This is a genomic window from Paenibacillus tepidiphilus (assembly GCF_008635795.1).
Classification (GTDB): domain Bacteria; phylum Bacillota; class Bacilli; order Paenibacillales; family Paenibacillaceae; genus Paenibacillus_AQ; species Paenibacillus_AQ tepidiphilus.
In genome coordinates, this window is record NZ_VWRQ01000006.1 from 230,685 (window position 1) to 288,355 (window position 57,671).

Below are 57,671 nucleotides of genomic sequence, written 5' to 3' on the forward strand. Positions count from 1 at the left end.
CGCTGGAGCCTGACTGGCATTTCCGCCGGATGCATTGGAATTGGAGTTAGAGTTTGAATTCCCCCCGCAAGCTGCGAGCGCCGTTGTTAGAACCAGTGCCGTGGAAATTCCAACCATCGTACGTTTCATACTTTTCATACTTTGCCTCCCCTTTTTAGTTGCTGCCTCGGTTTTTTGTAACCGCATACACATTATAGTCCCTGCGGTTTGCAGGCATAAGGCTACAGCTATTGGGGAAAATTCCACTTTTATTGGGTGTTGTCCCGGCAGCCCAAAGAAAGTACAGAAGCCGACCGGAGCACTCCGGTCGGCTTCAACTGCATGTATAAGGTTAAGCTACAAGCTCTCTTTAAGTCCCCGTTTCGAACCGAAACCGGCTTAGCCTGATATCGCCCTCCAGTTCCAGGAAGATCCGGGCGGCGCCGGAGAGCTGTTGGACCGGGCACGAGACTGTATGCCAGCCGCTCCCGCTCCCTGTCCCGCTTCCGGCGCCTGCGGCGTCTTTAACCGTCAATTCTCCGGCAACAGGACCATCGTGAGCATTCAGCCGTACGCGGATTGCGCCGGTGCCTTCGGATAAGACATGCGCTTCGAAGACGGAGGCCAGCGGCGGAAATGCTGTATCGAAGTAACCGGACCAGGCAGTAGCGGACGCTCCGGCCGGGCGGATGCATACGCCGTTTACCGGCTCTATATCCCCCAGGCTCCCCCTCTCTTTACATTCATCCAGATACAGTCCCTCATAGTCATCGTAGTTCTCGGCAGCGGTCCACCTGCACAGGTCGCGCGGCGGAACGGTTTCTCCCCGCACAGACAGCTCTGTCATAAGCTTGATGTCCTCCGAGGATACTCCTGCGAGCAGCGAATACCGACAGGCTTCCACACAGTACCGGTCGCGGGTTACATCCCAGTACGCCAATTCAGAGACCGGAACCGTAAATTCGATCCTGAGGCATTCCCCGGGCTGCAGATGAATCCGGCGGAAGCCGATCAGCTGCTTCTGCGGACGGACGACGCGCGATCCTTCCGTTCGTATGTACAGCTGAACGACCTCGTCACCGGCCATGGTGCCGGTATTCTCAATGCTGAGCTCCGCAGTGAAGCTGTCATCCTCCACAGGCTGTTCCCCGGAGATGGTCAGACCGGAGTAGCGGAATGAAGTGTAGGATAATCCGTATCCGAACGGATACAGCGGGCTGCCGTCGAAATATTGATAAGTCCGTTTGCCCTTAATAATATCGTAGTCCATAATATCCGGAAGCTGTTCTTCGGAGCGGTACCAGGTCATACTCAACCGGCCCGCCGGGTTGTAGCGGCCCAGCAGCACATCCGCCACAGCGGTTCCCAGCTCCTGGGAGCCGTGGGCGGTGTACAGGATGGCGGGCAGCAGCTCCGCCAGTTCGCCCAAAGCATACGGGTAGCTTCCGACGATGATCAGTACTGTGTTCGGATTCGCTTCGTGAACGGCGCGGATCAGCCGTTCCTGGTAATCCGGCAGGCTCAATCCGGGCCGGTCGAAATCTTCCTTGCCGTTCAGCAGCGGATGATTCCCCGCGAAGACCAGCGCTACATCCGCTGCCTTGGCGATCTCCACAGCTTCCTCGATGCCGGAGCTTGCAGTCTCCACAGTAAACGGGTAGACCGGGCGGGGTTCGCCGCTGCCGTCTCTGCCGGACACGGGCTTCCCGCTGCCGTCTCCGTCCGAATCAGCCGCAGCCGGTCCATCCATGGCGTCGGCACCGTAAGTGGCATCAGCGCTGTCAGCACCCGCAGCTTTCCAGGCGCCAAGAACCAGCTCATGATCCGGCGACGCTTCTTTTACGGACACGTTGCGGCCGTTCCACGTCCGGATCCCGGTCGTCCCGTCGCCGCCCGGCACGAGCTCCAGCCTCTCCTTCACGAACCAGCCCCATATGTCCTTGGCCTCGGCGGCAAGCCGCCCGCCTTGGTCATCGGCGGTGACATAGCTGCCGTTGGCATGGGAGCGGAGCGTGTTCACTCCCCAGCCCCAGTCCGTGCGGCGGAACCGTTCACCCGCAGACGGATGCTCACGGTCCGCCACCAGCAGACCGTTCTCCCAGCCCTTCGTGCCGACATATCGGCCGCTGTGGACGGAGCGGAGATACACCCGGTCGTCCCCGTCCCGGAAGTCGACCCTGGCGTCCGGCAGCGCCGCGACGATTCCCTGCAGCGGGCTGACTGTATACGGCGGGTGCCCCGTGTACCAGTCACGGTAGACCGTGTCGGCAAGCGGCCCGATCACCGCAGCCCGGCGGATGGTCTCCGGCCGGAGCGGAAGGATCTCGTCTTCATTCCTCAGTAGCACAATGGCTTCCCGTGCCGCCTTCAAAGCAGTCTCCCGATGGGCTGGATGATGGAGGACCGTCTCCGCAATCTGCGCATACGGATTCAGCTCGTCCGGGTCGAACTGTCCGAGACGGATACGGATACGGAACACATTGCGGATGGCACAGTCCAGTTCGGCTTCAGTCAGCAGGCCCCGCTCCAGGGCCTCCCGGATCGATTTCTTGACCAGCGCGGAATCGTCGGTTACGCAGTCGATGCCGCCCTTTATGGCAAAAGCAACCGCCTCCGCATAGGTCCGGCAATAGCCATGCTCACTCACCGTCATCGACATATCGCCGCCGTCGCTGACAATGAAGCCGTCCATCCGCCATTCCTCCTTCAGTACGCCTTTCACATCCGGGTGGCCGATTGCCGGGGTGCCGTTAATGGAATTGAACGCGGTCATCAGGGAATGCACACGCCCCTCGGTGACTGCACGCTCGAATGCTTTCAAATAATATTCCCGCCGGTTGCGCGGATCGACCGAAGAAGAGCTGCTCAGCCGCCCCTGCTCATTGTTGTTGGCGTAGAAATGCTTAAGAGCAGGCGCCAGTTTAATATAAAAAGGATGCTCCCCATGCATCCCCTGGATCAGTGAGGTCGCCAGAACCCCCGTCAAATGCGGGTCCTCTCCGTAGGCCTCCTCCGTGCGTCCCCAGCGCGGGTCCCGCTCCATATCCACTGTCGGCGCCCAGACGGTCAGACCGCTGAGCCCGCCCCGCTGCCGGTAGTAGCTCCGGGCTTCATCGCCGATTACATTCCCGATCTCCTTCAGCAGCTCCGGGTTCCAGGTGGAGGATAGGCCGATGGTCTGCGGGAATACCGTGGCCGGACCATCCTGGGCCACAAAGCCGTGGGCGGCTTCCCCGCCGACCCAATACTCGGCAATGCCCAGCCGCGGGACCGCCTCCTGGCGGGTGGGCATCAGCCCGATTTTATCCTCAAGCGTAAGACGGTCCAAGAGATCATCCAGCCGCTGCTCCAGGGGGAGCGAAGCATTCCACATCGGCAGCGTCCGGAAATCGGTTTCCGTTCGTTTCATCGTCACATAGTCAGTCCTCTCTGTACAGAGATTGGTTGCGCTTTCTATTGTACACCTTCCGCAGCCTGTGCAGGACAAAATATGGAAGAACGAAGTTCTTCTGTCAGCCGTGTTGCAATATACCTTTCGTACGGACTGAGGCGACGCTATTTCAGCGGCATCGGACGATTGGCATACGACTATAAAAAAAATCCGGGAGCGAACGTCCCGGATAACCTGCTACTTGCTCAGCTGCAAATGCAGCTTTGCTCCGATATGATTGCAGTCTAACCGCAGCGCTTCTTTAAATTCAGCCTCTGCCATCCCTTTTCTGCCTAGACCCAGCAATCCAAGACCCCGCATAAACCGGCAATGAATCTCATTTCTTTTGTTCAAATCCTCATCAAATACAAGGAAGTCCGGCAGCGATACCGCGAAGTAGTCAATCTTTACATCGTCAAACAGATGCTTTTCCGCGTAATCCACCAGTTTGTTAAAACGCCGTTTAGCCTCATGCGTGTCCTGTAGCTTCAGCCAGGCAAGGCCTTGATAGAAGATCATTTCCGGCGGCTGGTCATTGTAATACATCGCACTGGTCGGTTCCTCAAGACCGTTCGAAGCTGCACGGAACGATGCCTCTGCTTGTTCCTGCTGCCCCAGTCCCTCATAGGCGCAGCCCAGATAGTAATAGATGTTATTCTCCTGTGCACCGGCCAGCTTCCCTTCGCCCAGATTCAGGGGATAGACAAGGGCTGTTTGCAGCAGGTCCACAGCCTGTGCAAAGGCGCCTTCCTGAATAACCTGTTTGGCTAATTCCACATGCGCCAGTACGTATTGACCTGTTGCTTTACCCTCGCCGCCCTCCCACGGATGGAAATTCCGTGAAGCCAGCAGTTGGATGGCTTCCTTATGTCTGCCAAGAAGGTTGTGCAGTGTAACATACTCCAGATACAAATCGTCACGGGCACCTACGAGTCCGGTACGGCTCTCCAAGAACTCCAGACGTTCATCCGCCGGCAATCCGATTTTTTTGTACAGCTGATCCAGCTCGAATAACACCCGCGCATCACCGGGATCACAGGCCAGTGCCTGTTCCAGTGAAGCCCGCGCCGCTTCGGCATTCCCTTGCTTGTTGTAATAGGCCAGGGCCAGATTTCTGTGTACCACCGAATAGCTGTCGTCGAAGGAACGGGACTGCTCCCAATAGCTGATCGCCTCCTGATGACGCTTCTTGTCGTAAAGCAGATTTCCGAGGTAGTAGCAGGCTTTGGCGTTCTCAGGCTGAACAGCGATTACATATTCAAGGACTTGAAGCTCAAACAGAGTGTTCGGGAAGCAGTAATCTGCTTTAGCCTTTTCTCCTGCAGAAATATAACTAGCCACGTACGCCTGCTGGCCTGATTTTCCGTACAAATAAGCCAGTGTGTAATTTACCATAGGGTCCTGGGCGTTCTGCACCAGGAGCAGCACTTGAACAGCCTCTTCATACAGGCCGGCATTTGCATAATCCGAGGCCAGTTCAAGATAATTTTTCGGCTCCCCGCGCAGCAGTTCCTTAAACTCGTTGAGTGCTGCAGTGAACGCTTCATGTCTCCCCTGCACTTCCCGGATCAGTGCCAGCTCATAATGGGCTCCGAAATCAGCGACATCGAGCTTGAGTGTTTCTTCAGCAAAAGCTTCAGCTTCGCTCCATTTGCCTAGCTTACGCAGCATAGCGGTTTTGATATTTCTGGATTTATAGTTCCGGGCATTGCGGATCAGGGAACGTTCGGCAAGGTCCAGCGCCTCTGCGTGATTTCCCTTCTCGGCAGCAATCTGCGCCAGCGAGAAATAACCGCCGTCCTGCCATGCCGCACTCCAGACGGCTTTATAGAAAGCAGTAAAAGCTTCATCCAGACGCCCCTGGAGCTTCAGGCTAAGTCCCAGCTGGTAATACGCTTCTCCGTCATACGGATTGGGGTTACGCCAAGTCACCCGCTTGACCGCTTTGCGGAAATACGGTTCACTTTCGGCGAATAATCCCCTGCGCAGCAGCAAGGTTCCGTACGCAATATTTATCCGGCTGTCGTTCTCATCACGTTTGAGTCCTTCCAGATAGTACGGCTCCGGTTCAAAAGTGGCATGGCGGTACTGCTCCAGATGAAGCCCGGCTAAATACAATTCTTCATTGGTAGCAAGCTCCTGCGGTGCGGGCAGCGGCTTGGCGGCATCCGGCACTTGTTCAATATCCTTTGGCTGCGGTGTATACGATACCAACAGATTGCCCGCAGCATCTTTTACCGAGAGAGTGAGTTCGTGGTCCTTCACGCCTGCAGCAAGATTAACTTCTGCAGCGTACGTATCCGCCGGTGTGAGTGTAATACGCTTGGACAGCAGAAGCCCCTGTGGTCCGGCAAGCTCCACTACGGCATCCTCATACCGCGCAGTGGCGTATACAAATACTCCTGCAACGCCCTGGTCTTCGTCCACTTCGAGATTAACCGCTGCTTCAGTGGTAGCATTTTTGACCACCCCGATATTCTTGTACGGCATGAAATATTGGGTAAAGGTCTTCTCTTCATAGGGCTGCAGCCACGTGAAGTCCGGCTGGTTATCGGTGAATACTCCGGTCATAAGCTCGATGTACGGGCCATCCTCATCGGTTAAGTTGCGGTCCCACGCCTGGCCAAACTCGCCATTCCCCCAGGTCCACTGCTTCTTCCCTGGCGAAATATGATGGTTTGCAACATGCAGGAGTCCGGCCTGTACAGAATGATCGTATCCGCCCACGAAATTATAGTCGGATTTGTAAGCCATATAGGAAGTCGGTACCGGGATATTCTTGTAACGCGAGATATCAACACCGGAAGAATAATTCATCTTGTAATAGGTGCCAGTGGCGATCGGGAATCGCGATACATCACGTTTACCATGGTCAAACACGGCGGTTACATCCGGAGGAAACACCGACTGGGTGTGATCATTTACAGCAACGGCGGGATTGGCCCACCACAGGAAGGTCTGCGGCTCCGGGGTGCGGTTATATAATTGTGCGGAGATTTCAATGTATGCCTTGTCCGGGTGCAGCGTAAAGCCGGCAGTCACCTTTGTCCCGTACATTCGGTCAATTTCGCTGACCCATACCGTTGCGCTGCCGTCCTCTTTCTCTTCCAGCCGGTATTCAACCGGTCCGTACGTATTGGGGCGGTGATGCTGCGGCCAGTTGAATTCGATACCGCCCGATATCCACGGTCCGGCAAGGCCGACCAGCGCCGGCTTAATCACCTGATTGTAATAGACAAAATCATAATGATTGGTGCGGTCTACGGCCCGGTAAATGCGTCCGCCCAGTTCAGGCATAATTTCAACCCGCAAATATTCATTCTCCAAGACAACGACCTGATACGGGGCCGGCTTCTTCTCATCTTCGATGGATTCAATAACGGGATGCGGGTACACCCTGCCGGAACTTCCCTGATAGACCCGTTTCTCCAGGAACATCGGGTTTTTATTGGGTTCACCGACACCGTAGGTTGGAATCTGAACGGTTTCTTCCCATACTTTTGTTGTGGAAATGCGTTCGGTCAACGTTATCACTCCTGTGTGTAAAGTTAATTGGATAACTCCACAATACAGGAACCCCATTAGGGTAACAATTCAGGAAGTTCGGAATAAGATGGATTATTTTCTTGTATCAGACCACACCGAGGCTTGTTTAAAAATAAAGCAAGGAAATGCCGATATGCACCTCCATATCGCCTTCACAGCAAACAAAATCCTTTGCACTGGACTATATACTGGTTTCATTGCACATTCAAATCCAACGTCGGCAGCAATCTCGGCCACCTGACGCTGTGTACCGGCAAGAAGCTGGGCAGCCCTCTCCATTCTGAACTTATTGAGTGTATTCAGAATCGTGTCCCCCACCTGCTCCTTGAACAGATGGGACAAACGGGAAATGGATAAGCAGCTTGTCCTGGCAAGCTCAGGTAAGCTCACCTTCTGCGCCGGATGCAGCTGCAAGTCCCTTAGAATATCGGAGATTCTCGGATCCATTGAAACGCTATGCTCCTGATTTGCACTTAATTGAACATGAACAAGCGCTTCCTCCAGCGCAAGCTCAGACAGCCGGCGGTGAAGCATTGAAGTTACGCCGGGAGGTTCATGGGTGACCATACGCATCAGAGCCTCCTGAATGGAGCGGCGCAGCTCCGCAGACGGGATGTGCTGGAAGATAAATTTCTGTTCAGACCTGCTGTAATGATGCGGCATTCCCGGCGGCAGAATGGATATATCGCCGGCGGTGCAGGACACTGCCTCCTGCCTGGATTGAATCTGACCTTCGCCGGAGATGGTATAGATCATCAGCCAATCTCTGCTGCCCGATGGCCGGTGTATGGCGTAATCATCCGCTACGCAGAAATGTCCAGCTATCAAAAATCTGCCGGTGCAGTTGAAATTCCCGAGTCTTATCCGGGTGCGTACAAGGACACACTCGGAATCGAAAGCTGGGAGTAGCCGCCATTCTCCGGGACAGCCCGATTTCATTTTCTCAAACTTTGGTAAGGGCAATTCTAAAGCCAAGGTCGTCTATCTTGAAATCGGGCATGCTTTTCCTTCTACTCGTAGAACCGCAGTTGTTCTGGGCTTCGGCCCAGCTACCTCCCCGGAAGACTCTATAGTTCCCATATCGTTCAGTATCATATAAATCCCAACACCATTCCCATACGTTCCCAATCATATCAAAAAGCCCCCACGGGTTAGGAAGCAACTGTCCTACTGGATGAACTGATCCATCGGAGTTCTCTTGATACCAGGCAATTTGATCAATACTTCCATACCGATATCCCGTTGTTCCCGCTTTGCAGGCATACTGCCATTCAGCGTCTGATAATAATCGAAAGCCATTCGCTGTCTTTTTAAAAATCGTATGTTCACTCTCATCTGTGATTGTGTAGCATTCAGTTCTGCCAAGCATTCTGGACAGTTTATTACAAAAGGAAATGGAATCTATCCATGAAACTTCCGCAATCGGCAGGTTATTGATCATCGGCTCTATTTCTTCTTCATGCATGACAAAATGATACAACTGCTGTGTTACCGGATACTTCATTACATAGAAAGGTTCGATTGTTGCAGTCCAGGTTATGGCCTTTTTATTATTTCCGGGGCTTGATAACGTGTAATCAGAACTAAACCATTTATTCATATTCAAATAATCACGTAATTCTATGGTTCCTCCCTGTAGTGGTACCATCAAGTTCATTAGCTCTTTTTGAAAATACTCTATGTCACTTCCGTACTTTGGATTTGTCATGTTAGCCCCCTCTCGATTCAGTTATAACATTTTAACAGATAGAACTTTTCCTACTTATGATAGGATTCACTTGGTCAGCTAATGTTTCCCGTTAGCGCAACGACTTACTCTGTTGAATTTCGTGTTCCTCAACATAAAGCAGCATCAGAGAAGGCGAATCGTACCTTAATCCGACAGTGCCCGCATGATGTTGGATTTCGCCTCTGCCGCAATCGCTTCATTCCCGTCATCGACCGCTTGCATCAAGATCAGTACGGGGATGTATACCGCGATCAGCCGCGCCAGCAGCTTCGTTTCCTCGTCCGCTCCTCCGTAAGTTTCGAAAAACACGCCGCGAGCGTAAGGTGGTAAAAAGCTGTAAGCAACGCTCAAATCGCAAGCCGGATGGCCTACGCTCAGATCGCCCCAATCAATGATGCCGGAAACGATCCCGTTCTCATTCACAAGCATATTTTTGAAATGAAGATCGCCATGTAGCAGTGCATTCACCGCCTCGACACGGTCCGTTTGCAACCTGCTAATATACGCTTCGATCACACCGGACTCCTCCGGCGACAAGTGTTCAACCACCTTCGATAGAAAGCCCTCCAATTTCACTTTACGCGATGCTATGTCCGTCAAGCTTCGATGATCTTGCTGAACTCCGCACTTCAGCGCCGCCTGTACCGGAAACTCATGCAATCTCCGCAAAAATTTCGCCAGCGTCTCTGCCGATAAAGCCCGGCGTTCTTCCGTCAAACCGATGGGGAAATCTCCTGGCACGTAGGCATAGCCAAGAAATGGTGCCGGGTATTCGTCACTTGCTTCGCCATAAAACAACGGTTTCGGATAGGAGATGCTCATATATGCCCCCAGCTTCGGCAGCAACTTCCCTTCCATTCGAATCGAGCCAACTGCAATCGTTCTTCTTGGAAACCGGAACACATACTCGTCACCGATGAGAAAAACCGTATTATCCCAGCCCCAGCCCAATCGCTTCACTTGCTTCGATGACAGCTGAGGGAATTGTCTGCCGATCAGTGTCCGCGCCTGCTCTTCGTTAACCTCCCACTCCGCATCCCATACATTCGTTCCTCCCATGAAATATCTGCCTCCTCGTTCCTTATTTTATTTAGACGTTTACATTCCCTGGAAGTTACGTATAACTGTCCGTTAGCTTAATGAAATACTGGAATACTAATGCTTTATTATCTCAGTCTATAACTTTACTGGCTTTTGACATACATTCTTTAAATTATACTTTCAGTGGCACTGTACAAGTTCTTTTGCATGTTAATAGCCTTTCATAAGAAGCTGGATCATGCCTGCCAAAATTCCACATAAAATCAGTCCGAAAATTAAAAAAGCCCTGATAAACCAAGGGTTTCTTGATTATCAGGACTTAAATTATAGAAATCGTTACATACCTATAGAAAACTGCGTTCCTAACGATGACAAGTGAATTACAACTCACTAACTTATCGCCTTATTCAAGAACTGAATCCCCGCTGCCGCATCGCCTCGAACAGCAGCACCGTCGCCGCCATCGCCGCGTTCAGCGATTCGGCCCGGCCCGCCATCGGGATAATGATGCTCTTGTCGACGAGCGCGGCCGTCTGCGGCGAGATGCCCTGGCCCTCGCTGCCGATGAGCAGCCACTGGCTGCCGCCGAAGTCATGCGTGTAGCAGGAGTCCGTGCCGGCCAGCGAGGTGCTGACCAGCAGCGTTCCGCGCTCACGGGCCTGCGGCAGCACCTCTGCCAGATCGGCCTCGGCGACCGGGAGGTGGAACAGCGAGCCCATCGTCGAGCGGATGGTCTTCGGGTTATACAGGTCGGCGCAGCCGTGGCCGAGGATAACGCCATCCGCACCCGCCGCATCGGCGCTGCGGATGATCGTGCCGACATTGCCGGGGTCCTGCACCCCGTCAAGGACAACGACCAGACTGCCCTGCTGTGCCAGGATCGTCTCCACGCCCTGCCGTTCCTTGCGGATGACGGCGAACACCGGCTGCGGCGTATTGGTGCTGCTCACCTTGCCGATGACGGCCGCCGATACGCCGATGACCTCCATGGCCTGCACGGATTGCAGCAGCGGCTTCAGTTCGGCGGGCATGCCCTTGTCTACATCAAATGCGAGAATCTCCACCTCGGCCGAGGCCAACAGCGCCTCCTGCACCAGATGAATTCCCTCCACAATATATTTGCCGGACTTGTCACGGTGCTTCTTCTCCTGCAGTCCGGCCCATTCTTTAACCCGCGTATTTTGCGGCGATAATATTTCCATATGTTCCTGCCTTTCTTAACTATGGTAAGCCAGCTCAAGCTTGGTCAGATTGTCCTTCCGGCCAACGATGACCAGGACGTCTCCAGGCTTCAGCTTGTCCTCGGCCCGCGGCGAAATGTTCATCTCTTCCCCCCGGCGGATCGCCATCACGTTGCAGCCGAATTTGGCGCGGATGTTAAGCTCCTGCAGGTTTTTGCCGATCATTTGTTGCGGCGCCTTCATGTCCAGAATACTGTAATCCGGCGACAGCTCGATATAGTCGAGAATGTTCGGCGAAGCCAGATGATGTGCGACCCGCGCGCCCATATCCCGTTCAGGGAACACGACCTTGTCGGCGCCGATCTTGCTCAGCACCTTGCCGTGCAGCTCGTTTCTGGCTTTGACCAGAATGTTCGGCACCCCCAGATCCTTGAGGATCAGCGTTGTCAGAATGCTGGACTGGATATCCTCCCCGATGGCCACCACCACGACGTCGAAGTTCCGTATCCCCAGCGCCCGCAGCGCTTCTTCATCGGTACAGTCCGCCGACACGGCATGCGTCACGATGCCGGAGATTTCCTGGGTACGCTGCTCGTCCGCATCAATTGCCAGCACATCGAAGCCCATACCGCTGAGTGTCTTGGCCACACTGGAGCCGAACCGGCCCATGCCGATGACGGCGTATTGTTTTTTGGCCATAGTCTAGTCTGTCCCTCCCACTTGCGCGAATACATCTCCAAGTAGTATAGCACAAGCCCCCGTAAACTTGAATTTTCAGGTGTGCGGACGGGCACAGTAATACAGGGTACGAATCAAACTAACCATCGGGAGGTTAAAGCATGCCGGTAACCATTGATTTGCGCCAGGCGATCCTGCATAAAGTCCACGGTCAATCCGAGGAAGAGCTGAAAGCGATGATTGAAGGCTCTATTGGCGGGCCGGAAGCGGCACTGCCGGGTCTCGGAGCCGTGTTCGAAATGATGTGGCCGGACCTCAGCGAGGCCAAGCAGGATCATCTGGTCGCCAAACTGCACCGCCATCTGGAGAAGGTCACACCCGGCTCCATTACTTCCTAAGGACCCGCTTCGTATCGCCAAAAAACCTCCGCACCCGGCATGCCAGCAGCACGCTATGGGGCGGAGGTTACATTTGTTACGCCTACGCGGGATAACCGCTAAGCATGGAATTCACTGCTGCCATTGTCCTGGCACCGCGTGCTTACGGAGCCGTCTCCAGGAACTTGGCGCTTGGATTCTTCTCCATGGCGGTACGCATCGCGTATTCATTCTCGAACAGCACGACATAATTGCCCTTTTTGTCGGTTACAAGGGTGGAGTTGATCCGGAACTTCGCCGGGTCCGGCTTGTTCTCATCAACAATCCAGCGCGCGAACTGATAGGACATCCGCTGCAGCTGAACATCCACGCCATATTCGCCCTTCATCCGGTACTCGAACACCTCGAACTGCAGCTGCCCGACCACCCCGAGAATTATATCGTCGAAGTTAACCGTACGGAAGACCTGGATCATCCCTTCTTCGGTCAGCTGGTCAATCCCCTTCTGGAACTGCTTCGATTTCAGTGCATTCTTGATGCTCACTTTGGAGAAAATCTCCGGCGAGAACGTCGGCAGCTCATCGAACTCCATCTCTCCCGCCTGGCTCAGTGTATCGCCGATCCGGAAGATGCCGGGATCGAACAAGCCGATAATGTCGCCCGGATAAGCCTCTTCGACGATATCCCGGTCCTGGGCCAGGAACTGCTGCGGCTGGGACAGCTTGATGTCTTTGCCCGCACGCACATGCTTCACGCTCATGCCGCGCTCGAACTTGCCCGAGACAATCCGCAGGAAGGCGATCCGGTCACGGTGCGCCGGGTTCATGTTGGCCTGGATTTTGAACACATAGCCGGTGAATTTCTCATTCGTCGGTTCAATGGAACCTGCCGTACTGCGGCGCGGCTCGGGCTTCGGTGCCAGCTCCAGGAAGTTATCCAGGAATGTCTGCACACCGAAATTGTTGATCGCACTGCCGAAGAAGACCGGGGTCAGCTCGCCGCGCAATACTTTGTCATAATCGAACGCATCTCCGGCCACATCGAGCAGCTCCAGATCCTGGCACAGCTGATCATGCAGGTATTCACCGGCCATCTCGCGGATGATCGGGTCGCGGTAGCTCTCCACCTTCTGCACTTTGATTACGCTGTGGTCGTCGCCCTGGAACAGCTCCACCTGATTCTTCATCCGGTCGTAGACGCCGCACAGCTCGCGGCCGCTGCCGATCGGCCAGTTCATCGGTACGGAGCGGATGCCCAGTACATTCTCCAGCTCCTCCATCAGGTCGAACGGGCTCTGGCCCTCGCGGTCCAGCTTGTTGATGAACGTGAAGATCGGAATACCGCGCTTCGCACAGACCTGGAACAGCTTGATCGTCTGTGCTTCCACGCCCTTCGCTACGTCAATCAGCATGACCGCACTGTCCGCAGCCGTCAGCGTCCGGTACGTGTCCTCACTGAAATCCTGGTGACCCGGCGTATCAAGGATGTTCACCCGGTGGTCTAAATAATCGAACTGCATGACGGATGACGTTACCGAGATTCCGCGCTGCTTCTCGATTTCCATCCAGTCACTTGTCGCATGCTTGCTTGCTTTGCGGGCCTTGACCGTTCCTGCCAGCCGGATCGCGCCGCCGAACAACAGCAGCTTCTCCGTTAATGTCGTTTTCCCCGCATCGGGGTGGGAAATGATCGCAAACGTTCTGCGTTTGTCCACTTCCTGCTTCAGCTTCTGATCCGCTGCCATAGGTTTTGCACATATCCCTTCATCTATAAATTCGTTAATCCGTGCCTATGCTGACCGGCCAGGAGATCAAATGGGTGCTCTGCTCATTCCTGATCTATTCCCTTCATCTGTGGATTGTTCATTATAACCTCTTCACACAGCTTTAATCCCGGGTACCATACAAAAATGCATCCTTATCAGTATAACAAAATCCGGCGGGCATTATCTACACCAAAGCGGCGGAAACCCGCAAGATATATAAATAAAAAATGACACTGACCGGAAATCAGTGCCATGTCTTCTCTACCTGCGGGAATACACCCTGCATAGCCCTATAGCTTACTGTCTCCACGCTCTTAGCATCGTAGTCCGCCCGAATACAGACAGGGAGCTGTCCGCTCCCGTCACTGTGTGACCGGAACGGGCAACTCCCCAAGATAATCCGTTATAACTTAGCTATTAACGCTCCATACCACGTTGTCTTCTTCCTGGCCGTTGACCGGCCACCAGTGGAAGCCTTCGCGGGCCAGCAGCTGCTCCGCTTCAACCGGCCCCCACGAGCCGGCAGGGTACGAAGCCAGGTCGCCGGCTTCTTCCTTCCAGGCCTTAGCAATACGGTCCACGAAGGACCAGGCCGAGGACACTTCATCCCAGCGGGTGAAGTAGGTCGAATCGCCGCGCGCTGCATCATGCAGCAGACGCTCGTAAGCTTCCGGCGAGTTGATGCCGACCATGCAGCTCTGGCAGAAGTCCATTGCCAGCGGCTGAATCTCCGATTCCGAGCCCGGCTTCTTGGCATTGATCTTGACATAGATGCCTTCCATCGGGTTGACGCGGATGACGAGCAGGTTCGGCTCCAGCTTATGCTTCTGGCCGAGATACACGTTCGTCGGCATGCCCTTGAATTCCACCACTACTTCGGTGGTCTTCACCGGCAGCCGTTTGCCGGTACGGATATAGAACGGCACGCCCGCCCAGCGGAAGTTGTCGACGAACACACGAGCCGCAAAATACGTCTCGGTATTCGATTCCGGGTCCACCTTGTCTTCCTGGCGGTAAGCCGGCAAGGTCTTGCCTTTGTAGAGCCCTTGCGTATATTGTCCGCGCACCACGTTCTCGCGCACTTCCTCGGCGGAAGCGTACGGCCGCAGGGAGCGCAGCACCTTCACCTTCTCGTCGCGAATATCCTCGGCGAGCAGGCGGCTCGGCGGCTCCATGGCAATCATCGTCAGGAGCTGCAGCATATGGTTCTGTCCCATATCGCGCAGTGCCCCCGCATGGTCGTAATACCCGCCGCGCTCTTCGACGCCTACAGTCTCGCCAAGCGTAATCTGCACATTGGCGATATGCTTGTTGTTCCAGAGCGGCTCGAAAAAGGCGTTGGCGAAGCGGATGACTTCGATATTCTGCACCATTTCCTTGCCCAGGTAATGGTCGATCCGGTAGATTTCCTCTTCCTTGAATACCTGACGGATCTGCTCGTTCAGCTCCTCCGCCGATTCCAGGTTATAGCCGAATGGCTTCTCGATCACCAGTCGGTTCCAGCCGGGGCTCTCCAGCATGCCGCCTGCCTGCAGGTTGAACGAGACGCTGCCGAACAGCTCAGGCGCCAGGGCCAGATAGAACAGCCGGTTGCCCGGAATGCCGAACTTCGCTTCGATGGCTTCGGTCTGTGCATTCAGCTCACGGAAGCCGTCAATATTGTTGATGTCCAGGGACTTGTATTCAAAATGCTGTACGAACTCATTCCATCCCTCCGCATCTCCCGCCTGGTAGCGGCAGAACTCACGGATAGACTCTTTCACATCCTCCCGGAATTCCTCCTGGGAGCGGGGACGGCGAGCCACGCCAATGACCGCAAAATCATGGGTCAGCTTGCCTTCGCGGTACAAACTGTAAATCGCCGGAAATAGCTTGCGCCGGGCCAGATCTCCGGTTGCCCCAAAAATAAAGAATACGGCACCGGGGGTATGCAATGCATCAAGGGTTTGATTTTCAGCCATGGCTCCTCATCTCTCTGTATGTAATATAGTTGACAATCATTCTCAGCGCCGGATAGTACAAGAAACGCATGACGGCGTGATGTCATTTTATCATATTCGCAGAAATGATGCTATCAGATTCCTGACAGTTTTTCTCGGGATTTCGCAATTTTCCATTACATTTTCTTATCCGTTTGCAAACTCCCGCTTATATAAGTTGCCCATATTTCTCATCCAGATTCAGGAACACAGCTATTATAACCTTATGCCAAAAGCTCCGCAACGCGGAGCCTGCTGCTGCACCAGCCCTTTCGGACGATTGCCGGGTCTAATATTCAACCGTAATCAGCGGCAATCCAAGGGTCAGCCGGTTCGCGCCGTCCCGGCTATCCCGGTGCACCGCCGCCTGCAGGGCGATGTCATGCCCGCCGCTCTTCACGAAGCGTTCCATCCCCGGAACGCGGTATGAGCGGCTGGCGGTGGACTCGTCCGTGTAGGCTTCCTCTGCCTGCGGCGCGGTGAAGACCCCGGCAAGCACGGACTCGATTCTGCCCAGCGCTGCGCCGGGCGTCCCTTGCGCTGCTGCCGTTCCTTGCAGCGACGCGTTCCACTCGGCCGCGACGCCCGCCGCCTGCAGCGCTCTGCCCGTCGCTTCGGCAGCGGCCTCGAATCCGCCGTCTGCCTGCCAGTCCGGCGTCTCCAGTGTTACGATCACATAGCTCGTGCCGTTGCCAAGCTCACTCCAGAACAAGGACGCCTTGCCGGCAGCTTCAGCTTCGGCGGACGCGCGGTATGCAACGTGTCCGTCTTCGTCCCCTGCCTGCACCGGGCCAAGCCCCAGCCGCTGCGCCAGAGCTGCGGCTGCTTCCCGGGCCACTGCTCCCGGGCCGCTGTACGTGCCCTGCCACTTCAGCACCAGCCGCTGCGGCGCGCCCGCTTCCATAGCGGCGGCTCCGGCCGCCGCCAGCTGCCGGAGCGGCTGACCCAGAGCCGCGGAACCGGAGGCTCCCGTCTCCGGCGTGCCTGCAGCTTCGCCGCTGCGGAACCCAGCCAGCAGCAACAGCGCTGCCACGCACAGCCCCGTGGCCAGCAGCATTCTCCAATGTCCTCTCCCGTGGTTCCGCAGCTTCATCCGTCCATCTTCCTCTCATCCGAATCTAGCAATCTACTAGAAGGATAGCCAGGAACAGATGCTTTTATACCTATGAGGACGTTCGGCTCCTGAAGGATGGCTTTACAGTCAATTACGGATTCCAAAAATACGCAGCGCGTAGCCTGCCGTCTCTTCGGCCAAGCGGCTGGCCTCCTCCGGAAAGATCGCCCCGGCACCGTTGACATAAGCAAAGTAGGTCCAACTGATTACGTACGGATCTCCTGGAGCCAGCACCCCTGCCTGCTGACCGCGTTCGATCAGAGGAATCAGCTTGGCGACAACCTGCTCCCCGTGTCTGTGAACTGCCGCCGTCAGCTCGGGATGTTGCTCCGGCTGGCCTAAGACCTGCTGAACCACCCGCAGAAACATTGCCCGCTGCAGCCACTGTTTAACCTGCAAATCAACCAGCCGGGTCAGCGTTTCAATCACTTCTGTTTCTGCCTCAAACAGCGAGCGGTATGCCTCCATCGTCTCTGACAGGGGCTCCAGCACCACCGCACGGATCAGCTCCTCCTTATTCTCGAAATAAGTAAAGATCAGCGCATGGCTGATACCCAACTCTTCGGCCACACTGGAGATGCTAGTCCCGGCGAACCCGCCGGAAGCGAACAGCTTTTCCGCCGCCGCGATAATCTTGCCCCGTTTCTGCAGCCACAGCTCCTCGTTTCTTTTGCGCGCCATTATAGACTCACCTCGGGTATAATCATACCGCATAAAGAGGAACTAATTAACCCGCAGTAACAAAGTAACGATAAGATATCCTTTTGTATAAAGTAACTTGATTTCCTGCCCCTCTCTCCGCAAACAAAAACGGCCCGGCGTCTATTCCGCCAGCCCGTTCTTATAAGCATAAATGGCCGCCTGGGTCCGGTCCTCGACATCCAGCTTGGCCAATATATTCGTCACATGGAATTTGACCGTCTTGATGCCGATGATCAGCTGGTCGGCGATGTCCTGGTTGGACTTGCCCTGGGCCAGCAGCCGCAGCACTTCCATCTCCCGGTCGGTAAGCTCCTTGTAGGCCGGCGCTTCGGCCTTGTTGCGGAACCGGTTCATCATCTTGGAGGCAACCTGCGACTCCAGCACCGACTGCCCTCTGGCTGCTGCGCGGATGGCATCCGCCACCTCGCTTGCACGCGACGTCTTCAGCAGATAACTGAACGCGCCGGCTTCGATAACCGGATACATCTTCTCGTCGTCGAGATAACTGGTCAGCACGATAACCTTACAGTCGGGAAACAGCTTCATCAGCTGGCGGGTCGTCTCAATGCCATCCATGCCTTCCATCACCAGATCCATCAGCACCACGTCAGGGTTATATTCCCGCGCCAGACGGATGCCTTCCTCTCCGCTTCCGGCTTCGCCGACCACCTCGATGCCGTCTTCGGTGCCGAGCACAGCGGCCAGCCCGATGCGGACCATCTCATGGTCGTCCACCAGCAGAACCTTGATCGCTTCCTCCATTTCCAAGCTGCTTCTCCTCCTATTCCTTCATTAACGGTACGGTCACTTCAATGCGCATTCCCTTACCCGGTGCGGTAATGAACTGGATCGACCCTCCGGTCTCCACGATGCGCTCCTGCATATTCGACAGTCCATAGGATGTCAGCTTGCTCTCATCCAGCTCGAAGCCGACACCGTCATCGCGCAGCGTAAGGCGTACAGTATCGCCGCGTTTCTGCAGCCGGATCTCCATCTTCTCCGCCTTGGCATGGCGCAGGGTGTTCGATATGGACTCCTGTACGATGCGGAACAAATGATTCTCCACCCCTTTGAGCAGTTGAATCTCAGGGTCAATCTCGCACACAATATCAAGCGGCACCTTGATCTCCAGCTCCTTGATCAGCTCACGGATGCCCTGTTCCAGCCCCTTGCCCTCCAGATACACCGGACGGAGATGCAGCAGCAGCGCGCGCATCTCCGACTGGGCGACGGCAGCCATCTCCTCGATCAGGGCAATCTGCCGCTGTGCCTTGTCGAAGTCCTTCTCCAGCGTCCGCCCGACCGCCGTCGCCGTCATCGAAATAGCGAACAGCTGCTGCGAGACCGCATCATGCAGCTCACGGGCCAGGCGCTGCCGTTCCTCCATAATTGCTGAGCCCCGCGCCTGCTCGGCCAGCTTGGCATTATTGGTGGACAGCCGCTGCAGCGTGTTGACCTGGTTCTCCCATTTGCCGCTGATCCGTCCGATCTGCTCGCCGAGCCGCCCAAGCTCATCGGTGCCGAGCTCCGGGATGGCGGAGGACAGATTGCCTTTTTCCCAGGAGACCAGCGTCTCCCGCAGCCGCTCCAGCCTTCGTTTCGTGCGGAACCCCTGGTAGAATCCAAAACCGGTACCAAAGACTACGGGCAGCAGGACGAGCGTCACTGCGGTCTGCAAACCGAAGGTCCAATCGTCAAAAGGCCGCAAATAACCGTATGTATACATCAGATAGAGAATCACAAGCAGCATGACCAAGGAGAACAAAGCCCCTTCGCCCATGCTGCGTATGACCATATTGCTGTTCTTCTTGTCCATCTGCGGCACTCACCCTCCCTCTTCAAATCAACGCCCGGTCCGGCCTGCTTCAGGATACCCGGATATCCAGATCGCCGATCAGATAAGACACATAAAATTTCACCTTTTGCTCGCTGCTGTCATAATTGGCGGATTTCCAGTTTAGCCGGTTGAGCATACCGGTGTCGCGGTGGTCACCGAACTCAATAGAGCCGAACAGCACAAACGCCTCGATCTCCACCCCGTAATTATCGGACAACAGAATATCCACATCGCCAAATATCCCCTGAAACAGCATCATGGTCTCCTTGTCCTCGGCCATCGCCAGCGACAGATCCACATCGGCCTCCCCCAGCACATGCCAGGAGCTCAGGCTCTTCATGATCCAGGGGGACAGCTCCCAGTCGAACCGGGAAGAGAAGCTCTGCTTCTGCATAAAATTCCGCCCGCTTTGCAGCTTCTTGGACTTGGCGAAGAACAGCCCGAGCGAGATCAGGCAGATCCCCAGCACCAGCACGAGGTGATCCAGCAGCAGCAGCGCCGCCCCGATCCCCAGCAGCATATAGCCCTGCTTCACTTTGCCCATAGTTGTACGGTATACCCCAAGGAGCAGGAGCACAAGCGCGACAATGGAGAAAAAGCCGATCCATCTGCCAAATATCATCAAGCAGCCGATACCGATCAGTCCAATGGCAATCATCCGGCTTCGTTTATCCATATTCGCACCTCCTGCAGTAATTTATAAGTGTAAATTAGGCCTGCTTCCGCCATGCTCTTGCTTGGATGTTCACCGTCTATTCCGGCCCATAGGGCGTCCTTGACTCTTTGGCCCGGTAGCAGCCGGTCAATCTCCAAACTCATTAAGGCAATGTCTTCTGATCAAAAAGGAGAGCCATCACGGTCGGGATGTCTAGCATCCGTACACCGCCTCCTGGCTGTTAGTTGCACTTTGTACATCTAATTCGTTCAACCAATCCATTTTAGAGGAGATAACTGCATTTCATACAACTAAAAAGATAGTTTTCTTTCCTATCGGCGGTTTATGCAGACTTTAATTGCAGAAACTGCAACTATACCGGTAATAGCAGCGGATTTTACCCGAATAATTGTAGGAAATACAGTTACATCAAAAAATAGTCAGGTTATTGAGTCATGGACCTACACCTAACACTCATACTACGCGCTACAACCGAGGCTTATCCATACCTCTCTTACCGCTATAAAAGCCATACCGGTATGGTGACCCATACCGTATGGCTTTGACCTAATTCAGCATATCATACTGGCCTGCGGTTTAGGAACAGGCTTTACTTATCTTTTTTGTCCTGGGCTGGTGCATTGGCAGCGGCAGGTGCTGCTGTTGCCGCAGGCGCACCGTTCAGCTTGCTCTTCAGCGCAGCCAGCTGCTCATCCACTTTCAGCTGCTTCTCAACATCCACCGGCTTGCTGTAAGCGGCCGATGGGCTGTAAGGGGCGCGCAGCACGTCGGCTTCGGCTTCAAGCTGCATGATCTTCTCTTCCATGCGGTGGAAGCCCAGGGAAGCGGCTCCGCTCTCGATTGAATGCACGCTGCTGATCTGCGACATTTGCTTCTTGGCCTTGGCCATTTGTGCACGGGATACCAGCTCATTGCGCTTGTTGCGCAGCTTGTAGAACTCATCCTTCATTTCATGCAGCTGCTGCACCAGTTCCTTGGCCTGAACTTCCGCCTGGGTATGCAGGTCGCTGTACTCGGCATACTTCTGGTCGAAGTAAATCTTCTCTTCCAGCAGCTTGCGGGCCACTTCCTCCTGACCGTTCTTTAGCGCAAGCTCGGCTTGGGCACCGCGCTGGCCGGCCATCTTGGCCGCTTCCTCTACACGCTGCTTCATGCGGCGCTCGTTAGCCATTTGCTTGGCCACGGTCACTTCGGCTTCGTGAATCTCAGCCTCCATGTCGCGCAGATATTGGTTCAGCATTACAATCGGGTCCTCTACCTTATCCAGCAGGTCGTTCACCGACGCCTTAGTCATATCTTTAATCCGTTTGAATACTCCCATGATTACATTTCTCCCTTCTCGTATTTGGCAAGTTTGCGTTTCAATTCTTCAATTTCCTTCTGCATTGCCTTCTTCTCGATATCCTTCATCATGGCATCCAGACCGGAGTCCTGTGCCGAGTAAGCTCCTGCTTTATTATGAGCGGTATGAGCAGTATGACCGGCGCCAGGCTGCCCGTGGTACGGGCCGTATCCGCCTTGTCCCTGCGGGCCGTAACCTCCCTGGGGACCTTGGCCGTAGCCGGCGGGGCCTCCCTGATAAGGATTGCCGTAAGGTCCGCCATATGGACCGTGTCCGGGTCCCGGGCCGAACGGATTATACTGCGTCGGCTCTTTCGGGATAACCAGCGCGGCGATGAAGTACACCACGATTACCGCGCCGCCGGTGAACACAATGCTGACCAGCAGCAGGATACGGAACAGAGTGGAGTCGATACCGAGTGTCTCGGACAATCCTCCTGCCAGCCCCGTCATTACCTTGTCACGGGTTGAACGATACAATCGGGTCATGGTCCTACTCCTTTCCGTCATTGTTCAGCTTCTCCTTGAGCCGGGCCATTTCCCGCTCCAGCACCGAAGCTACGGTCTCGCCGGTCTGCAGGGCGAATTCCTGGCCCATGCGGCGCAAGTCGCGCAGGCTCTTGGCCTCCAGCTCCCAGTCGGTCATCCGGTCTTCAAGCCGGCCGAACATCTTGGGAACGTCAGCGCCGGTTCCGTAAGCGGTGGCCCGCTGGTTCATGCGCTGCTGCAGCCGGAGCGATTCCATCCGGGCCGCATAATACTGGCGCTTGCTGTACACCGTCTGATATTCCATCTTGAGCTCGTTAAGCTGGCTTTCCAGTTCATAAAGCGATTCCTGGCTTTGCTGAAGCAGCCCGCTGTATTGCTCAAGCTTCTCTTCATGGATGATCTTCTCCTGGAGCGCCAGCTTGGCCAGATGGTCCTCGCCGGCCTTCAGCGCCAGCAAAGCCTGCTCCTCACGTTTATTGCGCATTGCAGTCGCCTGGTTGACCTGTTGCTGCAACTGCTTGGTATGTGAAGCATATTGCTGGTGCAGCCGTTCCACTTCGGCAATCTCTTCCCGGGTGGTGTGAAGAAATTGGTCGATCAGCTTCACCGGGTCCTGGCTCTGCTCCAGACGTTCATTTAGATTGGCTACCGTAATGTCCCTCATGCGGCGAAAAACACTCATGATTACCTGCTCCCTCCTTGCTTCTCATTAAGTAATTATATTCATCTACTAGTAGGTTCTTCTATGTCCTCCGCGCAATACCGAGATGCCCCATACTACCAGCGCGATACCCAGCAGCGGTCCGATAATCCAGGAAAGCTTGGAAAGCAGCGACATGACACCGATGAACAATACGATCCAGCCGATAATCTTACGGCCGCTCTTAATTCCGTAGTAACCAAGAGCAATGAGCAGTACCGGGAATAAGATGCGGAAGATCCCGTGAATCAGGGGCAGTGCAATGCCGAGCAGCATAATCGCTCCGAGGACAATCAGCACAATGGCGAGTCCGTTATTCTTTCTGTTGTACATTTGTTTCTCACCGCCTTTCGCTTTGTCTTAATCTTATATCCTTATTCTAGGGTAAAGCGCGGTTTCCCAAAACAGACCGTGGACGGTTTTATGAACTGGACCTTAGTCGGGGCTGGACTCAGGCCGAAGTCTGCGGTAAGGCCGGACCGGGGCAGGCCGGGGCAATGCGATATCTTCCACACTGCGGCCGAGCATTGAAGTCAGACGACTGTGAACTGGTTCCTGAAATGCACTGCAAGCCGATGGCCGAGTGTGTATAATGGTCCCTAGCAATCCCAAATAACCGCGGCTGCCCTTCAGCCAAAGGAGCATCTGTATGATGAAATGCCTGATCGTTGAAGATGACCGCAGCCTGAATAAAGGCATCGCGCTTACCCTTTCGCGCAGTGACCTCACCATTCTGCAAGCCTATGACCTGGCCGAAGCGGAGCGTATCTTCACTTCCCATAAAATCGACCTGCTGATTCTCGATATCAACCTTCCGGACGGCAGCGGGCTGGATTATTGCGAGCGGGTCCGCAGAACCTCGCAGGTACCGGTCATCTTCCTGACCGCAAATGACATGGAACCGGATATTGTGCTGGGCTTCGAGCTCGGTGCCGACGATTACATTACCAAGCCGTTCAGCCTGATGGTGCTGCGGGCAAGAGTGATGGCTGTGCTGAAGCGGACGGCTGCGCGCAGCGAGGATTACTACACGGCCGGAGGACTCAGCTTTAACTTCTCGCGAATGGAATTCTATAAGAACGAAGAGCAGCTGATCCTCAGCAGGACAGAACAAAAGCTGCTCCGCCTGCTAATCGCCAACCCCGGCCAAATTCTGCACCGCGAGCAGCTGATGGATAAAATCTGGTCGCAGGAGGCCGAATTTGTCGATGAGAACGCCTTGACGGTTGCTGTTAAGCGGCTGCGCTCCAAGATCGAGGACAACCCCTCTTCTCCCCGATACATCAAGACCATCTACGGGCTCGGCTACCTGTGGGCGGAGGAGCCGGGTACATGAAGAAGAGGCAGCTATACCGGAGTTCACGCAATGCCGGCGTACTGATTTATTTCTTACTATTATTATTGATTGTCATACTGTACGCAGCCAGGGTTATTGCCGCAGCAGAGTGGGACCCGAAGCTGCTGGGTTCAACCGTTATCTTTATATCGTCAGTACTCGTGCTTGCTCTGCTGCGGGAGCGGGCGCTGCGGCGCCGGTTCGATGCCATGACGGATTCGGTCGAGCAGATGGTGGACGGGGCGATGCATGGCCGCAAGCCCTCCGCCCCTTTTGAGGAGAGCCGCCTGTCCGCACTGGAGCATCGTTTATTCAGATATATTGAAATGAACCAGGCCAGCGAACAAAGCCTGGAAGCGGAAAAGAACAACATCAAGGCCCTGCTGTCCGATATCTCCCATCAGACCAAAACTCCGCTCGCCAACATTATGTTGTACAGCCAGCTGCTGGACGAAAAGCCCGGCGCGGATGAGGATAGCCGCTTCCTGGTAAGCCAGATCGCCGCCCAGTCGGACAAGCTGGACTGGCTTATCGCTTCCCTGGTGAAGCTGTCGCGGCTCGAAGCAGGCATGATTGCCCTTCATGCTGCTCCGGCCCCCGTCATTCAGACCCTGAGCCGGGCGCTAACACAGGTGTACACCCGTGCGGAAGCTAAGGATATTGCCATCAGCACCGATTGTTCCTCACAGGTGGCGGCGCGCCATGATCCGCAGTGGACCGCAGAGGCTCTGTTCAACCTGCTGGAGAATGCGGTGAAATACACAGCGGCCGGCGGAACGATCACGGTTCAAGCCGAGAGCAATGAGATGTTTACGCGCATCGATGTCACAGACACCGGCATGGGCATTCCGGCCGCCGAGCTGGAGCATATCTTCAAGCGGTTCTACCGGGGACAGGCTGCGCGTGAATATGAAGGGGTCGGCATCGGCCTGTTTCTATCGCGGGAGATTGTCAACAGGCAGGGTGGATTTATGCAGGCAAGCTCAACCGTGGGTGAGGGAACGCGAATATCTGTTTATCTGCCCCAGAACTAATTGTGTCGGTACCGTCAGATTTCAGACATGGCCCGGTTATATTTGTCTGCTATCTTGGTAGACAAGAACTGATGTTGGAGGGATAACGGCATGTCTATACTGCAAATGGAACATCTGAAAAAATATTACGGCAAAGCCCCGCAGCTGGTCAAAGCACTGGATGACGTCTCGCTAAGTGTCGGGAAAGGTGAGTTTGTGGCTATCGTCGGCACGAGCGGCAGCGGCAAAAGCACCCTGCTGCATATGCTTGGCGGGCTGGACCGCCCCACCGGGGGCAAAGTGATTGTGGACGGCAACGACATCTTCGCGATGAGCGATGAGCAGCTGACGATCTTCCGCCGCCGGTCGGTCGGCTTCATCTTCCAGAGCTACAATCTGGTGCCCATCCTGAATGTGCTGGAGAATATTCTGCTGCCGCTTGAGCTCGACGGCGCCAGAATTGACCAACAGTATCTGGATGAGGTCATTCTGGCCCTGGGCCTGCAGGAGAAAATCTACAGCCTGCCGTCGAATCTCTCCGGCGGCCAGCAGCAGCGTGTCGCTATTGCCAGAGCACTGGCCACCAAGCCGAGCATCATTCTGGCGGACGAGCCCACGGGCAACCTGGACAGCAGGACCAGCCAGGAGGTGCTGATTCTGCTGAAGCAGCTCAGCGCCAAATTCCAGCAGACGCTGGTCATGATTACTCATAATGAGAGCATCGCCCAGGCGGCCGACCGGATCATCCGCATAGAGGACGGGCGGATTGCCGCGGGCGCCGGAACCGGCAATGGAGCGGCCCGGCAATGATGACACCGAACAATCGCAAAGTCATCACCCGCCTCTCGCTGCGCAGCCTGAGGGCTGCTCCAATGCGCAACCTGGCTGTCATCTGCGCCACTGTTCTGACCACTTTGCTCATCACCTCCATCTTTACCATGGTTATGAGCATTAACAAATCCATGGAGCTGGCCCAGATGAAGACGGCCGGCGGCGATTTTCACGGGTCCTTCAAGTATCTCACCCGGGAACAGGTGGAGACGCTTAAGGCCCATCCCTCTATCCGCGAATCTGCAATCTCCCTGCAGACCGGAAGATTGAGCAACGCAGTCTTCACACAAAGCCCGGTAGAGGTTCTCCAGATTGATGAAAGCTATGCCCGACACGGATTTGTTAACTTTGTTGAAGGTGGACTTCCCGCCAGGGAAGAAGAAGTCGTGCTGAGCACCTGGGTGCTCGACAAGCTGGAGATTCCGCATAAGCTTGGGGAGCGGGTGCCGCTTAAGATCGATATCGGAGGACAGGTGATCACCGGGGATTTTATACTGTCCGGATATTATGAAGCCGATAAGAATCTGGCGATGGCCGGTCTGGCTTTTGTGTCCAAAGCGTTTACAGACAAGAATCTCGCGGGATTAGATCCGGTTCTCTCCAAGGACAGCGGATCATATGTAAATACTTACGTTCTCTCCGTCATGTTCAGCAGCTCGGTCAATATTGAGAACAAGATCCGGAAGGTGCTTGCCGATACCGGGCTGGATGTCGATTATGGTGTGAACTGGGCTTACACCGCGACTACGCTGGCGGACAATCCCCTCTCCGTCCTGCCTTACCTGGCGGTTGTGGTGGTTATCATGTTTAGCGGCTATTTGCTGATCTATAATATTTTCTATATTTCCGTCGTGCGGGATGTTAAATTCTACGGACTGCTCAAGGCCATCGGTACGACTCCGAGACAGTTAAGGCGGGTGATTACAGCACAGGCTAAGCTGCTCTATCTCGCTGCTTTGCCGGTTGGCCTGGGGTCAGGCTACGCAGTCGGTCGGCTGCTGGTACCGATGTTGAACAGTTTTTCCGGCGAGACGATGGAGAGTGCTTACTCGGCCAGCCCGTGGATCTTCGTCTTTGCCGCTCTCTTCTCTTATTTGACCGTACGGATAGCCGCAAGCAAGCCCGGCCGGATGGCTGCCCGGATTGCTCCGGTAGAAGCCGTGAAATACGCCGGAATCAATGCCGGAGCCCGCAAGCTCAAACGTTCCAAACGGGGAGCCCGGCTATACAGCATGGCATTCACGAATATTTTACGCCAGCCGAAAAAGCTGGTGCTTATGATTACCTCCCTTGCTTTAAGCGTCGTTTTGTTCGGGATCATCTTCACCTTAATTTCCTCGCTGGACGTCAATAAATATCTGAATTCCTATATTGCCGGGGATTTAGTGATCCGCAATAAACCGAATCTTGTGCACGTAGAAGGCGAGCGGCCGGGAGATGCCTACCAGTTGTCGGAAAAATTCCTACCTGTACTGGGATCACTGGACGGGGTCGAACGTGTGGACAATGTATTTTATAAAACTGAGCTGTATCCCCCCGACGAGGCTATGCTGGCCGCCCTGAAGAAGGATGACAAATCCCGCACTTCATGGAAATGGGAGAGCAACCCCATTCTGCTTAATCTTTACGGCATCGATGCCGGCTGGTACGACCATGTTCCGCAGGATATTATAGAAGGCACGTTCGATCGAACGAAATTTGACACCGGAAACTACGTGCTGGTCAGCGAAGCGATATTCAGTCCGGAAGACTATCAGACCTATTACCATCCAGGCGATAAAATCACATATAAAGGGCTTGGGAAAAGCTATGAAGTGATGGCTGTCGTGAAATCGGGGGCGCTGGAAGCGGCCGTTATGCAGATGTCCTTCGCATTCGGCTATAACGCCTTTTTGCCGGCTGCAGAATTGACCAAAGCTCTGCCGGCGGGAAGCGAACCGGCCATGGCCTTATCTTCGACGCTGCAGGTTAATCCAGACAAGCTGGAAAGTGTAGAGCAGGTCCTCAAATCACTGACTGCGGCAGCCGATGAACTGACCGTTAAATCCCGGGAAGATTACCGGCAGGAGCTGGGCCGCTTCATCCGGGTGATTCAGACGCTGGGCTACGGGCTAAGCTTTGTCATCGCGCTCATTGGAATCCTTAATTATGTCAATACTGTCGTTACAGGAGTGATTAACCGGAAGCACGAATTCGCATTGCTGGAGAGCGTAGGCATGACCCGGAAGCAGCTCAAACGGGTGCTTGTCTATGAAGGACTCTATAATGCCCTTTGTGTAACAGCCGTCATCTCCACCGCAGGTGCGCTGCTTACCTATACTGTGGCGCGGAGTGTCGCGGCGAATATTGTGTTTACCAACTTCCGGATGAACTGGCTGCCCTTTATTCTCACCGTGCCGATTCTGCTCGTCATTGCTTACGCCGTGACGGTAAGCTCCTATCGGATGCTGGCCAAGAATACGCTCGTGGAAAGGCTGCGGCAGCCGGAGTAAGCGGTTAAGAAACGACATTTGTCCATATTCATTCTGCTTTTCTCCATACGCTTGGCCGGAAAACAGTCTTATAATGGGGCTGTCGCAACATTAAATATGTGCCAACTCCGGGAGGTTATAACCTTGTCTATTCACGTTGATGCGGAGCGCCGCATCTTCCACCTGCAAACGCTTAACACGAGCTACATCCTGGGCATCGCCCGGGACAAATATCCGATGCAGCTCCACTATGGCAAAAGACTCCGGGGTACAGACGTCTCCGATCTGTTCCAGCCGCAAGCCCGGGCCTTCAGCACCACCGTCGATCCGTCCGACGCCGATTTCTCGCTGGATACGCTGGCCCACGAATATCCCGGCTATGGCTCGGGCGATTTCCGTGAGCCCGCCTATGAAGCCGAGCTGCCGAACGGGACAACCGTCACGGAGCTTGCTTATGTGTCTTACTCCATTGTCCAAGGCAAGCCTGCGCTGGCCGGCCTTCCTGCTGTCTATGCCGAAGGAGAGGAAGAAGCCGAGACGCTGGTCATTGTGCTTGAGGATGCCGCAGCCGGACTGCGTGCCGAGCTGTCCTATTCCGTGCTGAACGGCTTCGACGCCATTATCCGTTCGGCGAGGCTGACCAACATTGGTTCCGGAGCGCTGAAGCTGAACCGGGCGCTATCCGTGGCGCTTGACCTGCCGCATGATCAGTTCGAGCTGATTCAGCTCTCCGGCTCCTGGGCCCGCGAGCGCCATCTCGTCCGCGCCCCGCTGCACAGCGGCCGCCAGGGCATTGACAGCAAGCGCGGCGCCAGCAGCCATCAGCAGAACCCGTTCCTCGCCCTGCTCTCTCCGCACGCGGGCGAAGATAACGGTGAAGCCTACGGCTTCAGCCTGGTGTACAGCGGCAACTTCGTTGCCGGTGCCGATGTCGACCAATACGGCACGACCCGTGTCACCATGGGCATTAACCCGTTCGGCTTCCGCTGGAACCTCGCACCGGGCGAAAGCTTCCAGACCCCGGAAGCGGTGCTCGTCTATTCGGACAGCGGCATCGGCGGCATGTCGCGCACTTACCACCGGCTGTACCGCACCCGCCTGGCGCGCGGCCTGTTCCGCGACGAGCCGCGTCCGGTGCTGATCAACAACTGGGAGGCGACATATTTCGGCTTCGACGCCGATAAGATCGAAGCCATCGCCCGTGCCGGACAGGAGCTGGGCATCGAGCTGTTCGTGCTCGACGACGGCTGGTTCGGCCGCCGCGACGACGATACGACCTCGCTCGGCGACTGGTTCGTCGACACCCGCAAGCTGCCGGACGGCCTCGGCGATCTCGCCGAGCGGGTCAAGCGGCTCGGCATGCAGTTCGGCCTCTGGTTCGAGCCGGAGATGGTCTCGCCGGACAGCGAGCTGTACCGCGCACATCCCGACTGGTGCCTGCATGTGCCGGATCGCAGACGCAGCCAGGGCCGCAACCAGCTCATTCTCGATCTGTCGCGCCAGGAAGTCTGCGACTATATTATTGAAGCGGTCGGCAGCGTGCTGTCCTCCGCACCGATTACCTACGTCAAATGGGATATGAACCGCCATATGACCGAGATCGGCTCCGCCTCCCTGCCGCCGGAGCGCCAAGGCGAGACCGCACACCGCTACATGCTCGGCTTGTACCGGGTCATGGATGAGATCACCGCGAAGTTCCCGCATGTGCTGTTCGAGAGCTGCTCGGGCGGCGGCGGCCGCTTCGATCCGGGTATCCTGCACTACATGCCGCAGACCTGGACCAGCGACAATACCGATGCGGTGGAGCGTCTGAAGATCCAGTACGGCACCAGCATCGTCTATCCGGCCAGCGCCATGGGCGCGCATATCTCAGCCGTGCCGAACCATCAGGTGCACCGTAGTACACCGCTGTCGATGCGCGGCGATGTGGCGATGTCGGGCAACTTCGGCTATGAGCTGGACCTGACCGCGCTTACACCGGAGGAGCGGGAAGAAGCGGCCGCACAGGTCGCCTTCTACAAGGAGATCCGCTCGCTCGTCCAGCAGGGCGACATGTACCGGCTGCGCTCGCCGTTCGAGGGCAACGAGACGGCGTGGATGTTCGTCTCGCCGGACCGCGGCGAAGCACTGGTCGGCTACTTCCGCGTGCTGGCCGGACCGAACGCGCCGCAAGCCCGGCTCCGCCTGCAAGGACTTGATCCGGACAAGGATTATGTCCTGCAGGAGACCGGCGCGGTCTACGGCGGCGACCGCCTGATGCATGCCGGCCTGATTCTGCCGCAGCTGCACGGCGACTTCCGCAGCAAGCTGCTGCATTTTGTAGCGGTGTCGTAAAGGATAATATAGCAGCAACACAAAGTGCCCCGATAACCATGTATGGTGTTGGGGCTCTTTCTGTTGTTTATGGAGGCTCATCTAAATACTAGCCGTTGTTCTGAAATTGCTTTGAACGGCGTCATGCCGACCTTGCTCCAGCCAGCGGGTAACGCATGACGGGCATGGCAAGCTGTGGTTCAAAACTTGCGACCTGTAGTGAAACAATCCGTGCTGGCATCACGTAAAGAAAAGCATACCTATACTATACTTTAGGGAGTGAACGGCATGAATCAAAGCAAGATCGAAGAGCTTCGGGCAGAGTTAAGAAAACTGTCTGCCCGGCAGGGGCGTCAGTACAAGCTGGATGCCATGCTGCGTGATCTTGACAAGCGGGAACGGGAGCTGGGAAATGAGGAATACCGACTGAAGACGATACTGGAGAAGGAAGAAGCCGATGTGGAGCGTCTGGAGAAGGTGACACTGACTTCGATTTTTCATACCATTACCGGCCAGAAAAAAACGAAGCTTACCCAGGAGCAGCAGGAGGCGTACGCCTCCAGGCTGAAATACGAGGCCGTGCTGAAAGAGCTTGAGGATTGCAAAACTAGGCGCTATGAGCTGCGTTTGGAAAAAGCCGATCTGGTGAATGCTGCGGCACGGTATGACCTCGTTTTTGCTGAATTGCAGGAGCTGATGCAGGATGACCCTCGGTTTGCAGAGCAGCTGTGCGAGCTGGAGAAACGGGAAGGCGAAGCGTCCGCTCATTTGAAGGAAATTGATGAAGCTATTTCTGCCGGTAGAGCGGCACTTAACCAGATCGATCGGATTGAGCAAAGTCTGGGCAGCGCCGAAAGCTGGGGCAAATGGGATTTGTTCGGAGGCGGACTGATTGCCGATATGGCCAAGCATTCGCATCTGGACAGCGCGCAGGCCCATGTTGAGTATCTGCAGGTGCTGCTTGGCCGATTCCGCACCGAACTGGCGGACGTGAAGATGGACAATCGGCTGGACAACGTTAATATTGAAGGGTTTCACCGGTTTGCGGATTACTTTTTTGACGGGGTCATTGCTGACTGGTCTGTGCTTTCCCGTATTCAGGAATCCCAAGATAGCGTGCACCAAGTTAAGCGGCATGTAGAACATGCCATGTCCAAATTGTCGAAACTACGCACCGCCTATGCTCAGGAACAAGGAGGCATTCAGGGGCAGATCTCCAGCCTGGTTGCCCGACCTTGAAGTTAAGATGCCTCGAGCAGCAGCGTTCACCCAGAAATTGAAAACGGGCCGCCCCTCCCAACCATGACGGGAACAGGGCGGCCGTTTCATTTGCTCCTATTCAAGAACTCTTTTCGGCTCCCTTTAGCAACTTTATCCTTTTCCTTCCATCCAATGACATAGATGACATAGGAGAGTGCCTGCATGAATAAAAGCAATTTTGTACTTACTGCCACCTTTTTGACAGCCATGCTGTCAGGCTGCAGTGCTGCCGGGAACGCCGGACCATCGCCTGGCCCGGTTCCTAGCCGGGCACACTTTGAGCCGGTGGCACACAGGGAGAAGCTGCCGCTGCTGTCTGCCGAATCGCTGATACTTACGCATACTTTCGTGGATTTAGAAACCCCATTCACGGAACAGGATGAAATTGATCTGTTTATGAATGCCATCCACAGCGCGGAGCGGATCGAAGGAATCCTGGATACGGGTATACCGGATTATGAGATGGTGGTTGGGGAAGCAGACGGCACGAAGCATACCTTTCGGCTGTGGATTAAGGAGAACGAAGAACAAGCTATGCTGATGGATATTGAGGATACTTATAGCGGGTACACGGTTCCGGAGCCGATCACGGCTAAATTGAAAGAAGTGCTATGGGCCTCGCCCGAGATCGAACATTTAACTTTTGAAACAAAACGGAATGCTGACGGATTACTCGTCGCTGTACCGGCAGGATTACGAAATGACCAATACAGCATCGGCGGCGGAACCGTTCTCCAATGGAATGGAATGACGTATGTGAGCATGCATCTTTTTTATGGTGATCACAATATGATTAATGCCTTGGTCGCCCATGAGCCCGCTTCTGATGATGCGGAAGTGATCTGGAGCGAGCAGCTGAACAATTCGAACAACCGGTGGAATAATGCGTTTATTGGCAGCTATAAACCTCTGTATCCTTTAGATGAACGACGCCTGCTGTTTCTTGAGCCGGAGCTTACCGCCGATGCGGGGCAATTTCATATCTCCGTCTATGACAGCGAGAACGGTTCCATTGAACGGTTACGTGAAAATTTCTGGCCGCTCACTGACAATTACGACTATATCTATCAATCGCACTGGAATGCGGAGAAACAGACGCTGTTCATGCAAAGCTATCTGGGAAATGTATGGTTCTATAATTTCAAAACAGGCGGGGATAACGTTCATCCGCTGAAATTCCAAGTCATCCCCCATTCGACCACCGGGGTTCCTTCTCTTTTCCTGTCACCGTCTTTCGACCACTTCGCATTTGACGATGAAAGCGGCACGGTTGGTTTCTACGACAGTGTGGGGACTCGACTGAATACGGTAACACCGGAGGGTGGCACGCCTTCCGAATTAATCAAATGGAGCCCGAAAGGCTCGGTTGCCTGGATGGAGCAGGCGGATAACATCGAAGACCGGATATTAGATATCGATATTGATTACATGAAGATAGCGCCCGAGAGAGTCCAGTTTTACAGTCCCGACGGACAGCCGCTGGGATCGGTCGAGGCTGAGGATTACGTGGAGGTTCGTTCCATTGAAGTAGCGGGATGGCTGGACGAGCAGGTAGCCGTGCTTAAAACTTATACGGTGTATCCCGCCTTGTCGGCTGGTGCGGAACCTGACCAGACCGATTCCGATAAGACTTATTCGGATGGAGCAGGGTCGAGCGAGACTAGGACGAGTGCAACTGGACCGGATGGGGCTTATGTGAGCCAGACTGGGCTGAGGGTGAAGGATGAAGCATTTTTCCTCTACAATGTCCGTACCAAAGAGAAAGGCGACATCATCCAAACAATGCCCGCCGGCGCAACCTTGATTAAAGACAAGAGACAAGGCTACAGTGAATCGCTCGGGGACCATGCCGGTGCAACAGTGACCCGAGAGGCGATAATTTTTGATGCAAAATAACGAGACTGTCTTCCTCGGCGCAGGTTGGTTATAGGCGAAATGGTTGGTGACGGGATGGTTGGTGTAAAGGGCGAAAACTCCACGGTCAAAAATGACCGTGGAGTTTTCGGGAATTGTGATTTCTACCAGCTTATTCAAATGCCGGAAGCGCAATCTCCGCGTAGTTATCTTCCAGGAACTTCTTCACTTCCGGTCCGCTAATGCGCTTCGCCAGCTTCTGGATGGCGTCCGAATCCTGATTATCCTCGCGCGCCACCAGAGTGATGGTGAACTCGGAGTCTTCGCGTTCGGTAATCAGCGCATCCTTCTTGGGCGTCAAGCCGAGCGGGCTGGCATAGGCCGGAGTCATCGCTACCAGATCGGCGTCATCGTACATGCGGGCCAGCATCAGCAGATCCACTTCCTCGAACTTGTAATTCTTCGGATTCTCCGTAATATCCGCCTGTGTTGCCTGAATGCCTACGCCTTCCTTCAGCGTGATGAGACCGGCATCGGCGAACATTTGCAGCGAGCGGCCGATATTGGAAGGGTCGTTGGCCATCACCAGTGTTGCACCCTCAGGCAGCTCTTCAATCGTCTTATACTGCTTGGAGTATCCGCCGTAAATGGCGTCATACACCGGCTGCACAGCAACCAGATTGGCATCCTTGCTGTCGTTGAACTGCTGCATGTACGGGACATGCTGGAAGAAGTTCGCATCCACCTCTTTATTGGCCAGCGCTTCGTTCGGCTGCACATTGTCGGAGAGCACCACAATCTCCATGTCCACTCCATCTTCAAGCAGCAGCGGCTTTACAATGTCAAGAATATCGGTCATCGGCGGAATCAGCGAGGCGACCTTGATCTTCACGGGTTCGGCGGCGGCATTTCCGGCATTGGCATCGTTTCCGGTTGCCGCGTTATTCCCCCCGTTGTTATTGGCACAGCCGGAGACGACCAGAACGAGCAGTGTGAGCAAAGCGAGCAGTGATTTCTTCATTGGATTAGACAACCCCCATTGGTATATGTTTTTGGTAATACCCAAGCAGTTTTGACCCAAAATCAGCGTTTGTCGAGCAGTCTGGCCACAGTGCTTCCCGTGAATTGGATCAGCTGGACCAGCACAATCATCACAATAATCGCATAGACCATCACTTCCGTCTCGAAGCGCTGGTAGCCGTAACGGATGGCGAAATCGCCGACCCCGCCGCCGCCGACCACACCCATGACCGTCGAGAACGAAATGAAGCTGATGGTGGAAGCGGTCAAGCCGAGCACCAGCCCCGAGCGGGCTTCCACATACAGAAACTTGAAGATCAGCGCGATCTTCGACGCGCCCATCGCCCGCGCCGCTTCGATTGTCCCCCGCGGAACCTCCAGCAGCGATTGCTCCACCAGCCGCGAATAGTAGGCGATGGCGACAATCGACAGCGGCACCGTGGCGGCCATCGTGCCGATTGCTGTTCCTACCACAAACCGGGTGAAGGGAATCAGTGCCACAACCAGCAGCAGGAACGGAAAGGATCGGACGACGTTCACCACCGCATTCAGCAGCGCCGACAGCCCCCGGTTCTCATAGAGCTGCCCCTTGCGTGTAAAATAAAGCAGCGTGCCGAGCGGAAGCCCCAGCAGGACCGCCGCACCGATCGAAATCCCGACCATCACGAAGGTCTCGCCGATGGACTCCCACATTTGCGCCTCATATTGCTGCAGGCTCTCAAACATAGGCGCCCCCCGCTCTGCCCGTAATCTGCTCCCGGTAGGAGCCGGTATGACCGGCCGGCGGCAGGAAGCCTGTCTCCCGGCGTGCGAAGGAATCGACGATACGGCCTTCCTCCATAACAGAGACATGGCTGCAGATGCTGCGCACCACATCCATCTCATGGGTAACAATGATTACCGTTACACCCAGTTCGCTGTTGATGTGCTGCAGCACGCCGAGAATATCCGCCGTCGTTACCGGGTCAAGCGCCGAGGTCGGCTCGTCGCACAGCAGCAGCTTCGGGCCGTTCGCCAGCGCCCGGGCAATCGCCACGCGCTGCCGCTGGCCGCCGCTTAGCCGGGCCGGGTACTGCCCGGCCTTCTCCTCCAGGCCGACAAAGCTCAGGCATTCCTGCACCCGCTCCTTCCGCTGCTTGCGCGGATAACCCGCCAGCTCCAGCGGAATGGCGACATTGCGGCTCACCGTAGCATTGCTGACGAGATTGAACTGCTGGAAGATCATGCCCATCTTCTGGCGCTCCTTACGCAGCTCCTGCTCCGGAAGCTCCGTCAACGTTCTGCCTTCCAGTAGTACTTGTCCTTCGTCGGGCCGCTCCAGCAGATTCATCAGCCGCAGCAGCGTCGATTTGCCGGCGCCGCTGGCGCCGATAATCCCATGGATGGAGCCCGCTTCCACCGACAGCGATACTCCCTGAACCGCCCGGTAGCTGCCTTCCCGCAGCGCAAAGCTCTTGCTTACCCCATGAAGTGTTAGCATGTTGAAGCCCCACCTCCAAACCGCCTTGTGAAATACCCTCTTTCGTTCCCCCGAACAGTGTACTACTAATATTTAAAAACTGTTTTATCAAAAATCTCTTTAAATAATAAGGTATAAACGGCGCTGTGTCATCACTTTTCTGAAAAATAATATATCAGACCTATGCCAGCCCGTTTCCTTATTAAGGATGCGCGGCCGGAGCGGAATTATCCGCAGCGTTCCAAAAACAATGGGGCTGCGTTACGAAAGAGCTTTGCGCGGCCCTCTCCTGCACAGCACAAACAAGCCCCGCCGCCAAGAGAATTGGCGCGGGGCTTCCGCGTAGCTGTAGATTTATCGTGCTTAATATATCCGGAACACCGGCTTATCGGCAATAAAATAAACGGGTATATCCGGGAATTTCTCCCGCAAAGAATCGGCCAGATAGCGCATGCCCGGCACCTCGCTTTCGGCATGGCCCAGCATCAGCAGCGACTTCGCATGGCCCTGCTGTACCGCGTCCTTGATATATTCCGGCGTTTCCCACTCCGGGCCTTCGCCGGCGATTAGCAGGTCCAGCCGCTCCCGGGTATAGAGCGGAACCGCCAGGCCCGCCCCGCCTCTATAGCCTACAGTGACTCCCACCCTCTGGCAGGGCTGGGATGCATCCCCGGCGGCCCTGACGCAGGAAATGCCGAGCCTCTCCTTAAGATAGGCTGCGGTATCTACCAGGCTCATCTCCGGAATACTCAGGACCGCGGCAGTATCGGTCTGGTGTTCCACATACTTCTCCCAACTCAGCTCCCGCAGCAGCCCGGTCATGATGCCGTCGGGCTGTACCCGGTGCCAATAATCATGGCAGCGGTAGATTGCAATACCGCTCTCTTCAATCAGCCGCAGCTTCTGTTCGTACACCGGGTCATCCTGCAGGAATCCACGGTTATCCTGGTGACTGTAGAACAGCCCTTCGTGCACAATCAGCAGATTGGCGCCGAGTGCGGCCGCCTGCTCAATCACATGCTGGCTGCCGCTGAACGCGCAAGCTACGGCTAGGACTCTGGCACCGGGATCACCGAACAACAGCTCATCCACGGTCTGCGGCAGACCTGCCGCTAAGGCTCGCATTCCGCTCAGCAGCTCGGATATAGTGACCTGCATTGCTTCCGCCTCCCTCCTGTGCTCATAGACAGCTTCAATATATCGTTCTGCCGGCCTGGTCAGTAATACCACTGATGCGGAAGAAATAGGTGTTGATCCGGTCGCGCCACTCCTTGGCATGCTCAGCCTGTTCCTGCAGGCGGGCCAGGACCTGGGCGTACAGCCCTTCCTCCATCTCCCCGGCCAGCTGCTGCCATCTCGCCACTAATTCAGCCGCCTGCTCCGCCCCCTCAAAATGCGTATCGTAAATATGCTGGATGACAGTCTTGCCGGATTTCAGCACATACGTGTACGGCACATGGTGGAAGAAGAGCAGCAATTCATCCGGACAGGAGTCCGGCGACTCATAGAGTTCGGCTACCGGTGAATAATACTGCCCGCTGTAGCCGGTTCCGCTCTTCACTGTCCGGTCTACCCCGATGCCATGATGATCGGCATAATGATAAGTGCCCCACTGCGAATATTCGTAGCCGTCCACATTAGGTCCGTAATGATGCTCGGGATTGACCATCCAGCCTACGCCCAGCGGCGCCGTATAATTCTCGTAAATTCTCCAGGAGTCAAGCAGCATCCCTCTGATGACTTTTACCTGCCGCTCATCGCCGCCAAAGGTTAGCGCGATCCACTCTTCAGCGATTTCTTCTGCACCCAGCTCCGGATTCCAGGCCAGCCGCCCGTATCCGTAGAGGTTGGCCTGCGCCAGCAGATGTCCCGTCCAGTTGGCGTCATTGCCGACATTGACCACGGCAGCAATCCCGTTATGCTGGCGGCCGTGAAGTGTCCCGGCGATAATTCGCTTCACGGGTGCGTCGTCCGGCGCCGCGCAGGTATTGAAATCGAGCACTTCCTTCCACTGGGGAACCAGATAACACAGATGACGCTGCTGTCCGGTATACTCCTGGGTAATCTGGAACTCCAGTACCTGGCCGGTATCTTCCATGGCCCCGAACAACGGGGATACCGGCTCTCTGACCTGAAAATCCATCGGCCCGTTCTTGATCTGCAGCACGACATTGTCATGAAAGCAACCGTCCAGCGGCTTGAAATGGTCGTAAGCCGCCCGTGCCCGGTCTGTCTTGCGGTCGCGCCAATCCTGCTTGCAGTTATAGACGAAGCAGCGCCAGATCACAAGCCCGCCGTAAGGCGCCAGCGCTTCGGCCAGCATATTCGCCCCGTCGGCATGATTGCGCCCGTAAGTAAATGGTCCCGGACGGTTCTCCGAATCAGCCTTGACGACAAAACCGCCAAAATCGGGAATGAACCGGTAGATCTCTTCGGCTTTCCGCTTCCACCACTCCTGTACCTGCGGGTCAAGCGGGTCGGCGGTCGTAAGGGCGCCGATCTCCAGCGTGCTGGCATAGTTGACGCTCAGGAATAGGCGGATGCCGTACGCCCGGAAGACCGCTGCCATCTCTGCTACATCCGGTAAATAGAGTTCCGTTATAAAGAGCGTCTCCAGCCGGTGGACATTGACATTGTTGATGGAGATACCGTTAATGCCAACCGAGGCGAGCAGCCGGGCGTAATCCCGCAACCGCTCTGTGTCGTGCAGAAAGCGGTTGTCGTCGTAAAAAAACGAACGGCCCGCGTACCCCCGTTCAATACTCCCGTCGAAATTATCCCAATGGTTGACCATCCGCAGCCGGTTCGACGGCTGTTCCAGTACATCCAGCTCTGCGGGCGGCTGCCCGGCAGCCATCAGCCGCAGCAGATGGAACACGCCATGCAGCACACCGGCCGGCCGGGCTGCGCCGACGGCTATGCAATCTTCGGCTTCGCTGTAGCGGATGGCGAAGCCTTCCTCGCCGAGCTGCTCGGCGGTGTATGCACCGGGCTGCCCGGCGGCATTCGTGCCGTTGGGTCCGGCGGTGCCCACGCCGGGCTGTCCAGCGGCGTCCGCACCGGTACGTCCGGCGGTGTCCACGCCGAACACCCGCCGGAGCAGCGGCGGTCCGCCCGGGATCGTACCGATGACGATGCACGGCCCCTCTCCGGCTGCGCTGGCTGCGCCGGTCTGCGGCGTCATGCCGGTCAGCGCAGTGATCGCCCGTACCAGCTCCGCCGCCGCCGTTTGGATCAGCGGATGCTCCTCGCTGGAGACCACGGCTGTGCACCAGCTCGCATATTGCCCGCCCCGTCCGCTTTCCGGGCGGCGGTATCCGAGCCAGGCCTTATACCCGCTGTCAGCCGATTCTCTGTACCCGGCCGTTTCATTCATAACCTGTTCCTCCTTGCAGTTGAAGCTCAAAGTTTCTGTAGCTTTGCTTGCCTTCATCTCATAGGGTATTCCTGCCCCTCAGCTCCCCTTATTCCTGGAGCAGCCGATCAAAGGCCGCCTTGGGCCGGTGCTGCTCGTCGAACAGAAACGGCCAGTTCTTCCGGCCGTGTACCGGAAAATGGTCCAGCCAGGTGTAATCATCGGCGGCGCCCCAGAAGGTTACGGCCGAGATGACGTCTTTGTATTCCCGCAGCAGCTTGAAGACTGCTGCGTACCGCTCTGCCTGCAGCTCCAGCAGCTCCGCCGGCGGCTCCTTCAGGTCGGTGCGCCGGTCGTCGAACCGGAACAGAGACATATCCAGCTCTGTGAGCTGGAGCGTCAGCCCCAGCGAGGCATATTTCTCAATTGCTGTGCGAATCTCGTCCAGTGAAGGATCATACAGATTCCAGTGCGCCTGCAGCCCTACACCGTGCACAGGTACTCCCTGATCCAGGAGAGATTTCAATAAGGTATAGATTTTGTCCCGCTTCAGCGGATTTGACTCATTGTAGTCATTGTAGAACAGCAGCGCCCCGGGATCGGCTTCATGGGCGAATTCAAAGGCCTTGGCAATGAAACCGTCTCCCGCAATGTCCAGCCATTTCGAACGGCGCAGCAGCGCTTCGCCTTCGTCAGCTACGGCTTCATTGACGACATCCCAGGCATATATATCATTCTTGTAGCGCCCCACTACCGTATTGATATGGGATTTCAAGCGGTCCAGCAGCACCTCTTTGCTCACAGAAGCACCATGTCCGTCCTGAAACAGCCAGTCAGAGGTCTGATTATGCCATACGAGGGTATGTCCGCGCATCGCCAGCTTATGCTTCCGGGCAAAGCTCACCAGCTCGTCGGCCGCCCCGAAGCGGTACACCTCCTCCAGCGGATGCAGGCTCTCAAATTTCATTTCATTCTCGGCGGTAATGCTGTTGAAGTGATGTCTCAGCAGTTGCTCTTGGGTCTTCATTGTCCGCGGATTGACCGCAGCGCCAATATGGAAATCCCCGGCGAACAGGGCCTTAAGCGCCGGTTCTCCGAAGCTGTCTGGTTCTCTCAAGTTGTAGACCTCCTGTATATAATCGCTGTGCAAGCTAGCCTTGGACGGACACCGCCGGCATGAGTGCTGGCTGCAGTGACGCCTCGGGGCCAGTGCCTGTTCATTGTCCGTATACTCCAATCTCTGGGCCCTCACGGCTCATCATCTTACGTGTCCGCCCTCGCATTATTGCTAGCTCCCCCGGTACTCCATCCAGTGGAAATATGCCGGATGGCGGGCCGGTTGCCCGTTTCCTGTTGCATATAATCCGAATATAACTCCGGTAAAAGCATTGCCATCCGCCGCCTGCGGCGAGAGATCATACGCTGCGGCGCAGGCCAGCTCTGTCCAAGCCTGGCCGTCCGGCGAATACAGCAGCCTGTATTCGTCAGCCGTGGCGGCCATCCGCAGATAGACCGGGCCGCCGGTGAACGGAGCCTGCGCGGCCAGACGGGTGCCGCCTCGTGCAGTCAAATACGCCGCAATGACATCCCTTCCATCCAGCCGGGTCAATACGATCTCATAGTGCTGACGCTCGTTCATGCGGATGCACAGTCCGGCGGCTTCTCCTTCCCGCGCCGGCTCCCACTCCAGCATCGTGCTGCACTCGGCGGTGAAGTGCTGCTGTCTTCGGCCGACAAAGGCCACCTGTACAGCGGGATCGTTCAGGCTGCCCGGCTGTCCATGCAGCGTAAGCCAGCCCGGACGTCCAGTCAGCGACCAGCTGCCTTCCGCCGGGTTGCGCAGGAATGTCAGCTCCGGCGGAAGGGTCTGATCCGTGAATTCTACCCGTTCCGCGGCTGTGGCATATGCAGTTACAGCATATTCCGTAGCTTCCATCTCCGCCCTGCTTCCTGCTGCTCCGGTTACCGCTGTAGCGCGCCCGGTAGCCGCCCGGCCCGGCACCTTCATCTCCAGCGCCACCGTGCCTTCATTGTTGTCGATCAGCGGCCAGCCATCCTCGGTCCAGGTAACCGGGGCCAGAAAGGTTTCTCTGCCCAGAACGCTGAACCCGTGTCCGCCCAGCCGTACACCCAGAAATACCGCCCACCAGCTATCGTCCGGGCCGGTGACCAGATCGGCATGGCCCAGGTACTGAATCGGATGCTCATTCAGCCGGTTATGGGTCAGAACCGGATACGGCAAACGCTCAAACGGGCCGTACGGAGACGGGCTGCGCCCGATAATCTCGCGGTGCTCCTTGGCAGTACCTCCGGAAGCCGTCATGATGTAGTACAGGCCGCCGATCTTATAGAGATGCGGCCCTTCAACCCACGGCCCGCCGTCTCCGCTCCAGATGACAACAGGCTCGGTCAAGGCCGCGCCTGTCTGGATATTGATCTCATACTGAATAATATGGGACTCCAGATCGGCCCCCTGCTGGACCGTGACATAGACCCTTCCGTCATCGTCGAACATCAGGGAGGGATCAATGCCGCCATAAGGAACGGTAATCGGGTCAGACCAAGGTCCGGCCGGGTCGGCCGCCGTCACATAGAAGTTGCCGATTCCCCGCACATCCGTCGTGATCATGTAGAAGACACCGTCATGATAGCGGAGCGTGGGGGCATAAATGCCGTCCGAGCTGCCTGCTTCACGCAGATCAAGCTGGCTCAGCCGGTCCAGCACATGACCGATCGGTTCCCAATGGATGAGATCGCGGCTGTGAAAGATCGGCACTCCGGGGTAATATTCAAACGAGCTGCAGACCAGATAATAATCATCCCCGGCCCGAGCGATGCTCGGGTCGGGGTAGAAGCCCGGAATGACCGGGTTGCTATATTCCAGAACTGAATTCTCCATTGAAACGTTCCTTCCATCTCTGAAATCACATCGGGGGGACTATTCCTTTACGCTGCCGACGTTGAGGCCGACCACGAAATACTTCTGCAGGAACGGATACACCACCAGAATCGGAACAGACGCCACTACCGTAATTGCTGCACGGATCGAGATTGGTGTAACCATATCCCGCGCCGACTCTGCAGTCATACCGGATCCGTGCGCCACGCTCGGATTGGCGTTGGAATTCATCGTTGAAGAGATCAGCTTCATCAGCTCGTATTGCAGCGTACTCAAATGCTGTCTGGACGAGGTATAGATGAAGGCATCGAACCAGGCATTCCAGGCTCCCACGGCAACGAACAAGGCGATCGTGGCCAGTACAGGCTTACAGAGCGGGAAGATGACACGCCAGAAAATTTTAAAATCGCCGGCTCCGTCGATCTTGGCCGATTCGATCAAGGCTTCCGGCAGTGTCAGAATATAGGTCCGGATAACAATCAGATTGAAGGCGCTGATCATCGAGGGAACTACATAGACCCAGAAGGTATTCAGCAGATGCAGGTCCTTGATCAGGAAATAGTTCGGAATCAGGCCGGCATTGAAGTACATCGTAAGCACGAAGATGACTGTTATCACCTTGCGGAACACATAATCCTTACGGCTGAGCGTATAGGCCAGCATCGTGGTCAGAAATATGTTCAGCAGCGTCGAAATGAGGGTACGCGCCACCGAGATGAAGAAAGCGTCGTACACGTAGCCTGAGGCAAAAATCGCCTTGTAATTCTGTGTCGTCCATTCACGGGGCCATAAATAAATCCCCCCGCGGATCGTATCATTGCCGACATTAAATGAAACGGCGATCGTATTCAGGAACGGATATAGAGTCACGATTACCAGACAGATCATGAAGACCGTGTTGAACGTAGTGAACAGGAAAGGTTCAAGCCGTCCGATACCCGAGTTTTTTCGATACTTGATACCTGCATTGGGTTGCGGGCTAATTTGTCGGTTGTCCATAGTCTATAACAGCCTCTCTTCCCCTAGCCGCTTCGCCACTCCGTTGGCCAAAAGCAGCATCGTTATACTGACGACGGTCTTGAAGATACCGCCTGCAGTGGCAAGTGAATAGTTTCCTTGGGCCAGCCCGTATTTAAGCACGAAGATATCGATGGTCTCCGCCCAGTCCACAACAAGTCCGTTGCCAAGCAGATACTGTACCTCGAAGCCTGCCTCCAGAATGTGGCCGATGGACATAATGAGCAGAATGACAACCGTCCCCTTAATGCCCGGAAGGGTAACATACTGCATTTTCTTATAGCGGTTGGCTCCGTCGATTTCTGCGGCTTCATACAAAGCAGGGTCTATGGAAGCGATGGCAGCCAGGTAAATGATCGTGTTCCAGCCAACTTCCTTCCATACATGCGAGGCGCCGACAATGCCCCAGAAATATTTGCCTTCACTGAGCCAGAGGATCGGCTCATTGATGATATGCAGCTTCATTAATACAATGTTGACAATCCCGTCGTTGATCGAGAGGGAGGTAGCGACAATGCCTGTAACGATAATCCAGGACAGGAAGTGCGGCAGGTAGGAGATCGTCTGTACAACGCGCTTCCAGAGCACCTTGCGGATCTCATTCAGGAGGAGCGCCAGAATAATCGCGGTGACAAACCCGAGCACCAGGTTGATAAAGCCCATGGCAACCGTATTGCGGAGCACCCGGATGAAATTATCGTCGGTGAACAAGAAATGGAACTGCTTGAAGCCTACCCACTCCTGCTCGCCGAAGCTCTTGTTCGGCCGGTAATTCTGAAAGGCCATCGTCCAGCCCCAGACCGGGTAATAGGCAAACAGCATAATATAAAGCGTTAAAGGTACAGACATCCAGATCAGCTGCCGCTGATCCTTGATTTGCTTCCAGGTAAAGCGCCGCTCCTTCTTTCTCTTGGGAGGCCGCGCGACGGGTTGTTGCGTCAAGGTCTCTGCCATATATGTTTATCTCCCCACACAATTGATTAATTTGACGAAGGTGGACAGCCGGGGTACGGCTATCCACCTTCTGGTATCAAACAAGAGAGCCGTTTCCTATTTACTCCAGTTGTCGATTCTCCATTTAATCAGCTCGTTGATTCTGTCTTCGTAGGCTTTGATATTCACTTTGCCGATCTCGGAAGTGTAATCGTTCCATACCTTGTCGAAATCACCCGGTTTCGCCAGAATAGCTTGTGGCAGGAACTTCGTGGACAGTTCGTTCAGCTTTGTATTGGCGATCTTCGCGTCAGAGCCGTCGATCAAGTCAATGGACCAGGCAGGGTAGTACACTGGATTTTGCGGCGGTTCGCTGAAGAAATCTACGTAGGTCTGAAAGCCGTAAGCGTCGAGGAATTCCTTGTCATAAGGCTTCAGACCCGCTTGGTATTCTTCCGGCTGCTCGGCCGGACCGGTAGCATTGCCGTCGCTGTAGCTGCCTTCAATCTTCGGCAGGTACTCGAACATGGATTTGGCCTTGTTGGCTAATTGCCAGGTGGCATCTGTAGCCTGGTCACGCTGCTCCTGTGTTCTCATGAAGCGGCCTTCTTCGTTGAGGTAATAGTCCTCGCCTTCGATACCCCAGGCCAGGGTTTTCTGCCAGTCTTCGGAAATCAGCGTTTCCAGCAGCTTGATGATCTTGACCGGATCCTTGGCATTGATGCTGATGCCGAAGCCGTTGTTCAGATTCAGCACCGGACGGTCACGGTAGTAATCCTTGGTAGCGGTATCATATACGAGCGGCAGACCGACATAAGTGCGCTCAATCTTGCCCTGGGTGGTCAGCGCATCCTCGGCAGTACCAAAGTTCCAGTGCTGGTCGAACATGCCGAGAACCGTTCCGCTGGAGAGCTTCGCCAGGTATTGGTCAGAGTTCTGGACAAAGGTTTCCTTGTCGAGCAGACCCCGTTCGTTCACTTCATTCAGCTTCTGATAATACTTCTTGGCGTAATCTTTATCTGCAAAAATTTCTGCCACGCCGTCATTAACCACCACGCCGCCGTCGTTCGGATGTCCGATCAGATGCTGCGGCGGGTTGAACAGACCCCAGTTTTTCCAGTCGTAGTTAAGAATTTCGAAGCCGATAGTCGGGCTACCGTCAATGGTCGGATATTTCTCCTTGTATTTGGCGATCAGATCGAAATACTCGTCAAGCGTCTTGATCTGCGGATAGCCGAATTCCTTCAGTACGGCCTTTTGAACCCAGAAGGCCGGCCCGGAATAATATGAACTGTTCACCTTGCCGTTATATACCCCGTAGTTCGGGAGAACGTAGATGTGTCCGTCGCTAGGGTCCTTCATCATGTTCCAGTAATCTGCGTAATGCGCTTTCAAATTTGGTGCGTGTTCTTCAATGAGGTCTTCTAGTGGAATATAGGCGCCAGCTGTAACCAGTTTGGCATTCCCGGTAATCAGGTCCGGATAGTCTTGTCCGGCAATCATAACGCCCAGCTTCTGGTTAATGTCCCCGGCGAGGAATTCCATATTGAAGGTTGCGCCGGTTTCCTCTTTGATCTTCTTGTAAATCTTGTTGTCCGGTGTAGGCTGCTGTCCGGCTGCGCCGATGAACACACTGACCTCAAACGGCTTTACCTTATCGCTGCCTGCATCCGATCCTGCTGTCTGCGTTGCCGCATTTCCGCTCTTGTCGCCTTCTCCGGCGGATGAGCTGTTGCCGTTATTGTTGTTGCCTCCGCAGCCCGCCAGCGCGAAGCTGAGGGAAAGCATCAGCATTAGGGAAACCTTGAACGTTCTCTTCGTCTTGCCCCCCATAAAGCACCTCCATGTTTGACCGTTATTTGTAAGCACTTACATGTATAAATTATAGAGGTGGTAATCTTCCTAAAATACGGCTGAATTAAAGGTGTACCCCCAAAAAGTTTAGGTCTTTGCATGGCGGTATTCATTAGGGCCCATTTTCATTTTCTTTTCGAATTGTTTCAGAAATTGGCTGTAATTTGCATATCCTACCCTTTCGGAAATCTCCGACAGCTTAAGCTGCGGCTGCTCCCGCAGGAGGCGCGCGGCTTCTCCAATCCGCAGGCCGTGCAGCTGTTCGTTGAAGTTCATCCCGTTCTTCTTGATCAGCAATTGACCCAGATAAACCGGGTGTAAATAAAAGATTTCAGCCAGCTTCTGGATGGTCAAGGCTTCGCGGTAATGCTCCCCAATATAGCGGTTAATCTCGCCGACAGTTCCATGGGAGCTGTCCTGCCGCTCCTGAACCAGAAGACCGATTACCGCTTCCCCGAAGGATGCGAGCTGCCCCATGAGCCCGGAGAGCGATATGGACGTATTCCGCATGCCGGCCCCGCGGATGTCCGCCAGCATGTCCCCGAACGGATTGCCATCTACATCCGAAACGGCCTCCAGCATCCGGTATTGCAGATGAATGGCAAATTTCCGCACCGCCTCAGGGGCAACAAGCTCCACGCGGAAATGCTCCTCCGCGGTCTCCAGTGCCAGCCTGAACCCGGCAACGTCCAGAGTATTGACGGCGCTCATCAGTGCATCTGTCAACCGGATATGGTCATAACGGCTGCTGAACGGCCGCTCGTAGACAGCCTCATACTCCATTAAACCGGATGCTTCGGGCTGGTAGAAATAATGCTGCAGCGCGATTCGCGCCGTCTGGAGGCTGTCTGCGATCCGCTCCAGCATATGTACGGGAGCTCCGGCAGCGATATAGACAGCTGCGCCGGGATATTCCCGGCGCAGCTCGTCAAGGCGACCGAAGCTTGCCGGAGAATCGCCCGATATTCCGCAAATGACGCATAATTGCCCCTCCTCCTGGTCGAGCAGGTAGACCGGGGCGTCGCCGGCCAGCAGTAGCGCCGCTTTCTCCCGGAGCCCCGGGCACTCCTCCGGCTCCCATTCCACCAGACACACCTTCCAGTTATCGGATCTTTCGTTCAACTTGGAGAGCAAGCGGGCATCAGACTGCTGGAGGGGCTGCTCCAGCAGCAGCCGCTTCAGCAGTGCAGTGGTTTCACCGCATTTCACCAGTTCATTCATCATCCGTCCCCGCTCAGCCTGCTCCAGCTCGCGGCGGATATCCTCAAGCTCCTCGGCGGCCTCCTCCGGAAAGATCGGCTTCAGCAGATAATGGCTGATTCCATAGCGGATGGCCGTCTGGGCGTATTCAAATTCACTGTACCCGCTTAGAATCACAAACTTGATCTCCCGCCCGCTCTGGCTGCGCCAGGCCCGGATCATCTCCAGGCCGTTCATCAGCGGCATATGGATGTCGGTGATGACCAGGTCCGGCTCCAGCTCCTGCATCCGCAGCAGCCCGTCCCGGCCGTTGCCGCAGGTTCCGCAGACCTCAAAGCCCAAGCTTGCCCAGTCCAGGAGCAGCAGGCCTTCAAGCGCATTCGGTTCATCGTCGATGAGCAATACCTTATAGGCCATAGAACATCCCCCACTTTCTAGATTTCATTGGTTTTGCGCAGCAGTCTGAGCGGTATGCCAAAGGTCACTGCCGTGCCCTGATTCGGAGAGCTGACAATATCAAACCGCACCTGATCAGCATAATTCAGCTCCAGCCGGCGGTATACGTTGCGAAGCCCGATGTTGGCCCCCGAGGATTCCTCGCTGGCAACGGCGGCAAGCAGCTCCTTGAGCCGCTCGGGCTCCATGCCCTTGCCGTTATCCGAAACCGTAATCTGCAGCCGGTTGTCTTCAACGGCCGTTCTGATACGGATAATGCCGAGCCCCTCAATGGTCTGCAAGCCGTGCTTGCAGGCATTCTCCACCAGCGGCTGCATGCTCAGCTTCGGTATTTTGTAATCCAGAGACTGCTCTTCAATCTCGAACTGGTAATCGAATTTATCGCGGAAGCGGAACTTCTCGATCTTCAGGTACATCTCGATAAACGTCACCTCTTCCTGCAGCGACACTAGATCCTCCTTCCAGCTGAGCAGCCGCCGGAGCAGCTTGGACAGGCTCTTCACGATGTCGGTGACATCGGAATAATTATTTTTGGTGCAGACGACCAGAATAGCATTAAGCGTATTGAACAAGAAATGGGGGTTCATCTGGCTCTGCAGGAAGTTCAGCTCCGCCCGGACACGCTCCATCTCCAGATTCTTGCTGGTGATCTCCAGCTTGTACACATCGTTGATCAGCGAGTTGATCCGGGTGGTCATATTGTTAAAATTGCGGATCAGACCGCCGATCTCGTCGCGCCCCTCATCGATGGCAATCAGCTCGAACTTCTCATTCGATACCTTGTGCATGTGGCGGGACAGCCGCTTCACCCGGTAGTTGTAGGATCTCAGCATAACGTATATGAATAAACTGGATAACAGAACCACCGTCGTCGCCAGAAAAGCGGCATACAGCCGGATATCCAGCACCGCCTGCGTGAGCCGCTCCCCCTGGGTGATGCCGATAATCCGCCAGCCCTTGAGATAACTGGCACCGCTGATGGCCGCCTCGTGCACCTCCTGCTTCTGGCCATCCTGATTCTGCTCGTCCAGCAGCTTGAACAGCGGATACGGATCATCGGTCATCCGTTGATACCCGCTTTCTTCCGACATAATGATCTGATTCTGGCCGTTGACCAGATAGAGGCTGAGATAATTCTTCTCCCGGACAATGACATCATAAATTTCATTGAGATCAAGGTCGATCCGCAGCAGCTTCTCATATTGATCCAGACCCGGATAATTATCCATCCACTCCACAATGCTGAGATTCGGAACCGAAAGATTGGGATTGGCGGCGTCTGCCGAACGGTAAGCGCTCACAATCAATGCATTATCGGATTTCTGTAACTGACGGTACCAGTCGCTGCTCCACACCTTGCTGTTCATCACCTGGTAATTCCCCCCGGACACAATAGACCGGTTATCCGTAAATACGGTAATCCGTTCAATCTGGTTATTGACCGGCATGTAGCTGTTCATCCGGTCGCGGAGCTGCTCGTCAAAGGTATTGTAGAATTGGCCTGAATCCGCATAGGTCCGGTCCAGCATGTCATACAGGTTTTTGTCCGAGACCAGGGTGTAGCTGACCGCAATGCCGCCCTCAATGTAATCGCGGATATCTTTGCGCGCACGCTCCAGTGAAATCTCCAGGTTCTGCTGCTCCCGCGATTTGATCAGATCGGTAATGCGGTCGAGAAACATCAGATTGATAACCATGATGGGCAGCAGCACCCCGACAATGTTGATCAGGAAAAATTTATAATTCAGTGGAATATTGTTCACGATATTGGTGAAGCGGAGTTTTCTTCTCGCCATTCGCTTACGCCCCCGGAGTTCTTAGTGCTGCTTACTGTGGTCGCCATTCTTATAGACGGAAGGCACGACCCCTACAACCGTCTTGAATTTGTCGATAAAATAATCCGTATTCGTAAATCCGACCTGCAAGGCAATATCGGATATTTTCAATTGGGTCCGTTTCAGCAGTCCTTTGGCGGCCTCGATCCGCTTCTCGTTCAAATATTCGCTGAAGCTGCATCCAGTCTCCTTGCGGAACAGCTGTCCCAGATACGCCGCATTCATATGAAACTGCCGGGCCAGATCCTGGAGCTGCAGCTTATTGCGGAACTCAAGGTCGACATACTGGATGACGTTAAAAATCGTATTGCCCTCATTGGCCTCGCGCAGCTCGCCCAAGTAAGCTGCCGTCCGCAGGCACAGCTCCTGCAGATACTGGCTCAATCCCGCGTAATCGGCGATGCCGCCGAGCCCGCCATATTCCGGCTGAAGCCCGTTCAGCACATGTCCCGGGTCTCCGTTCAGCTCCGCCGCCAGCTTACAGAAGCTCATCTCCAGATCGGCAACAGCTGCCTGGACAGCGGGAATATCAAGCCCCTGCTCGGCCAGAGCGGTGAAAATCCGCTTCACCGCGGCCGGAATCTTCGCCGCTTCACCGCACTTCACCTGCTCCAGCAGTCCAGCAAAGAGGCTTCCCTGCGGCTCGTCCCCCGGATCGGCCTTCCTCCAGTGCTCGCAATATATAACGCCGCCTTTATCGCGGCAGCATTTCACCTTCCATGTCTCCAGCGTCTGCGTGTAAAGCTCGCGCAGCGCCCGGGCGCCCTTCATCCGGGGGCTGAGGAAGACGACGACCGGCTCCTGCCGCTGCTCCGTGAGCTCCCGCGACAGCTGGCTAAACGCGGCATCAAGGTACTCCGCCGTCAGCCCCGCCGAATGCACGATCATACCGCTTCTTCCCGCATCATCGGCAACGGTACGGACCGTACCCCGGGGGAAACACTCCCCGGCCAGTCCGTGCAGCTCCAGCGGGTCTCCGGTGGTGCCCAGCAGCGCGAAGACAACCTCCGTATCCGGCCGGATGCCCAGCAGGCCGGCCGCCGCATCCTCCAGCTGCTCCGAGGACTCGCCGCGGACCAGCCGGTTGAACAGGCTGCTGGCGATCAACAGCCGTTTTTGGGCCTCCTCTTTTTTGGAACCGATTTCATTTTGAATGTCAGTTCTAATTCGGGACAGCATATCCTCAATTTCCTCATCGTCGATCGGCTTCAGCAAATATTGAATCACCCGTTGGCGCAGCGCCGCCTTGGCATAATGGAAATCATCGTAACCGCTCAGAATGACGAATCTCGGCGGTTCCTCCATCGTGTCATTCAGCTTCGCAATCATCTCCAGCCCGCTGAGTACGGGCATATTGATGTCAGTCAGCACGAGGTCGGGCTTCTTCTCCAGAATCAGCCTTACCGCATCCGGACCGTTAAGCGCCTCACCGGTGACCTCGAATCCGTATTTGTCCCAGTCCACCATGGTTCTAAGTCCTTCCAGCACCCACGGCTCATCGTCCGCCAGTACCACCTTCAGCATCCGAATCTCTCCTTTCATCCACCCTATGCAAGTTATTCATTGGGAGCTGAACTCACTGTTATGCTAACACACAAGAGTTAGAGTGTGGAAGATCGGTTGCCAATTATTAATAAAAGCAAACAAGGACGCCAGGCCCTGCCGGGCCTGAACGTCCTTGTTGAGATACGCGGGCGGGTAATCCGCCTATTCTGCTTACTAATGGCGGCGGAGCTTCTCGAATACCTGATAGCTCCGCTCTGCACACGCCGAAATGGCCACCGGGTGAAAGCCCGGCAAATCGGCGTATAGCGTGTCATGCAGCGGCTCTGTCCACTGGGCCGGCAGCGCCGCCGCCCCAAGCTTCGCGCCCATGATTGAACCGGCGGTCGCCCCGTTGCAGTCCGTATCCAGCCCGCCCTGAACGGCGGTGACCAGCACCTTCTCGAAATCCTCTCCCCCATAGACAAGCGAGGCGGCAACCAGCGCAGCGTTGTTGTTCGTGTGCACCGGATCGTAATGGCTGTACCGGTCCCAGATCCGGCTCACTAGCTCGCGTTCGCTGTGTGCTCCGGCGGCGGTCTCCATCCCGAAGCGCACATCGGCAGCCAACCGGCTGGTATGCGGAATTTCGCTGAGGCCAATCTCCAGCAGCTTCTCGTTCCCAAGTCCGGCGAAGGCGGCGGAAATCATCGCCGCATTAAACATCGCGCCGTATATGCCGTTCTTCACGTGGGAGAAAGACGCATCGCGCCAAGCCAGCTCGGCGGCCAGTTCCGGCCGCCCGGCGGTCCCGTAGGCAAGCGCATCCACGCGGATGGCGGCACCGATCCACTCGCGGTACGGATTGAGATGCATCCGCACCCGCTCCAGACGCCCGGGCCAATCCGCCGGCTTCTCCCCGTGCATATGCGAAGTCTCCTGCGCAAAGTTCATATAGACCTGCGTCTCCGCCGTACACACCTGACTGTAAGTCAGGTGCTTGTGCCACAGCTTGCCGATATCCCAAGCATCCCATTCCAGGCCCTTCTCTTCCAGCAGCAGCAGGCCAAGCACGGTATAGCGGATATCGTCGTCGCTCTCCATATACCTGATCGTTTCCTGCGTGCTGGTAAAGGACCAGGCGCTGAGGCCCAGGCCGTATTCCTGCTCCGCCCGGGAATGCCCCGGCGTGTAGCCTTTAATCGGCCAGGCGTCCGCACCGCGGAACCACAGTTCAACATTCTCCCAGCCGGTCCGCCCATCCTTACCGTACAGATAATCCCAGTGCTCCAGCGGCTTGCCGAGCGCACAGCCGACGCTGCGGCCCAGCCAGGCGCCGTAGAATTTATCCCGCCACTGTTCGGGAGTGTAATCGAGCGTGAGGATGCGCGGCCCCTGCGGGCGCAGTGCGCGGATTTCTGCCAATCCGGACGGCTCCTGATACGGAAAATCCTCAGCCACCGTCAGCCCGGAAAGCTCCCGGTATACTTCCATGAGCTTGCCTTCATCATTTCCTGCCGCCGCCAGCTGCTCAGCCAAATTGCCTACACGGCAGCCTTCTTCCATCCGCTGGATCAGCTCCAGCCGCACCGTTTCTTGCAGCGTCTCCCATCCGGCCATCTCAGTTTCCTCCCGCCGGAGCTAGTCTTAGCAGCTGCTCCCGGTCCAGTCGTTCCAGCGCGTCATAGAGCAGCTGCATGAACGCCTCGCGGTCCACGTCCAGCAGCACCTCCGCGTTCGCGGCCTGCTCCGGCTTCTTGCGCCGGTCGGCCACGGTCATGCCGCGGGTGAGCTTGCCTTCGGTCTCCACCGTGACATGCAGGCGCTCCGAGCGGAACAGCTCCGGCTGCAGCAGCCAGGCGACAGCACACGGATCATGCAGCGCATTGCCGACATAGCCCATTTTCTTGCCGTAGATGGAATAGAAGTCAAGCAGCTCGCCGACCAGCACGGATACGGGCCCGCGCGTCTTCAGCTCGGCGATCTCCTCCTCGAAGATGGCGGCCTTATCCGTCACATCCAGCCCGCTCATGATAATCGGAATGCCGGAATCGAACACGATGCGGGCGGCTTCCGGGTCCACATAAATATTGAACTCCGCCGTACGGGTAACGTTGCCGTAAGCCAGGCCGCCGCCCATGAGTGAAATCTCTTTAATTTTCTCTTTCACCTCAGGATAGGCGGTAATCAGCAGGGCAATATTGGTCAGCGGCGCCAGCGGCACCAGCGTAATTTGCTCTTCGGAAGCGCGGATCAGCTCCAGCATAAACTCTACCGCGCCCTGCTCCACGGGTCTGAAACGGCTCGGCGGCAGCGCCGGACCGTCCATACCGGACTCGCCGTGCGCCTCGGCGCCGGTCGTCAGCTTGCCGAGCAGGGGGCCGGCCGCGCCCTTGGCCACCGGAATATCGGCGTCCACAAAGCTCAGCACCTTGAGGGCGTTATCGGTGATTTTATCGAGAATCTGATTCCCGCCAACCGTTGTAATTCCTCTGATGTCCAGCCGCTCCGGATGAGCCAGCGCGAGCAGTATCGCAATCGCGTCATCATGCCCCGGATCGCAATCTATAATGATGGGCGTTCTCATGAAATCTCCTCCACTTGCTTCTTGTTGGCTTGCAATATTAGCGCTGAGCGCTGCGTACTGTGCAGTGTGCTATGTGCTGCGGATGTGTAGCAGATAAACTGTGCTGCGGAAGTGAAGCATGTAAACCACGCTGCGTCGATGGAGTCTCTTGAACCTAGCAGCTTGCCCAATTCAAAATCCAGGGTATAAGCGCTTTATTTTCCCTCTAGCTTGCTCGGTTATAAAGTGCCATGCACCGATTTCTAAGCCTGGTTTCGTTTCACTTCCCACACAGTCACTTCTTGCTGAAGCCGTTCTAAGCAGCCAATTCGGCGATGCAAACACTAACGCACGGTGAAATTAGGTGGCGACTTCCCACTAACTCTGAAAAAGAGCAACCTGAGAACTTTAAGGTACTGTCCTGCTTTTCGTTAGGTGAGCTTGGTTTGTGGATTATGGTCGATTTTTCGCCTACGTTTGCCCTGTCTACCTTCACTGCAGCCCATTGTGGTCGGTTTTTCGACTACAATGGGTCTGTTTTCCTCCATGGCAAGACATTATGGTCGATTTTTCGCCTACGTTTGCCCTATTTACCTTCACGGTAGCCCATTATGGTTGATTTTTCGCCTACAATAGGATTGATTAGCCGGACTGTGCTGTTTGTCAGCCTGTTCACGGGAAAGGGATATAGGTGCGAGCATCTCCAGCCTTACTCGCAAATGGATGGTGCACAGCTACAATTTGATGCGGTCAAGGTACTAGCAGTCTAGCAGTCTAGCAGTCTAGCAGTCTGGCAGTCTAGCTCCCTTGCTTCCTAGCTCCCGGCGCCTGGCGCAACTGCTTTAGATCCTTAGCTCTCCGACACCCCTAAACACCGACGCCTTGACGTAAAACTCCCCAGTTCCTAAAGCTCGTTAGTTCGCTAGCTAGCTGCTTAGCTTCCCGGTTCCCTGGCTTCCCGGCACCCCAACTCCAGGCACCTATTATTCGATACCGCCTACTTCGCCGCCGGGCTCTTCAGCTTGCGGTTCTTCTTGCGCGTCTCCGAGACCGCGTAAACCAAGAGGCCGATCACGGTAGCCACATAAGGCAGGGTGCCGATCAGCTCAGCCGGAATCTTCAGCACCTGCAGGGCATTGGCCAGCGCATCGGCAGCGCCGAAGAGCAGCGAAGTCAGCGCGGTACCGGCCGTTGTGCTGCGGCCCATCGACTCGGCGGCAATCGCGATCCAGCCTCTGCCGGCCACCATGTCGCGCGTGAAGAGCGACAGGTAGCCCATCGACATGTAGGCGCCGCCAAGCCCGGCGAAGAAGCCGCTGAGCAGCAGCGCGATATACTGGATCTTGATGACGCTGACGCCGACCGACTGCGCCGCATGCGGATTCTCGCCAACCGAGCGGATGCGCAGGCCGAGCGGCGTGCGGTTCAGCAGATAGTAGACGGCGAACACAGCGATAATAGAGAAATAGGTCAGGATATGATGCCCCGACAGTATCGGACCGAGCACCGGAATATCCTTCAGCAGCGGGATCTCCACGCTCGGCAGCACCTTGCTCGCCAGGGAAGTGGACGAACCCTTGTCGCCGCTCAGTAAATACAATATAAAGACCGTTCCCCCGGAAGCGAACATGTTAATCGCCACACCGCCAAGGATAATATGCGTTTTGAATTTCAGGGTAAAGAAAGCCAGAATGCCCGCAATCAGCGTACCCGCCAGCGCCGCTCCCAGCAGCCCGACCCACGCGCTGTGCGTATAGGCGCTGACAATGACCCCGGTCAGGGCGGAGACGAGCATGATGCCCTCCATCCCGATATTGATAATTCCCGCCCGGTTCGAGATCAGCGCACCCAGCGCCGCGAACAGGATCGGTGTCGTCACCCGCAGCACAGAGAAGGCGAAATCCGTCGTCAAGATAACATTCAAGAGACTGTTCATGCGCTTGCCTTCGCCTCCTTCAGCAGCATCCGGTTCTTCCAGAACTTCAGGAACTGCTCCGCCGAAATCAGCAGGATAATAACCGCCTGGATAATCGAGATCATCTCGGACGGCACATCCGACAGGCGCGCCATCATATCGGCGCCGATACGGATATAGGCCAGGAACAGTGCCGAAACAATTACCGACAGCGGATTATTCTTCGCCAGCATCGCCACCAGCGCCCCGTCCAGGCCGTAGCCCGGCAGCGACGTCCATTGGAACCGGTTGTACATTCCCAGCACTTCGACCGAGCCGCCCATCCCGGCGATAAAACCGGCAATCAGATGAACCAGAATGATGACTTTAGCGGTCTTCATTCCCGAATAACGGGCGAATTCACGGTTGATGCCGGTCATGCGCAGCTCATAGCCCCACTTAGTTTTGTAGAGAAACAGATGAGCAAGTACGATCAGCAGCAGTACAATAATCAGCCCGGTGTGAATCCGGGTGCCCGGGAAGATTTTGGCCAGACGCGCCGTTTCTTCGAATTTAAAGGACACATTGGCAAAAGCCTTGGCATCGCGCAAATGATAATTCAGCAGATACAGGCCGACCCCGAACAGGATGTTGTTGAACATCAGCGAGGTCACCAGCTCGTTGGCGTTCCATTTCGCTTTCAGAATGCCGGGAATCGCCGACAGCAGCGCCCCGACAATGGAACCGGCAAGAATGGCCACAACGGGATGCACCCAGCCGTTCAGCGTAGTCAGGTGAATAGCCAGGACGGATGTCACAACGCCGGAGAAATAGAAGATGCCTTCTGCGCCCAGGTTGAACATATTCGCCCGGAACAGCAGCGACACCGCCAGGCCGGTGAACATCAGCGGAATCGACATCTCGATGACATTGCCGATATGGCCCTTTGTCGACAGCGGCTCCCACAGGAAGATGCCAATGGTCTTCACCGGATGGTCGCTGACGAGTGAAATAATGATAAAAGCGATAACGAGCGCAATCAGGATGACTGCCGTTGTCCGGATCGCTTCGAAATATTTGACTTTAAACATGTTCCGCGGCCCTCCCGGTCGGCAGGTTGTCCTGCCGTTTGATGCCCAGCATATACAGTCCCAGCTCTTCCTCGCTCACCTTGGACGGTTCTTCGAAGCAGGCAACGATCTGCCCTTCATACATGACGAGCAGCCGGTCGCTCAGCTCCAGAATCTCGTTCAGATCCGCCGACACCAGCACAGTCGCGCAGCCGTTCCCGCGCAGCTCCAGCAGCTTCTGGTGAATGAACTGGGCGGCGCCGATGTCCACGCCGCGCGTCGGCTGCTCCGCAATCAGCAGCTGCGGGCCGGTGGAGCACTCGCGCGCCACCACCACCTTCTGCATGTTGCCGCCGGACAGCATGCCGATCGGCTGGCGGGGCCCTGAGCAGCGCACCTTGAATTCCTCCACCAGCGCTGCGGCCAGCTTCGCAATCTTCTTGCCGTTCAGCAGCGGCCCCTGGTTCAGCTCCTTGGAGCGGTAGCGGATGGAGATCAGATTGTCGGCAATGCTCGCATCGCCGGCCGAGCCCTGCCGCATCCGGTCCTCGGGGATGTAGGAGACGCCGAGTCCGCGGATCGCCAGAATATCTGCGGCCAGGATGTCCCGCCCTGCAACCTGGACTGCGCCGCTGCTGAGCACACCGCTAAGCCCGCCGGTCAGCGCGTGAATGAGCTCGGTCTGACCGTTGCCCTCCACGCCGGCGATGCCGACAATCTGGCCTGCCTGAACCGCGAAGCTGATGTCCGAGAGCAGCGCCTTGCCTAGGCTGTCCTGCACATTCAGCCGGTCTACGGACAGCACCGCTTCACCTGCAGACAGGCGCTCCTTGTCATATTTCAGCACCACGTCACGGCCGACCATCAGCCGCGAGATTTCCTGCTCGCTGACATCGCTCATGTCGAAGACCCCTTCGCTGCGGCCGCCGCGCAGGATCGTGATCCGGTCGCAGATTGCTTTGACTTCCTTCAATTTATGCGAGATGAAG

At 55.7% G+C, this 57,671-nt stretch carries 45 protein-coding genes and 1 pseudogene (2 of these 46 cut by a window edge); 8 read left to right on the forward strand and 38 right to left on the reverse strand.

Annotation, left to right across the window (positions count from 1 at the left end; translation table 11 throughout):
- The 9 genes and pseudogenes from F1379_RS10360 to F1379_RS10395 form a co-directional block, all read right to left on the reverse strand.
- A protein-coding gene (locus tag F1379_RS10360) for an ABC transporter substrate-binding protein (protein WP_150269149.1) crosses the window boundary here: on the reverse strand, nucleotides 1-138 show its start. 1,284 nt of this gene lie to the left of the window's left edge; 138 of the gene's 1,422 nt are visible here — the first part of the coding sequence; it begins with the start codon at nucleotides 136-138; its stop codon lies beyond the left edge, outside the window.
- Between the two features lie 211 nt (nucleotides 139-349).
- A complete protein-coding gene (locus F1379_RS10365) occupies nucleotides 350-3,388 on the reverse strand; it encodes a glycoside hydrolase family 3 protein (RefSeq protein WP_239004630.1) in 3,039 nt (1,012 codons plus the stop codon).
- A gap of 219 nt (nucleotides 3,389-3,607) precedes the next feature.
- Nucleotides 3,608-6,934 carry a DUF5107 domain-containing protein gene (locus F1379_RS10370; protein WP_239004621.1) on the reverse strand — a complete coding sequence of 1,109 codons (3,327 nt, stop codon included), beginning with the start codon at nucleotides 6,932-6,934 and terminating at the stop codon, nucleotides 3,608-3,610.
- A gap of 93 nt (nucleotides 6,935-7,027) precedes the next feature.
- On the reverse strand, nucleotides 7,028-7,522 hold the full coding sequence (locus F1379_RS30280; RefSeq protein ID WP_239004631.1) for a helix-turn-helix domain-containing protein: 495 nt from the start codon (nucleotides 7,520-7,522) through the stop codon (nucleotides 7,028-7,030).
- A gap of 126 nt (nucleotides 7,523-7,648) precedes the next feature.
- A pseudogene (locus tag F1379_RS30620) lies at nucleotides 7,649-7,894 on the reverse strand (hypothetical protein); the annotation flags it as partial.
- A gap of 4 nt (nucleotides 7,895-7,898) precedes the next feature.
- Nucleotides 7,899-8,663 carry a formylglycine-generating enzyme family protein gene (locus F1379_RS10380; RefSeq protein ID WP_150269157.1) on the reverse strand — a complete coding sequence of 255 codons (765 nt, stop codon included), beginning with the start codon at nucleotides 8,661-8,663 and terminating at the stop codon, nucleotides 7,899-7,901.
- 165 nt (nucleotides 8,664-8,828) lie between these two features.
- Nucleotides 8,829-9,743: a phosphotransferase gene (locus F1379_RS10385; RefSeq protein ID WP_150269160.1), complete on the reverse strand. Its 915-nt coding sequence runs from the start codon at nucleotides 9,741-9,743 to the stop codon at nucleotides 8,829-8,831.
- A gap of 389 nt (nucleotides 9,744-10,132) precedes the next feature.
- Entirely contained in the window at nucleotides 10,133-10,927 is a 795-nt protein-coding gene (locus F1379_RS10390; protein ID WP_150269162.1) for a TrmH family RNA methyltransferase, read from the reverse strand.
- A 15-nt stretch (nucleotides 10,928-10,942) separates the two neighbouring features.
- Nucleotides 10,943-11,605 (reverse strand): potassium channel family protein, encoded by a 663-nt coding sequence (locus F1379_RS10395; protein ID WP_150269164.1) that lies wholly within the window; start codon nucleotides 11,603-11,605, stop codon nucleotides 10,943-10,945.
- A gap of 140 nt (nucleotides 11,606-11,745) precedes the next feature.
- Here F1379_RS10395 and F1379_RS10400 point away from each other — a divergent pair, with 140 nt between their 5' ends.
- Nucleotides 11,746-11,982 (forward strand): small acid-soluble spore protein SspI, encoded by a 237-nt coding sequence (locus F1379_RS10400; RefSeq protein ID WP_150269166.1) that lies wholly within the window; start codon nucleotides 11,746-11,748, stop codon nucleotides 11,980-11,982.
- A gap of 142 nt (nucleotides 11,983-12,124) precedes the next feature.
- Here the strand turns inward: F1379_RS10400 and F1379_RS10405 are convergent, their stop codons facing one another.
- The 11 genes from F1379_RS10405 to F1379_RS10455 form a co-directional block, all read right to left on the reverse strand.
- Complete coding sequence (locus tag F1379_RS10405; RefSeq protein WP_150269168.1) at nucleotides 12,125-13,705, reverse strand: peptide chain release factor 3; 1,581 nt, start codon at nucleotides 13,703-13,705, stop codon at nucleotides 12,125-12,127.
- A 431-nt stretch (nucleotides 13,706-14,136) separates the two neighbouring features.
- Complete coding sequence (zwf, locus tag F1379_RS10410; protein ID WP_150269170.1) at nucleotides 14,137-15,687, reverse strand: glucose-6-phosphate dehydrogenase; 1,551 nt, start codon at nucleotides 15,685-15,687, stop codon at nucleotides 14,137-14,139.
- Between the two features lie 307 nt (nucleotides 15,688-15,994).
- Entirely contained in the window at nucleotides 15,995-16,798 is an 804-nt protein-coding gene (locus tag F1379_RS10415; protein WP_150269172.1) for a YwmB family TATA-box binding protein, read from the reverse strand.
- A gap of 108 nt (nucleotides 16,799-16,906) precedes the next feature.
- Entirely contained in the window at nucleotides 16,907-17,500 is a 594-nt protein-coding gene (locus tag F1379_RS10420) for a TetR/AcrR family transcriptional regulator (protein ID WP_162551118.1), read from the reverse strand.
- A 141-nt stretch (nucleotides 17,501-17,641) separates the two neighbouring features.
- Complete coding sequence (locus tag F1379_RS10425) at nucleotides 17,642-18,283, reverse strand: response regulator (protein WP_150269316.1); 642 nt, start codon at nucleotides 18,281-18,283, stop codon at nucleotides 17,642-17,644.
- Between the two features lie 19 nt (nucleotides 18,284-18,302).
- Entirely contained in the window at nucleotides 18,303-19,337 is a 1,035-nt protein-coding gene (locus F1379_RS10430; protein WP_150269177.1) for a sensor histidine kinase, read from the reverse strand.
- A 49-nt stretch (nucleotides 19,338-19,386) separates the two neighbouring features.
- The gene (gene liaF, locus F1379_RS10435; RefSeq protein WP_150269179.1) at nucleotides 19,387-20,034 is read right to left on the reverse strand and encodes a cell wall-active antibiotics response protein LiaF; all 648 of its coding nucleotides are present in this window, start codon (nucleotides 20,032-20,034) and stop codon (nucleotides 19,387-19,389) included.
- 589 nt (nucleotides 20,035-20,623) lie between these two features.
- The gene (locus F1379_RS10440; protein ID WP_150269181.1) at nucleotides 20,624-21,355 is read right to left on the reverse strand and encodes a PspA/IM30 family protein; all 732 of its coding nucleotides are present in this window, start codon (nucleotides 21,353-21,355) and stop codon (nucleotides 20,624-20,626) included.
- A 2-nt stretch (nucleotides 21,356-21,357) separates the two neighbouring features.
- The gene (locus F1379_RS10445; protein WP_150269183.1) at nucleotides 21,358-21,864 is read right to left on the reverse strand and encodes a PspC domain-containing protein; all 507 of its coding nucleotides are present in this window, start codon (nucleotides 21,862-21,864) and stop codon (nucleotides 21,358-21,360) included.
- 4 nt (nucleotides 21,865-21,868) lie between these two features.
- Entirely contained in the window at nucleotides 21,869-22,546 is a 678-nt protein-coding gene (locus F1379_RS10450; protein ID WP_150269186.1) for a PspA/IM30 family protein, read from the reverse strand.
- Nucleotides 22,547-22,594: 48 nt separating this feature from the next.
- The gene (locus F1379_RS10455; RefSeq protein WP_150269188.1) at nucleotides 22,595-22,897 is read right to left on the reverse strand and encodes a LiaF transmembrane domain-containing protein; all 303 of its coding nucleotides are present in this window, start codon (nucleotides 22,895-22,897) and stop codon (nucleotides 22,595-22,597) included.
- Between the two features lie 316 nt (nucleotides 22,898-23,213).
- Between F1379_RS10455 and F1379_RS10460 the strand changes: the two genes are divergently transcribed.
- The 7 genes from F1379_RS10460 to F1379_RS10490 all read left to right on the forward strand — a co-directional run bounded on the left by F1379_RS10460 (nucleotide 23,214) and on the right by F1379_RS10490 (nucleotide 33,684).
- Nucleotides 23,214-23,900 carry a response regulator transcription factor gene (locus F1379_RS10460; protein ID WP_150269190.1) on the forward strand — a complete coding sequence of 229 codons (687 nt, stop codon included), beginning with the start codon at nucleotides 23,214-23,216 and terminating at the stop codon, nucleotides 23,898-23,900.
- A complete protein-coding gene (locus F1379_RS10465) occupies nucleotides 23,897-24,934 on the forward strand; it encodes a sensor histidine kinase (RefSeq protein WP_150269192.1) in 1,038 nt (345 codons plus the stop codon). The genes F1379_RS10460 and F1379_RS10465 overlap by 4 nt, the downstream gene beginning before the upstream one ends.
- A gap of 90 nt (nucleotides 24,935-25,024) precedes the next feature.
- Nucleotides 25,025-25,723, forward strand: a complete 699-nt coding sequence (locus F1379_RS10470) for an ABC transporter ATP-binding protein (RefSeq protein ID WP_150269194.1) — start codon at nucleotides 25,025-25,027, stop codon at nucleotides 25,721-25,723.
- Nucleotides 25,720-28,236 carry an ABC transporter permease gene (locus F1379_RS10475; RefSeq protein WP_203457077.1) on the forward strand — a complete coding sequence of 839 codons (2,517 nt, stop codon included), beginning with the start codon at nucleotides 25,720-25,722 and terminating at the stop codon, nucleotides 28,234-28,236. The genes F1379_RS10470 and F1379_RS10475 overlap by 4 nt, the downstream gene beginning before the upstream one ends.
- A gap of 123 nt (nucleotides 28,237-28,359) precedes the next feature.
- Nucleotides 28,360-30,549 carry an alpha-galactosidase gene (locus F1379_RS10480; RefSeq protein ID WP_239004622.1) on the forward strand — a complete coding sequence of 730 codons (2,190 nt, stop codon included), beginning with the start codon at nucleotides 28,360-28,362 and terminating at the stop codon, nucleotides 30,547-30,549.
- A gap of 267 nt (nucleotides 30,550-30,816) precedes the next feature.
- The gene (locus tag F1379_RS10485) at nucleotides 30,817-31,767 is read left to right on the forward strand and encodes a hypothetical protein (protein WP_150269198.1); all 951 of its coding nucleotides are present in this window, start codon (nucleotides 30,817-30,819) and stop codon (nucleotides 31,765-31,767) included.
- Nucleotides 31,768-31,950: 183 nt separating this feature from the next.
- Nucleotides 31,951-33,684: a YhfM domain-containing protein gene (locus F1379_RS10490; protein ID WP_150269200.1), complete on the forward strand. Its 1,734-nt coding sequence runs from the start codon at nucleotides 31,951-31,953 to the stop codon at nucleotides 33,682-33,684.
- 130 nt (nucleotides 33,685-33,814) lie between these two features.
- On the opposite strand, the gene F1379_RS10495 is transcribed toward F1379_RS10490, so the two are convergent.
- The 18 genes from F1379_RS10495 to F1379_RS10580 all read right to left on the reverse strand — a co-directional run.
- Entirely contained in the window at nucleotides 33,815-34,663 is an 849-nt protein-coding gene (locus tag F1379_RS10495) for a MetQ/NlpA family ABC transporter substrate-binding protein (RefSeq protein ID WP_150269202.1), read from the reverse strand.
- Between the two features lie 62 nt (nucleotides 34,664-34,725).
- Entirely contained in the window at nucleotides 34,726-35,388 is a 663-nt protein-coding gene (locus F1379_RS10500; protein ID WP_150269204.1) for a methionine ABC transporter permease, read from the reverse strand.
- Nucleotides 35,381-36,142: a methionine ABC transporter ATP-binding protein gene (locus F1379_RS10505; protein WP_150269206.1), complete on the reverse strand. Its 762-nt coding sequence runs from the start codon at nucleotides 36,140-36,142 to the stop codon at nucleotides 35,381-35,383. Before F1379_RS10505 ends, F1379_RS10500 begins: the two co-directional genes overlap by 8 nt.
- Before the next feature lie 342 nt (nucleotides 36,143-36,484).
- Nucleotides 36,485-37,279, reverse strand: coding sequence for a Nif3-like dinuclear metal center hexameric protein (locus F1379_RS10510; RefSeq protein ID WP_150269208.1), 795 nt, complete (start codon nucleotides 37,277-37,279; stop codon nucleotides 36,485-36,487).
- A 34-nt stretch (nucleotides 37,280-37,313) separates the two neighbouring features.
- Complete coding sequence (locus tag F1379_RS10515) at nucleotides 37,314-39,497, reverse strand: alpha-glucuronidase family glycosyl hydrolase (RefSeq protein ID WP_150269210.1); 2,184 nt, start codon at nucleotides 39,495-39,497, stop codon at nucleotides 37,314-37,316.
- A gap of 88 nt (nucleotides 39,498-39,585) precedes the next feature.
- On the reverse strand, nucleotides 39,586-40,593 hold the full coding sequence (locus tag F1379_RS10520; RefSeq protein ID WP_150269212.1) for an endo-1,4-beta-xylanase: 1,008 nt from the start codon (nucleotides 40,591-40,593) through the stop codon (nucleotides 39,586-39,588).
- A gap of 171 nt (nucleotides 40,594-40,764) precedes the next feature.
- Nucleotides 40,765-42,375: a glycoside hydrolase family 43 protein gene (locus F1379_RS10525; RefSeq protein ID WP_150269214.1), complete on the reverse strand. Its 1,611-nt coding sequence runs from the start codon at nucleotides 42,373-42,375 to the stop codon at nucleotides 40,765-40,767.
- A 39-nt stretch (nucleotides 42,376-42,414) separates the two neighbouring features.
- Complete coding sequence (locus F1379_RS10530; protein WP_150269216.1) at nucleotides 42,415-43,374, reverse strand: carbohydrate ABC transporter permease; 960 nt, start codon at nucleotides 43,372-43,374, stop codon at nucleotides 42,415-42,417.
- Nucleotides 43,375-43,377: 3 nt separating this feature from the next.
- Nucleotides 43,378-44,346 (reverse strand): ABC transporter permease, encoded by a 969-nt coding sequence (locus tag F1379_RS10535; protein ID WP_150269218.1) that lies wholly within the window; start codon nucleotides 44,344-44,346, stop codon nucleotides 43,378-43,380.
- A gap of 96 nt (nucleotides 44,347-44,442) precedes the next feature.
- Complete coding sequence (locus F1379_RS10540; protein ID WP_150269220.1) at nucleotides 44,443-46,158, reverse strand: extracellular solute-binding protein; 1,716 nt, start codon at nucleotides 46,156-46,158, stop codon at nucleotides 44,443-44,445.
- Between the two features lie 108 nt (nucleotides 46,159-46,266).
- The gene (locus F1379_RS10545; RefSeq protein ID WP_150269222.1) at nucleotides 46,267-47,796 is read right to left on the reverse strand and encodes a response regulator; all 1,530 of its coding nucleotides are present in this window, start codon (nucleotides 47,794-47,796) and stop codon (nucleotides 46,267-46,269) included.
- A gap of 17 nt (nucleotides 47,797-47,813) precedes the next feature.
- Entirely contained in the window at nucleotides 47,814-49,631 is a 1,818-nt protein-coding gene (locus F1379_RS10550) for a sensor histidine kinase (RefSeq protein ID WP_150269225.1), read from the reverse strand.
- Between the two features lie 21 nt (nucleotides 49,632-49,652).
- Nucleotides 49,653-51,194, reverse strand: a complete 1,542-nt coding sequence (locus F1379_RS10555; protein WP_162551119.1) for a response regulator transcription factor — start codon at nucleotides 51,192-51,194, stop codon at nucleotides 49,653-49,655.
- 195 nt (nucleotides 51,195-51,389) lie between these two features.
- Complete coding sequence (locus tag F1379_RS10560) at nucleotides 51,390-52,772, reverse strand: ADP-ribosylglycohydrolase family protein (RefSeq protein WP_150269230.1); 1,383 nt, start codon at nucleotides 52,770-52,772, stop codon at nucleotides 51,390-51,392.
- Nucleotide 52,773: 1 nt separating this feature from the next.
- On the reverse strand, nucleotides 52,774-53,739 hold the full coding sequence (locus F1379_RS10565; RefSeq protein WP_150269232.1) for a nucleoside hydrolase: 966 nt from the start codon (nucleotides 53,737-53,739) through the stop codon (nucleotides 52,774-52,776).
- A 976-nt stretch (nucleotides 53,740-54,715) separates the two neighbouring features.
- Nucleotides 54,716-55,654, reverse strand: coding sequence for an ABC transporter permease (locus F1379_RS10570; protein WP_150269235.1), 939 nt, complete (start codon nucleotides 55,652-55,654; stop codon nucleotides 54,716-54,718).
- Nucleotides 55,651-56,703: an ABC transporter permease gene (locus F1379_RS10575; protein WP_150269236.1), complete on the reverse strand. Its 1,053-nt coding sequence runs from the start codon at nucleotides 56,701-56,703 to the stop codon at nucleotides 55,651-55,653. The genes F1379_RS10570 and F1379_RS10575 overlap by 4 nt, the downstream gene beginning before the upstream one ends.
- Nucleotides 56,696-57,671: the 3' portion of an ABC transporter ATP-binding protein gene (locus F1379_RS10580; protein ID WP_150269238.1), read on the reverse strand. The gene runs 587 nt beyond the window's last position; only the last 976 of its 1,563 coding nucleotides appear in the window; the start codon falls outside the window, past its right edge; the stop codon is at nucleotides 56,696-56,698. The genes F1379_RS10575 and F1379_RS10580 overlap by 8 nt, the downstream gene beginning before the upstream one ends.

Bases quoted from the DNA above. Each gene is read 5' to 3' on its own strand.
- F1379_RS10495 (WP_150269202.1), bottom strand. From the start codon at position 34,663: ATGAAGAAATCACTGCTCGCTTTGCTCACACTGCTCGTTCTGGTCGTC.
- F1379_RS10555 (WP_162551119.1), bottom strand. From the start codon at position 51,194: ATGCTGAAGGTGGTACTGGCGGACGATGAGCCGTGGGTGCTGGAAGGA.
- F1379_RS10440 (WP_150269181.1), bottom strand. From the start codon at position 21,355: ATGGGAGTATTCAAACGGATTAAAGATATGACTAAGGCGTCGGTGAAC.
- liaF (WP_150269179.1), bottom strand. From the start codon at position 20,034: ATGGATAAACGAAGCCGGATGATTGCCATTGGACTGATCGGTATCGGC.
- F1379_RS10530 (WP_150269216.1), bottom strand. From the start codon at position 43,374: ATGGACAACCGACAAATTAGCCCGCAACCCAATGCAGGTATCAAGTAT.
- F1379_RS10485 (WP_150269198.1), top strand. From the start codon at position 30,817: ATGAATCAAAGCAAGATCGAAGAGCTTCGGGCAGAGTTAAGAAAACTG.
- F1379_RS10550 (WP_150269225.1), bottom strand. From the start codon at position 49,631: ATGGCGAGAAGAAAACTCCGCTTCACCAATATCGTGAACAATATTCCA.
- F1379_RS10510 (WP_150269208.1), bottom strand. From the start codon at position 37,279: ATGCAGGTCACTATATCCGAGCTGCTGAGCGGAATGCGAGCCTTAGCG.
- F1379_RS10445 (WP_150269183.1), bottom strand. From the start codon at position 21,864: ATGACCCGATTGTATCGTTCAACCCGTGACAAGGTAATGACGGGGCTG.
- F1379_RS10430 (WP_150269177.1), bottom strand. From the start codon at position 19,337: ATGGACAAGAAGAACAGCAATATGGTCATACGCAGCATGGGCGAAGGG.
- F1379_RS10460 (WP_150269190.1), top strand. From the start codon at position 23,214: ATGATGAAATGCCTGATCGTTGAAGATGACCGCAGCCTGAATAAAGGC.
- F1379_RS10540 (WP_150269220.1), bottom strand. From the start codon at position 46,158: ATGGGGGGCAAGACGAAGAGAACGTTCAAGGTTTCCCTAATGCTGATG.
- F1379_RS30280 (WP_239004631.1), bottom strand. From the start codon at position 7,522: ATGGTCACCCATGAACCTCCCGGCGTAACTTCAATGCTTCACCGCCGG.
- F1379_RS10505 (WP_150269206.1), bottom strand. From the start codon at position 36,142: ATGCTAACACTTCATGGGGTAAGCAAGAGCTTTGCGCTGCGGGAAGGC.
- F1379_RS10380 (WP_150269157.1), bottom strand. From the start codon at position 8,663: ATGACAAATCCAAAGTACGGAAGTGACATAGAGTATTTTCAAAAAGAG.
- F1379_RS10420 (WP_162551118.1), bottom strand. From the start codon at position 17,500: ATGGCGCGCAAAAGAAACGAGGAGCTGTGGCTGCAGAAACGGGGCAAG.
- F1379_RS10570 (WP_150269235.1), bottom strand. From the start codon at position 55,654: ATGAACAGTCTCTTGAATGTTATCTTGACGACGGATTTCGCCTTCTCT.
- F1379_RS10475 (WP_203457077.1), top strand. From the start codon at position 25,720: ATGATGACACCGAACAATCGCAAAGTCATCACCCGCCTCTCGCTGCGC.
- F1379_RS10365 (WP_239004630.1), bottom strand. From the start codon at position 3,388: ATGAAACGAACGGAAACCGATTTCCGGACGCTGCCGATGTGGAATGCT.
- F1379_RS10545 (WP_150269222.1), bottom strand. From the start codon at position 47,796: ATGGCCTATAAGGTATTGCTCATCGACGATGAACCGAATGCGCTTGAA.
- F1379_RS10450 (WP_150269186.1), bottom strand. From the start codon at position 22,546: ATGAGTGTTTTTCGCCGCATGAGGGACATTACGGTAGCCAATCTAAAT.
- F1379_RS10500 (WP_150269204.1), bottom strand. From the start codon at position 35,388: ATGTTTGAGAGCCTGCAGCAATATGAGGCGCAAATGTGGGAGTCCATC.
- F1379_RS10575 (WP_150269236.1), bottom strand. From the start codon at position 56,703: ATGTTTAAAGTCAAATATTTCGAAGCGATCCGGACAACGGCAGTCATC.
- F1379_RS10400 (WP_150269166.1), top strand. From the start codon at position 11,746: ATGCCGGTAACCATTGATTTGCGCCAGGCGATCCTGCATAAAGTCCAC.
- F1379_RS10395 (WP_150269164.1), bottom strand. From the start codon at position 11,605: ATGGCCAAAAAACAATACGCCGTCATCGGCATGGGCCGGTTCGGCTCC.
- F1379_RS10465 (WP_150269192.1), top strand. From the start codon at position 23,897: ATGAAGAAGAGGCAGCTATACCGGAGTTCACGCAATGCCGGCGTACTG.
- F1379_RS10560 (WP_150269230.1), bottom strand. From the start codon at position 52,772: ATGGCCGGATGGGAGACGCTGCAAGAAACGGTGCGGCTGGAGCTGATC.
- F1379_RS10525 (WP_150269214.1), bottom strand. From the start codon at position 42,375: ATGGAGAATTCAGTTCTGGAATATAGCAACCCGGTCATTCCGGGCTTC.
- F1379_RS10565 (WP_150269232.1), bottom strand. From the start codon at position 53,739: ATGAGAACGCCCATCATTATAGATTGCGATCCGGGGCATGATGACGCG.
- F1379_RS10415 (WP_150269172.1), bottom strand. From the start codon at position 16,798: ATGAAGCTGCGGAACCACGGGAGAGGACATTGGAGAATGCTGCTGGCC.
- F1379_RS10405 (WP_150269168.1), bottom strand. From the start codon at position 13,705: ATGGCAGCGGATCAGAAGCTGAAGCAGGAAGTGGACAAACGCAGAACG.
- F1379_RS10385 (WP_150269160.1), bottom strand. From the start codon at position 9,743: ATGGGAGGAACGAATGTATGGGATGCGGAGTGGGAGGTTAACGAAGAG.
- F1379_RS10470 (WP_150269194.1), top strand. From the start codon at position 25,025: ATGTCTATACTGCAAATGGAACATCTGAAAAAATATTACGGCAAAGCC.
- F1379_RS10390 (WP_150269162.1), bottom strand. From the start codon at position 10,927: ATGGAAATATTATCGCCGCAAAATACGCGGGTTAAAGAATGGGCCGGA.
- zwf (WP_150269170.1), bottom strand. From the start codon at position 15,687: ATGGCTGAAAATCAAACCCTTGATGCATTGCATACCCCCGGTGCCGTA.
- F1379_RS10515 (WP_150269210.1), bottom strand. From the start codon at position 39,497: ATGAATGAAACGGCCGGGTACAGAGAATCGGCTGACAGCGGGTATAAG.
- F1379_RS10455 (WP_150269188.1), bottom strand. From the start codon at position 22,897: ATGTACAACAGAAAGAATAACGGACTCGCCATTGTGCTGATTGTCCTC.
- F1379_RS10535 (WP_150269218.1), bottom strand. From the start codon at position 44,346: ATGGCAGAGACCTTGACGCAACAACCCGTCGCGCGGCCTCCCAAGAGA.
- F1379_RS10425 (WP_150269316.1), bottom strand. From the start codon at position 18,283: ATGGAGGAAGCGATCAAGGTTCTGCTGGTGGACGACCATGAGATGGTC.
- F1379_RS10490 (WP_150269200.1), top strand. From the start codon at position 31,951: ATGAATAAAAGCAATTTTGTACTTACTGCCACCTTTTTGACAGCCATG.